Raw genomic sequence first — 57,671 nt, 5'->3', positions numbered from 1 at the left:
CATACTATACGATGGAGAGAAAATTAAATCCTTTGATGGTAAAAAAATTAACACCAAAAATACTCATGGTACTGGCTGCACTTTATCTTCAGCTATAGCTTCCAATTTAGCTTTAGGATATTCCATGGAGGAATCAATTAAGAAATCTAAAGAATATATAACCATAGCCATAGAGCATTCATTAGATATAGGTAAAGGAGTAGGGCCAACAAATCACTTTTATACACTTTATAAAAAGGCAGGGTTAATTTAACTAATAAATTATAATTAATAATTAATAATTTATAGTTGACAGTGGAAAATGCACAATCAATTAAAGAATTCTCTAAAAAATGGAGGTTTTAAAATGAGCATTTTAAATAAAGTTGGAGAAGCATTAACAGAAGTTAGAAACAAAACACCATTAGTACATCATATTACTAATTACGTAACAGTAAATGATTGTGCTAATATTGTACTGGCCCTTGGAGGATCCCCAGTTATGGCAGATGATGAAAAAGAAGTAGAGGATATGGTAGCTATTGCCTCGGCGTTAGTGATAAACATTGGAACCTTAAATAGTAGAACTGTAAATTCAATGATACTAGCAGGGAAAAAAGCCAATAAATTAAAAATTCCTGTAATTTTAGATCCTGTTGGGGTTGGAGCTACAGCTTATAGGACAGAAATTGCTAAAAAGCTTATTGAAGAAATAAAATTTTCAGTAATAAGAGGAAATATCTCTGAAATCAAAAATATAGCAGGTATAAAATCTAATACAAAAGGTGTAGATGCAGAAGAGGTAACAGAAGAAAAAAATCTAGTTATTAAAGAAAAGAAGATACTAGGAGAAACTTTGTCAGAAGAATTAGGAGCGGTAATAGCTATAACTGGAGAGGTTGATTCTATCAGTTTTGAAAATCAAACCTACTTTGTAGCTAATGGACACAAAACTTTATCAAAAGTTACTGGTACTGGTTGCATGTGTACTTCGCTAATAGGATGTTTCTGTGGTGCTAATGATGATTATTTTTTAGGAACATTAGCCGGAATATTATCTATGGGTATCGCAGGAGAAATAGCCCATGAAAAAACTAAGGATTTAGGAACTAGTTCTTTTAGGGTAGCTTTAATAGATAGTATAAGTAAATTAGATGCAAAAATTATTATGGAAAGGAGTAAGATTAACTGTGAAATATAAAATAGATTATACACTGTATCTAGTAACAGACAGAGATATGTTATTAGATACAAGCTTAGAAAAGGCAGTAGAAGAGAGCATTTTAGGTGGCGCTACATTAGTGCAGCTTAGGGAGAAAGATATAAGCACTAGAGAATTTTATGAAATAGCATCAGAGATAAAAAAAATAACGGATAAATACAATGTCCCACTAATCATAAATGACAGATTAGACATAGCTTTAGCAGTAGATGCTACTGGAGTTCATGTTGGACAAAGTGATATGGAAGCTTCAATTGTGAGAAAGATAATTGGGAAAGAAAAAATTCTTGGAGTATCTGCTAGAACTTTAGAAGAAGCAAAAAAAGCAGAAAAAGATGGAGCAGATTACTTAGGCGTAGGAGCTATGTTTGGAACAAGTACAAAAAAAGACGCTAAAAATGTATCCTTTGAAGAATTAGCTAAAATAAGAGAAGGGGTATCTATACCTATAGTAGCTATTGGTGGAATTAACGAAAATAATGTTGCTGAGCTTAAAGATAAGGGGATAAATGGACTAGCTGTAATATCAGCCATTTTACATAAAAAAGATATAAAGGAAGCTTCTAAAAAATTAATACAGTTGTTTAGAAGTTAATAGTACAGATTTTGACTTAATAAAATTGCGACCTATGGAAAATTGCAATTTTAAAATAATTAAGTGTCGAAAAAGAGGAACTGAGATACATAAGTTCTTCTATGTTTTACAAATGTATTTTCAGATATATATTGTGGTAAATTGTTTTCTATAATTGTAATTTTATTCAAAGGTGGTTTAGTTTATCAAATAGAGAGCTAAGCACGTAGTGAAGCCACTCCAGAAAAAGTCGTTATTTCACTACATGCTTAGCTCTTTTATATTTTACAAATGTATTTTCCATTTATGTTGTTACAGATTAGTTTCACAATTATAAATCTTACAGATATATTTTCAAATATTGATTATTATACATATTGTGATTACTTAATTATTATCTAAAACTTAAAAATGCTATGTAATGTGATATATGCATTTGAGCAAAATCTAGAAATTCTTAATTTATTTTTTAAAATACCGTTAAAATGCTGTACATGTTTGACCAAAGGGAGCTTGTCAGCATTAGAGATTTTTATAAAATAAATTTTAGAAGTTTTTATTGCAGCGAGACAGCATAATAAGCATTATATAGCATTTTTTACTTGTAAAAACTATAATGATTTTTTAACTTCTGTTGTGTTTTGTAATTATATCTTTACAGACACCTAATTAAGCTCATTAAGAAAAGGTTACAATTTTTCTATAAAGACAAGTAATATTCTTTAAGCAATAGAGCATCCTTTTCTAGTATTGGGCTTTCACAAACAACACAACCTTTTATATCAAAGGATTTAAAAGCTTCCATACAAGCGGTATAGTTAAAATCACTTTCTAAGAATGGTAGGTGATTTTTTTCTCCTTTTTCACCGTAGTTAATGCCAGAGATGTGGATATGCATGTCTTCTAAAGCTTCATATCCTAACTCATCTTTAATATATTGTAATATGTTTGCAAAGTCATCATAATTTTTTAGAGCACCATTATATCTAGCATGAAGATGAGAAAAATCTATACAAGGTTTGCAAGTCTCAACTTCCTTGCATAAACCAACTATTTCTTCAAGGGAGCCAAATTGAGTACCTTTTCCTGTGGTTTCTAATCTATACTCCACCCCTATGTCAGGAAGTCTCAAGAGATTTTCTTTTATCTTATTAAAGGTATCTTCCTTTGAGCTTTCTAAATAAAAGCCAGGATGAAATACAAGGCTTTTTCCTTCAACTTTTTTTAATCCTTCAGCACCTTTGATTATTCGTTCTAAGGATTTGTCTACCTTTTCCTCGTCCACTGCATTTAAATTAATAAAATAGGAGCCGTGGGCTGAAAGATAAAAGTTATTATTTAATTTGCTTTTTAATACCTCATCTTTATTTTTATCTGTAATGTTTACAGAGCGTACAAAGGGTAGTTCCATAGAATCTAAATCTATACTCTTTAAATACTCTATTCCGCTTTTATATGTAAATTTTGATGAACCTTCTCCTATAGGAAGACCTGATATTCCAAAAAGTAATTTATCCAAAGTAACACAACCTTTCCTAGCAGTCTTTTAAATAATTTTAACCTTTAAAGGAATATCAGTCAAACTTTAAATAATAAAAACTATTCTCTTAAAATAGGAAGAGTGCTACATGTAAAACTACCTCCAGCTTTGATTACTTCACTATAATCGCAGTATATGGCAGTAAATCCATGTTCTCTTAATATATCTCTCACATTTTCGTTGCTGGTCAGTATAGTTTTATTACCTATACGTATAAAGTTTGAACCAAGTTGATCAGCATCCTCATCTTCTATATTTATTATTGTTTTAAAGTAAGGTTTTATTTTATCCACATCATAAACGTAACTTGATAAAACACAAGTATCCTTATCAACAGGATTAAATACGCAATCAAGATGGAGCTTTTTGTTATCGAAATTTATAGGCACTACCTTTACAGAAATATTCAACTTATCTAGGACTTCTTGTACTTCATGACAAGCTTCTAAAGTACTTCTTCTACTCATGCCTACAAACATAACATCATCATGAAGTATTACATCTCCGCCTTCTATATTGTGTTTCATTTCGTAGGTTTTTAAATTGTATTTTTTTGCAAAAGCCCTTAGAGAATCTGGTTCATTTACTCTTTCGGGGCTCTTCATTTTAGATATAAATAATAAATCTTTTACCACAAAACCTATATCTCTTGTAAAGACCTGTGATGGGCTATCGATCACATCTAAAAACTGTATTTTTACATCGTTGTTTATCAGTGTATTTACAAAGTTATTATATTGAGAGTACATGAGAGGATAATCTATTTTTCCTTTAAATGGATTTCCTGGGTCTATTATTTCAAAGTGACAAGGATAAACTATAAGATAATGTATTAATTTGTCATATTGATTGTTTAAAAAAATCTTCATAACATCGCCTCCAATACTTATGTTTTGATGAAAAGAAGAGTTTTATTCACAACATATATACTGAGTATTCATCATATGTTGATAGATATTCCATGTAATCCAATAGTTTCATAATGTTAATTTTTTGTGAATATGATAGGATAATATTACAAAATAAGTAGGAGTGTGGTATTGTGAAAAAAATATTTAGTTTAGTCGTTGCAACTATTTTTACATTTGGTTTTGTAGGTACGGCTTATGCACAAGATACTTACAATGTTAAAAGATTGTATGGAATGGACAGATATAAGACATCAGCTAGTATTTCAAACAAATTTAATGATGAAACTACGAATAATGTAATAGTAGCAAGTGGGAAGAATTTTCCAGATGCTTTAGCAGGAAGCGTATTATCTAAGAAATTAAATGCACCAATATTATTAGTAGGGAACACATCAAATGAAAGAAAGGATTCCATAGAATACATAAATAGTCATTTAGATAAGAACGGAACGGTATACATATTAGGCGGACAAGGATCCGTGAATGAAGAGTTTATAAATAACATGAAGAGTCAAGGTTATAAGAACTTTGTGAGACTTGGTGGAAAAGATAGATTTGACACAAATAAACATATTGTAAATTTTATGAATGTAGAAAAACATACTCCTGTAGTTGTAGTTAATGCTTATGGATTTGCAGATGCTTTAAGTGTTTCTAGCATCGCAGCTTCAAAAGGTTATCCTATAATAATGACATCAAACTCTAGTTTATCCCCGGAGGGTAAAAGTATGATTAAGAATATTGAACCAAGTGAAGTATATATAATAGGTGGACATGCTTCTGTAGGAGATAAAGTTATTAGCGAAATAAAAACCTTAATTCCTTCTTTGGATAATAGTAAAATAATAAAACTAGCGGGAGCAGATAGATATGATACTTCCTTAAAAGTATGTAACCGATTTAATTTAGATACTGACACTGCTATACTGGCTAATGGTTCCAATTTTCCAGATGCATTATCAGGAAGTGCCTTAGCTGCAAAATTTGATGCTCCAATAATATTAACTAATGGACAAGATATAACTAAACAAAGGGAGTTTTTAAATGACAGGAGTTATAAAAATATATTTCTACTTGGAGGTTCTGGTTCTATAGATTTTTTAGTAGAATACTCATTAAAAGGAAAAGAAAATACCACAAAAGAAGAAAGAGATTATATTAATAAATTAATAGAGTATTGCGATAAATATACTAGTGAAAATACAAGTGCTTCAAATGATATTGTTAATTTATTTAATAGTATTTCATTGGAAGAAGTTTTTGGGAAATTAGAAGACCCTAATACATTTATTGAAGCTTTGGAACAGCTTATAAATATATATAATGATTGCATCATTTCCTTAGAAGACTATAAAGAAAAGTTAGTAAATATTAAAAATGAAATATCCACTTTAGGAAATTTAAATGGATTAGAAACATTTTCATTGGAATATATAAATGTTATAGATATTGAAATTAAAAATGTAGATAAAGTTATTAAAATGACAAGTGATTGTAAATATTATTTTAGAAGTCTAAAAAGTGCAATGGAATCTGGAGATTTAAATAAAATTGAAAAGGCATTAAAAGACTTAGAAAATATGGATATTGATGCTGTTAATGAACTCACTAAATTAGAGAGTGTACAAATAGGCATTAATAAATTAAAAGACAAATTAGTAAATATTAAAAACATGATAAATTAATAAAAGGTGCTGTCTCACAATAGAAATATTTCTAGGTGTGACAGCACCTTTTGTATTACAACGTATTTTTAATTCACTGGAAAATGATATATAATGGTATAGAGGTGATGAACTTGAAAAGTAGATGGATGTTGAAGTGTAACAGCGTGGATATAGATGAACTTTATAAAATTACAAATATAGATAAAGTAGTTTTAACCATATTAATAAATAGAGGGATAAAAACACCCTATGATATAGATAGATTTGTCAATGCTTCATTAAAGGAGCTATATGACCCATTTTTAATGAAAGACATGGACAAAGGTGTAGATATAATAAAAAGGGGAATAGAAGAAGGAAAAAAGATAGCCGTATATGGAGATTATGATGCAGATGGAGTAACCTCCACAGTAATTCTTTATAGTGCATTAAAAAGATGTGGTGCAAATATTACATATCATATACCTCATAGAGAGAGCGAAGGTTATGGTATGAATACAGAAAGAATAAAAAAATTAAAAGAAGATGGAGTAGAAATAATAATAAGTTGTGATAATGGAATATCAGCAATAGAACAAGTTAAACTAGCAGTGGAATTAGGAATGGAAGTAGTAATTACTGACCATCATGAATTAACTTTTGTGGAGAATGATGAAGGAGAAAGAGAGTACATATTACCAGAAGCTAATGCGGTTATAAATCCTAAAAGAGAAGATTGTACATATCCTTTTAAACTTTTATGTGGAGCAGGGATAGCATTTAAATTCGCTCAAGCCCTATATTCAACCATGAACATAGACGATAAAGAAGTATATCCATTTTTACAGTTTGCTGCAATAGGTACTATATGTGATGTGGTAGATTTAATTGATGAAAATAGAATAATTGTAAAAAATGGACTACCTATTATAAAAAATACAAATAATTTAGGACTTAGGTCTTTGATTAAAGTGACAGGGTTAGAAGGAAAGGATTTAGCTTCGTACCATATAGGATTTATAATAGGACCTTGCATAAATGCTACAGGAAGATTAGAAACTGCTGAATTATCAGTAGAATTGCTTTTAACAGAAGATGAATGCAAAGCAGAGAATCTAGGGAAGAAGTTACATCAACTAAATATGGAAAGACAAGACATAACAGCTGAAAGTGTAGAAAGCATAGAAGATATTATAGAGTCAGGAGACTATAAAAGTCAAAAGGTGCTCGTACTATATGAAGAAAATGTCCATGAAAGTATTGCTGGTATAGTAGCAGGAAGAATTAAAGAGAAGTACAATATGCCAACAATTATATTGACTAAGGGTAAGGAGGGAGTAAAGGGCTCTGGTAGATCTATTGAAGGATATAATATGTTTGAAGAGCTTTTAAAATGCAAAGAATTATTAGATAGGTTCGGAGGACACCCAATGGCAGCAGGTCTCACATTGCAACAAGAAAGAATAAAAGAACTAAGTCTAACATTAAATGAAAATTGTGATCTTGCTCCAGAGGATTTTATACCTAAAATATCAATAGATAAAAGACTATCTTTAAGGCAAATATCTATTTCTTTGGTGGAAAAGCTACAGATTTTAGAGCCTTTTGGGAAAGGTAATAGTTCACCAGTATTTGCAGAAAAAAATGTTTTACTAGATAGGATAATTATATTAGGTAAAGATAGAAACACTATTAAATTTTGCATTAGAATTGAAGGAAGTTTTAATAAGATAGATGGATTATGCTTTGGAAGAGGACAAGAATTTGAAGAGGAACTGAAAGAAAGGTATGGAAATAATTATTTAGAAATAATGAATAATCCTGTGGGATTGAAAATGGACTTCATATTTTATCCATATATAAATGAATATAATGGATATATCAGTACTCAGCTTAGAATAATTGATTATAGATTTAGTAACTAATCTCTTGTAACTATTTGTATATTTACCAAATATTTAATAAAGGGCTTGTATAAGTAATATGTAATAAATATAATATATATTATATTATGATATTTGTGTCAATTAGTCTGGGGGATTTATAATGTATACATTTTTGAACAAAGTACCATTTGGTGCAATGGTACTGGAAGATGATAATCTAATAATAAAATATATGAACGATAAAATGAGAAAAGCATTTAAGATTTCGCAGGAGTGTTTAAAAGGGGAATATGCTAAAACAATATTGACGGAAGAATTATTAGAAAAAATTAACTATTGTAAAAGCAATAGGAAAGAAGAATATTTAAGAGGTTATAGACTATCTTGCGGAAAGAAATTAGATATAAATATTTCAATTGTAGATGATACAGTTCAAATTTTTGCTAATGAAGTGCATGATGAAATGTATTTAGATTATGAAAGTATAATTGAAGTATTTCCATCCTTTACATTTTTATATGATTTAGAAGGAAATATAAATTATATAAATAAAGAGGGAAGAAAAACTCTTGCATTATACAATGATAATAATGTAAAGAATATATTTGAGTTATCAAAAATGTTTAATTTATACGATAATGATGGGAAAAAAGTATTTCTTGATGATTATCTTGTAAATAGAACTATTAGAGAAGAGAAAAATGTAATTGGAGAAGTTCTAACTTTAAAACAGGATTGTGGAAAAAAATACATACTTTCTTCTAGCTTTTTAATACATAAAAATAATAAAGCAATAGGCGGTATTTGTATTATTGCAGATATAAGTGATTATTATAGAGATGTAATAAAGAACAAAGAAGAGATTGAAAAATATGTGGCTCTTTCAATGGAATTTAAAACAAAGTGTGATATTATAGAAATCTTAAGAGAGAGAGAAAAACAACATTTAATGCATTTAAAGGATGTAATAAATAACATATCAGAAGGTATTTTTGTTGTAGATAATAATTTTAGGATTAATTTGTGCAATAAATCTGCTTGCAATATATTAGAATTAAAACAAATTGAATTACTTGATTATCAAAATATTATAAAAAAATATAATATTTCATGTAATAATTCTGATGTAGATGTGTATAATTATTTTCATACTTTCTATGAAGAAAAGTCGCCCATAAAAAATTTGATTTTAAATCTAGAGGAAAAAAAGTCCAATAGAATTAAATATATTGAAATCAACACTAATCCAATCATAAAAGGGGATGGAGAATTACTCTATACCGTTATATCAATAAAAGATGTAACTGATGAGAAAGTAAATAAATTAATTGCTGAAAATCAATCAAAATTTATTGAAAAGGTGCTAAGTAATTTAAATTTACCTGTTATAGTTGTGGACTATCCAGAACTAAGGGTAAGTCTTATAAATAATTTAGGTGTTGAATTTGTAGAGGAAGTATTAGAATTAGATTGCACTGAAGAGGATATAATTGGAAAAGGTATTAATGAAATTTCTCCTAAAGCTATAGAAGATGAACTGATAAATGGAGTTTTTCATTCAGGTAATTATGATAAGGAAGTTATTATATCTCCCTATCATGTGAAACAAAGCCAAGGTAAAGAAAAATATTATAAATTTAAAATAACTCCTTTTATGTATAAGGATAATCATAAAAGAATTTACATACACATAATTGACATTACTGAGGAGATAACTGTAAATAAAGAGTTAGAGAAGATAAACAAGTTAAAGGATGAATTTTTTACAATTATATCCCATGAACTTAGAACTCCTCTAACAATTATTAATTCTGCACTACAACTTGCCTATGATATATACAAAGATGAATTCACATATAATGTTGATAGAACCTTGGATAGAATTAAACAAAATTGTAGTAGATTATTAAAATTGACCAATAATGTTATGGATATTTCATCTGCTGATGCAGGACTAATGAAAATTAATAATGAAAATTTTGATATAGTAATGGAAAGTGAGTTTGTAGTGAATTCTGTTGATTACTATGCTAGGCAAAAAGGAATAAATATAATTTTTGATACTAATAAAGAAGAGTATGACGTAATAATAGATAAAGAAAAGTATATAAGAATACTATTAAATCTTCTATCTAACGCTATTAAATATACACCAGAAAACAAAAATATATATGTAGATTTAGTATTAATGCAAGATAAATTTAGAATTTATGTGAAAGATGAAGGCGTTGGAATACAAGAAGGCCAACTAAATAGTATATTTAATAGGTATCTGCAACTAGACAATGGATTAACCAGAAGAGCAGAAGGATTAGGATTAGGTCTAACCGTTGTAAAAAAGTTTGTTGAGAAAATGGATGGAAGTATAGTGGTTAACAGTAAAAAAAATATGGGCTCAGAGTTTATATTGGAGTTTGATAGATATTCTAATGTAAACAGTAGTGAGAAACAGCTTGTAACTATTCATGAAAGCTTTGATGATTTATTGACTATAGAAATGTCAGATATATATTAATAGATTTTAGGCATATAGGTTTACCTATATGCCTAAAAAGATATTCAATAGTTATATTTGGTATTAGACTATTTTATTAAATTTTTCTGATAAGCTTCTACCATTCTTTTAACCATCTGTCCACCAACAGATCCATTTTGTCTGGAAGTAAGATCTCCATTATAGCCTTCTGTTAAGTTAACACCAACTTCTCTTGCAGCTTCCATTTTAAATCTGTCAAGCCCTTCTCTAGCTTCTGGTACTAATACTCTATTTCTACTTGCCATGGTTCATACCTCCTTTTTTAATTTTGTACTATTATATTAACCTTTTTTATCTAAAATATATTAGCATATTACAGGGTCGGATAGTAGATTATACATAACATAGTAGATTGTACATAGCAATGAAAAGTATGTTAATTTTATTAAAATATATAACATTGGACAGGTATATTGGAATAATATAAAATATAGTTACGATTATTTAATCAATAAGTAATTAAGTAATTAAGTAATAAGTAATTAAGTAAAAGTAATGATTAATGAGTAACAATTAATAATTGATAGTTGACAATTGAGAATGAAGAATGAAGAATGAAGAATAAGGGTGGTAGATAAATTGAGTAAGAAGAAAATTATACTTACTGGCGGTGGAACAGCAGGACATGTAACTCCAAACTTAGCCTTAATACCTAAATTAAAAGAGTTAGGTTATGAAATTCAATATATAGGAACACAAGAAGGAATTGAGAAAAATATAATCCTAGGTGAAAAAATAAAATATCATACTATATCCAGCGGAAAATTGAGAAGATATTTTGATTTAAAAAATTTCACAGATCCATTTAGAGTTTTAAAGGGTGTATGGCAGGCAAAAGATATAATAAAAAAAGAAAAGCCAGATGTGGTTTTTTCAAAAGGAGGATTTGTAGCTGTACCGGTAGTAATAGGAGCACGTTTAAACAAGGTTCCAGTTATAGCTCATGAATCTGATATGACACCAGGTCTTGCAAATAAGCTTTCAATACCTTATTGCACAAAAATATGTGTTACATTTCCTGAATCTTTAAAGAATATAAAAGCAAATAAAGGGGTATTAACTGGTACTCCTATAAGAGAAGAATTGTTTAAAGGTAACAGAGAAGAAGCTATGAAGATATGTAAATTTAGCGATGATAAGCCTGTAATACTTATAATTGGAGGAAGCCTAGGTTCTAAAGTTATCAATGATTCTATAAGAGCTATAATCGATAAGCTATTATTAACTTATAATATAATTCATATATGCGGAAAAGGTAATATAGATAATAATTTAATAAACAAAAAGGGATATAGGCAGTTTGAATATGTAAAAGAAGAATTACCTCATTTTATGAATGGAGCAGATTTAGTAATATCCCGTGCAGGAGCAAATGTAATATTTGAATTATTAGCTTTAAAGAAACCAAATCTACTTATACCCCTATCAAGGAAATCTAGTAGAGGAGACCAAATTTTAAATGCAGAATCCTTTAGAAAAAGTGGATATAGCTTAGTTATGCAAGAAGAAGAGATAACAGAAGATAGATTATTAAAAGATATCAATAACTTATATAGAAATAAGGAAAAGTATATAACAAATATGGGAAAAAGCCCAGTTCAAAATGGAGTAAACAATATTATAAAGTTGATAGAAAAGGTGCAAATATAGAAAAATTTACATTTATCCCCATGTCTTATTGAAAATAAGTGTAATTTACTATAATATATAAGTATAGATAAAATATTATCAAATATTAATTATTAGTAAAACATAATTAAATTAAGAAAGCGGGGATATATTATGAAAAAAATTTCTGTTATATACTGGAGCAGCGGTGGTAATGTAGAAGTACTAGCTGAAAATATAAAAGCAGGAGCAGAGCATTTAGGAGCAGAAGTTTTAATAAAACATGTGCACTATGCTAAAGTTGAAGATGTTACAAAGGCAGATGCAGTAGCCTTTGGAAGTCCATCTATGGATAATAACAGAATTGAGCAAGAGGAAATGGCATCTTTTTTAAAGAATTTTAAAGAATTAAATATGGAAAATAAACCAACAGTATTATTTGGTTCTTACGGATGGGATGAAGGTCAATTTATGGTTGACTGGGAGAAGTTAATGATTGAATATGGATTTAATATAGTAGGAAAATTAGCTGTTCAAGAATCACCTAAGGAAGAAGAAATAAAAAAGGCTAAAGCTTTAGGTGAATTATTAGGTAAATAACGGTAAGGAATACCAAGATATACAATGAATGGATATTCATAATAAATACGTACCTTTATAAATTTATAAAGGTACGTATTTGATTGTTAAAATAATAATTAAGAATATTTTCAATATTCAACATAATGACACATTATGTTGAAAAATAATTTATTTAGTTAAAAAAATTAAAAAAAGTGTACAATAATGAAAAAATTATGTTATAATAACTTTGCAAAGGTTTAAATAAAAAAAATAAAAATTATTTTATATGTTTTTTCTTTGCATTGTTATGTATAATATATATTGACTGTTATATAAACATTGTTAATTTTAAGACAAACCTGTTTATAATATAATGCAATAATACTATTCTTCTAGAATGATATTTGTATGCATTATTTTATGTTGTTTAAAGTTTATTTTTAAACATAAAATAAATCAAAAATATATAGAAAGAAGGGAATTTTTAATGAGAAGAATGAAGACTATGGATGGTAATACAGCTGCTGGATATATATCCTATGCTTTTACTGATGTAGCAGCTATTTACCCTATTACTCCTTCATCCCCAATGGCAGAACATGTTGATGAATGGGCTGCTCAGGGTAAGAAAAATATTTTTGGTCAGACTGTAAAATTAGTTGAAATGCAGTCAGAAGCAGGTGCTGCTGGTGCAGTTCACGGATCATTACAGGCTGGAGCTTTAACTACTACCTACACTGCATCACAGGGATTATTACTTATGATTCCTAACATGTACAAAATCGCTGGAGAACTTTTACCAACTGTATTCCACGTGAGTGCGAGAGCAATTGCAACTCATGCGTTAAATATATTTGGAGATCACTCCGACGTTATGGCTGCAAGACAAACTGGATTTGCTATGCTTGCTGAAAGCAGTGTTCAAGAAGTAATGGATTTAGCAGCAGTTGCACACTTAGCAACTATTAAGACAAGCATTCCATTCTTAAGTTTCTTTGATGGATTTAGAACTTCACACGAAGTACAGAAGATAGAAGTATTAGAATATGATGAATTAGAAAAATTAGTTGACATGGATGCTGTTAACAGATTTAGAGCAAAAGCTTTAAACCCAAATCATCCAGTAACTAGAGGTACAGCTCAGAACCCAGATATATTCTTCCAGGGTAAAGAAGCTTGTAACAAATTCTATGATACAATTCCTGAAGCTGTTGAATATTACATGAATGAAATCAACAAATTAACAGGAAGAGATTATAAATTATTTAACTACTATGGATCAGAAGATGCTGAAAGAGTAATCGTAGCTATGGGATCAGTTTGTGATTGTATCGAAGAAACTATAGATTACTTAATGGCACAAGGAGAAAAAGTTGGTTTAATAAAAGTTCATCTTTATAGACCATTCTCATTAGAACACTTCTTCAAGGCTATGCCAAAAACTGTTAAGAAGATAGCTGTTCTTGATAGAACAAAAGAACCAGGTTCAATTGGAGAACCATTATATTTAGATGTTAAATCCGCATTCTATAACTCAGAATTAAAACCAGTTATAGTTGGTGGAAGATATGGACTAGGATCAAAAGATACAGTTCCTGGACATATGATTTCAGTATTTGAAAACTTAAAGGCTGAAACTCCAAGAGATGGATTTACAGTTGGTATAGTTGATGACGTAACTAATACATCACTTCCAATGGGAGAAGATGTTGATACAACTCCAGCTGGAACTACTGCATGTAAATTCTGGGGTCTTGGATCAGACGGTACTGTTGGTGCTAACAAGAGTGCTATAAAGATCATAGGAGACCATACAGATATGTATGCTCAAGCATACTTTGCATATGACTCAAAGAAATCTGGTGGTATAACTGTATCCCACTTAAGATTTGGTAAATCTCCAATTAAGAGCCCATACTTAATAAACAAAGCAGATTTCGTTGCTTGTCATAACCAAGCATACGTTCATAAATATGATGTTACAAAAGGATTAAAGAAGAATGGTTCATTCTTACTTAACTGTATCTGGAACGATGGAGAATTAGATGCTCAGTTACCAGCAGCAATGAAAAACTACATTGCTAATAACAACATCAAATTCTACACAATCGATGCTGTTAAGATAGCTCAAGAAGTAGGTCTTGGTGGAAGAATTAACATGATAATGCAATCTGCATTCTTCAAAATAGCTAACATTATCCCTGTTGAAGATGCTACTAAGTACTTAAAGGACGCAGTTGTTGCTTCATACGGTAAAAAAGGTGAAAAAGTTGTTAGCATGAACCAAGCTGCAATAGATCAAGGTACAACTGCAATACATGAAGTTGTAATTCCAGAATCATGGAAGACAACAACTGAAGGATATGTAGAACCACAAGAAAACAGACCAGAATTCATAAAGAATATAGTTGACGTTATAAACAGACAAGAAGGAGATTCACTACCTGTATCTGCATTTAACGGAATAGAAGATGGTACATTACCACAGGGAACAGCTGCTTATGAAAAGAGAGGAATAGCTGTTAACGTACCAGAATGGCAAGCTGACAAGTGTATACAATGTAACCAATGTTCATATGTATGTCCTCACTCAGTAATTAGACCATTCTTAATGAATGAAGAAGAAGCTACTAATGCTCCAGAAGGATTTAACATGTTAGAAGCTAAGGGTGGCCCAGGATTTGCAGGATTAAAATACAGAATTACAGTTACTCCACTTGACTGTACAGGATGTGGAAACTGTGCTGATATTTGTCCAGCACCAGGAAAAGCTCTTATCATGAAGCCAACTGGAACTCAGTTAGCAGAACAAGAAAATTGGGAATATGCTTTAAAATTAAGCAAGAAAGAAAATCCAATGAACAAGATGACTGTAAAAGGTAGTCAGTTCGAACAACCACTTCTTGAGTTCAACGGAGCTTGTGCTGGTTGTGGAGAAGCTTCTTATGCTAGATTAATAACTCAATTATTTGGAGATAGAATGATGATAGCTAATGCTACTGGTTGTACATCAATCTGGGCAGGTTCAGCTCCATCAACTCCATACACAACAAACGAAAAAGGTCAAGGACCAGCTTGGGCTAACTCCTTATTCGAAGACAACGCTGAATTCGGATTAGGTATGGCTTTTGGTGCTAACCAAATAAGAGAAAGATTAGCTGATAAAGCTAAAGAAGCTCTAACTGCTAATGTAAGCGAAGAATTAAAAGCTGCTTTACAAAGCTGGGTAGAAAACTTCAAGAATGGAGAAGGTTCAAAGAAAGCTACTGCTGCACTTCTTCCATTATTAGAAGCTGAAAAAGACAATAACGAAGCAATAAAAGATATGTACGCACACAAAGATTTCTTAGTGAAACAATCACAATGGATCTTTGGTGGAGACGGATGGGCATATGACATCGGATACGGTGGAGTTGACCACGTTCTTGCAAGCGGAGAAGATATCAACATATTCGTATTTGATACAGAAGTTTACTCAAATACAGGAGGTCAGGCTTCAAAATCAACTCCAACTGCTGCAATAGCTAAATTTGCTGCATCAGGTAAGAGAACTAAGAAGAAAGACCTTGGAATGATGGCTATGAGCTATGGATATGTATATGTTGCTCAAATAGCTATGGGTGCTGATAAGAATCAGACATTAAAAGCTATCCAAGAAGCAGAAGCATATGATGGTCCATCATTAGTTATCGGATATGCTCCATGTATCAACCAAGGATTAAAGATCGGTATGGGAGCAAGCCAAACTGAACAGAAGAGAGCAGTTGAGTGTGGATACTGGCAGATGTACAGATTCAACCCAACACTTAAAGAAGAAGGAAAGAATCCATTTGTTCTTGACTCAAAAGAACCAAATTGGGATAAATTCCAAGACTTCTTAATGGGCGAAGTAAGATATGCTTCATTAAAGAAAGCATTCCCAGAAGTAGCAGACGGTTTATTTGCTAAGACTGAAGAAGATGCAAAAGAAAGATACGAAAGCTACGTAAGATTAACTAAATAATTTATTTTAGAGTTTTAATAACAAAGAATAAATTATAAGAAAAGGAGACCTTTGGTCTCCTTTTTACTTTTCTTTATTTATTTCTCATATTTACTAAAAAAATACCAAGCATTTTTTAAAAAAGCCTTTTAAAAAAACCAATTTAGGGGTACAATTATACCATAACCTAAAAGGAGGTATATATATATGGATAAAGACGAATTATTTGATTGCGGTTGTGAAGAATCAACTTGTGGTTGTGAGGAATCAGATCATGGTTGTGGTTGCGGCTGCGAAGGTCATGATCATGAAGCGCTTCTAGTTGATTTAGAAGACGAAAATGGCAACACAGTGACTTGTGAAGTTGTAGACGGATTTGAGTATAAGGATAATGAATATGTGCTAGTACAAAATCCAGAAGATGGTTCAGTATATTTATTTAAAGTTGTTGGAGATGAGGAAAATAGTGAGTTAGTAGTTCCAGAAGATGAAGAATTTGATGAAGTAACTAACTACTATCAAACTCTAACAAACATAGAAGAATAATTTTAAAAATGAAGTAGGGTAAATAATAAAAAAATATTATTTACCCTATTTTTATTTGATAGATTTTGGCTAGCATATGCAAGAATTACAGGTTTTTCTTATTTTTTATAGTAAAATTTAAGAAATGATATATAATAAAATATATAATAGTATATAGGAGGACATAAATTTGGTAAAAGAAAAAGTTAAATTAGCTATATTTGACATAGATTTTACATTAACTAAAAGAGAAACTTTAACTGAGTTTTATATGTTTGTGTTAAAGAGAAAGCCTAAACTGATTAAATATTTGCCTAGGAGTATGAAAGCAGGTTTTTTTTATATTTTCAAAATATATGATGCAGGAAAGGCAAAGGAAAATTTTATATCATTCATAGAGTCTATAGATGAAAAAGAGATGAGTAAATTAGTAAAAGAATTTTATAATGAAAGAGTAAGCAGAATACTTTATAAAGATGCAATTGAAATTATGAAAGACTTTAAAGAGAAAGGGTATAAGATATATTTAATATCAGCTTCTGCAGAGTTTTATCTCTTTGAATTCTACAATATTCCTTATGTAGACAAAATTATTGGAACCAGGTTTGTTTCCAAGGATGGAAAGTATTATGGAAAAATTGAAGGAAAAAACTGCAAAGGTGAAGAAAAAGTAAATAGATTGATGGAATATTTAAAAGAAGAGAATATAGAAGTAGATTTTAAAAATTCTTACATGTTTTCTGATTCCTTATCTGACTTGCCTTTATTTAAATTGGTAGGAAATCCGAGATTGATAAATTATAAAAAAGGACATACAGAAATTCAAATATTAAAATGGAAATAGGAGGGGGCAAATGTTGAAAAATAAATATTTTATTATTAATGATGAGATCAAAGAAATTGGATTTTTTGATGATAGCATATTAAAAGAAGGTAAATGTCTATATGAAGTTATAAAAGTTAAAGAAGGCATTCCTCTTTTTTTAGAAAGACACATGAATAGACTGCATAATTCAGCAAAACTTATAAAGGTAGATATATGGGTAGAAAACCAGTGGATAGAAGAGGCGCTGAATAAATTAATAAAAAATAACAGAGAAGAGGAAGGTAGCTTAAAGTTCGTATTAAACTTTGATAAAAAGATATTTGTAGCATTCTTTGAAGAAAAAAACTTTCCTACAGATGAAGATTTTAAAGAAGGGGTTTCTATATGTACATATAATAGGGAAAGAGAAAATCCTAATGCAAAGGTTTTAAATGTTAATTTTAGAATGGATTTAGATAAGTTTATGAAAGAAAAGAATATATTTGAAGCTCTTTTAGTTGATAGAAATGGATATATAACAGAAGGAAGTAAGTCTAATGTATTCATGGTAAAAGGAGATAACATAATAACAACACCCTTAAAAGCAGTTTTGCCAGGTACTAAAAGAAGCATTGTATTAGAAATATGTAACAATATGAACATGGAAGTTGAAGAAAAAATGATAGAGGAAAAAGAAATATACGAAGTTGATGGAATGTTCTTAACAAGCACTCCTTTTGATGTACTTCCTGTAAAAGATGTAAATGGAATCATATTAAATTCATCAGAAAATGTAATAACTAAGAAAATTATGGATGAATATAACCGTATTGTAAAAAATTATATAGAATATAAAATTAAATTATAAAGTAAATTAAATATTGCTATCAAGGTATAGAGGGGATAATACGATAAATTTTTTAAATGGTAGGGGGATGGTGGATGTGAAAACCTTATTTAAAGGTAGTACTATTGATGAATGTTTAGAAGAGGCAAGTAAAGTTTTAAATATAAAAAAAGAAGAAATTGAATATAAAGTATTAAAAGAAAAGAGTCGTTTTTTTAAAAAAGAAGCAATTATTGCAGTTATAGTGGAAGAAGAGGATGAGAACTTAATAGAGCTTAACGGTGAGGTTAAGGTGGAGGATAATAATATTATAGTTACTAATCCTAAAGAAGGTGGAAGCCCTGCTTGTATCATGCCTATTGAAGGCATGACTTTAAAAATCGACGACACCATAGTAAAAGACAAAGCTAAGGTATATGAACATTCTTTAATTGAGGTTAGTTTTGAAGAAGAAATTCCTAAAAGAAATTTATCTATTACTACAAGTGAAAACAAAATTGAAGCATATATGAGTATAGATTATATACCGAAAAGAACTTATAAGCTAGAAGATGTTAAAAGTTCACATGAAATTTATCTAGATAAAGAAATAATTGACGAGTCAATGCCACCTTTATACAATTTACATGAAATATTAGAAGAATTATCAAAAATGGGAATAATTTATGGTATAATAGAGGAGAATATAAAAAATAATGTAGAAAAAAAATGTACTAATATACTGATAGCTAGGGGAGATGTTCCTGTAGATGGAAAAGATGATACTATAGAATATAGATTCCCCTTAGATGGAAACTTGGTTAAGATAATGGAAGATGACCAAGGAAAAGTTGATTTTAGAAATATTTGTTCAATAAAATCTGTTAATGAAAATGATGTAATAGGTATTAGAAAAGAAGGTAGTCTAGGAAAAGATGGTAAGGATGTATTTGGAAAGGTTTTAAGGCATAAACCCGGAAGAAAAGTTTATCTAAAAGTAGGAGAGGGATGTATATTAAAAGACGATAACACTGTAGTAGCTACTTTAGAAGGTAAACCATCTACTAAAAATAATGTATTTTATGTTTATAAATTACATGAAGTAAGGTCACATGTAGATTTAAATACAGGAAATATTAAATTCATTGGAGATATAGTTATATATGGAAGTGTCAAAGAAGGTATGGAAGTATTAGCGGACAATTCTATTTCTATAATGAAGGATACAGATAGGGCTTTGATTAACGGAAAAGGAGATATAACCATAAATGGTAACATAATATCTTCCCAAATAATCGGTGGAGGAGAGGATGTAGCCAAGCTTAACTATATAGATAAGTTAACAGAAATGACAAATACTATAGAAAGTATAATTAAAGCTACGGAAGAGATAAAAAAGTACGATATAATGTATAGGAATACAAAAGATGGAGAAATAATCAAAATTCTCATCGAAAATAAATTTAATAAATTACCAAGACTTTGTTTTCAAATAATGAAGGATATAAAGCTAAATGAAGATAGGGATGGAGAGGATACTTTAATTCCTATTATTAAAGGAAAATTTTTAGGACTAGCACCCATAAGTATTAAAGATTATAGGGAGCTAGAAGATATTAAAAACAAGTTTAATTATAAGATTAGCTTACTAAAAGAAAAATTAGCAATTCCTGTGAATGTACAGATAAATTATTGTCAAGATTCTAAAATAAATAGTACAGGGAACGTTTATATAAATGGTAAAGGTTCATATATTTCAGACATATATGCCAACAATAAAATATGTTTCACTAGAGAAAATAGCATAGTTAGAGGAGGAATGCTAAAGTCAAAAGATGAAATTAAATGTGGCATTGTTGGTAGTGTAGGAGGTGTTACTACCAAGCTTGTGGTAGGAGAAAGTGGACATATATGGGCTAAGGTGGCCTATCAGAATACTTTATTTATAGTAGGACAAAGAGAGTACATGCTTGAGATACCTTGCAAAGATGTTCATGCATATCTCGATGATAAAGGAGATCTAACAGTAGATAGATTAATATTGTAGGAGGATAAATATGTCAGGGAAAGAAGTTAAAATTTTAATTTTTAGTATAAATGACGAATACTATGCTACAGATATAATGGAAGTAGAGAGAATTCTTGGGTTTGAAGAGCCCACTAAGCTACCTGATTCACCAAATTTTTTAGAAGGAGTTATAAATTATGAAGGAAACATATTACCGGTAATATCTCTTTCTAAAAAATTTAATTTACCTTTAAAGGCATCAAAAAAAGATGAAAAAGTAATAGTGGCAAAACAAGAGGAACAAAAATTTGGTATAGTTGTGGATGTTGTATCAGAAGTTAGAGATGTAAATTTAGATAATATAGAAGAGGCTCCAGAAATTGTAGGTGGAATATCAAGAAGATATATAAAAGGCCTTATAAAGATAGATAAAAAAATAATTATATTCCTTAAACTGAGCTCCATATTGACAGAAGAAGAGAAAGATTTAATTTCAAAATAATTTATGAAAGGTGCATACTATGGATGTAAAAGAATATAGAGTGGGTATTGCGGATTTAGATGTTGGTGAATCTCCAGATAAAATTATAACAGTAGGGTTAGGATCATGTATTGGTATTGCGTTATATGATAAAACAAATGCTGTAGGTGGCCTACTTCATATAATGCTGCCAGATAGTACTTTATTTTCTAACGTAACCAACCCTCTAAAATTTGCAGATTTAGGTATTCCCATATTGATTGAAAAAATGGAGCAAAAGGGAGCGAATAAAAGAAATTTAAAAGCTAAGATAGCAGGTGGTGCTTCCATGTTTAACTTCTCAGATAAAAATTTAGTTATGGATATAGGCAATAGGAATGCAGTTGCAGTTAAAAAGAAATTAGATGAACTATGTATTCCAATAATGGGAGAAGATGTGGGAGGCAATAAAGGAAGAACCATGATATTAAATCTTTTAAATGGCATTGTTGAAATAAAGACAGTTGGATTAGGAATAAAAGAATTGTAATGGAGTTGATAGTCTTTGAAGAAAATTAAAGTTCTTGTAGTTGATGATTCAGCGTTGATGAGAAAGATTATCTCAGATATGATAAATAGTCAGCCAAACATGGAAGTAATGGACATAGCAAGAAATGGAAAAGACTTATTGCAAAAGCTAGAGAGGTTTACACCGGATGTAATCACATTAGATGTAGAAATGCCTATCATGGATGGAATTACAGCACTAAAACAATTAAAAGATAAAGGAATTGTTATTCCAGTTGTGGTATTAAGTAGTTTTTCTAGAAAATCCTCAGAGCTAACTATGGAGTGTTTAGAAAATGGTGCTTTTGACTTTATACCCAAGCCTTCAGGATCTATTTCATTGGATATAGATAAAGTTAAAGACGACCTTATAACAAAAATAAACCTAGCATATCAAAAATGTGAATTTGGCTGTGATGAGAACGATATAAAGAAATATTCTAATGAAGTAGTAATTGCTATTGAAAAAGAATCACTAGCAGAAAAAAAGTTAAAGGAAAGAAAATCCTCACCTAATAAAATTGAAGCAGTGGTTATAGGAGCTTCTACAGGTGGTCCTAAAGCATTACATTCAGTTATTACAAATTTACCAGGTGATTTAGATGTACCTATATTTGTTGTGCAACATATGCCAGCCACTTTTACAAAGGCTTTTGCAGATAGATTAAATGGAAATAGTAATTTAACCGTAGTAGAAGCTAAAGAAGGAATGACTGTAGAAAAAAATGTAGTATATGTAGCTCCAGGAGGCTACCATATGGAGGTTGGAGTAGATAAGAAAATATATTTGAATACTGATCCAGCCATATGGGGAGTAAGGCCTGCAGCGGACAAACTATTTATATCAGCTTCTAATGTTTACAGGGATAGGCTTTTAAGCGTTGTTCTTACAGGAATGGGTAAGGATGGAGCAGATGGAACAGTGAAAGTAAAGGAAAAGGGTGGTATAACTATATCCGAGGATAAGTCAACAGCCACCATATACGGAATGCCCAAAGCAGCCTTTGAAACTGGAATGGTAGATATAGTGCTGCCTTTAAATAGTGTTTCACGAGAAATAGTAAGACTGGTTAAAGAAGGTTGGAGGTAGCTATGGATTTGGAATATTTTAAAGAGTGGGTTTACAAAGAGTTTAGAATTGACTTAAAGGCTTATAAGCCTACTCAATTACATAGAAGAATATTAAGTTTAATGTCTAGAGTTGGTGTGAATTCTGTAGATGAATATATAAAATTATTAAAAGAAGACCAGCAACAAAGAGAAAAATTTTTAGACTTTATAACTATTAATGTAACAGAGTTTTTTAGAAATCCGGATATTTTTAACGATCTAAAGAAAAAAATCAAAGAAGAACTGCTTCCAAACAATAGAAATTTAAAAATATGGAGTGCTGCATGCTCTATTGGTGCAGAGCCATATTCTATAGCTATGATATTAGAGGATCTTGCTCCAGGAGGAAGACATACTATTGTTGCTACAGATATTGATAATGGTATACTAGAAAGAGCAAAAAAGGGAGAATATTCTGAGGCAGAGATAAAAAACATTAGTAAAGATCAATTAAATAAATACTTTAACAAACAAGGAGAGTATTATGTAATTGATAAAAAAATAAAAAGCATGGTAACTTTTAAGAGACATGATTTAATACTAGATAGATATGAAAATGATTTTGATTTAATAGTATGTAGAAATGTAGTTATATATTTCAATCAAGATATTAAAGATGAAATATATAAAAAGTTTCATCATTCCTTGAAAAAGGATGGCTTGTTATTTGTTGGAGCTACTGAAAGTATATATAACTACAAAGAGTTTGGTTTTGATAAGGCTTCAACCTTTATATATAGGAAGGTTTAAGGAGGGTAAAATATGGATACATCACAATATATGTCAATGTTTTTAGAAGAGTCAATGGACAATCTTCAAACTTTAAATGAATCCTTATTACAGTTAGAGCAAGAGCCTGAAGATATTGATAAATTAAACGAGATATTCAGAGTTGCTCACACAATAAAGGGTATGGCCGCAACAATGGGATTTAACCAAATGGCAGAATTAACTCATAAAATGGAAGATGTTCTTTCAGAATTTAGAGATGGGGAGCTTAAGGTTACACAAAAGGTTGTTACGGTATTATTCAAATGTCTAGATACCTTAGAACAAATGGTAAATAATATATCAGAAGGTAATGAAGAAGAAACTTCAATCAAAAATATAATAGAAGAACTAGAAGGCATAAGAGAACTTGACAATGTATCAGAGGCTGAAGAAATAGATGAAATTGAATCTGAAGAAAATAATGGCGTTAATCTAAATGAATATGATATAAATGTTATAAAGCAAGCACAAGATAGAGGTTTTGATTGCTATAACATAAGTATTGCATTAAATGAAAACACTCTTTTAAAATCAGCTAGAGCTTTTTTGATCTTTAAAAGTTTAGAGGATTATGGTGAAATAATTAAATCTGTACCCAGTACAGAGGATATAGAAAGCGAAAATTTTGACTTGGACATCTCTTTGGTATATATTACCACTAGAAAAAAAGAAGAAATATTTAGTTCTTTAATGAATATATCTGAAGTTGATAAAGTTATTATCGATAATGTAAATGTAAGGGCAGAAAAAATTAAAAAGCAGGAAGAAGAAATTAAAGTCCAAGAAATACAAGCAAAGAAAATAGAACAGCCGAGTCAGAGTGTTGTTAAAGAAGTTAAGGTAAAAGAAAATAAAGCTCCAACAAGAGATAAAGATTCTTCTCATAGGAAACAACACCAATCTGTTAGAGTGGATCTAGATAGGCTAGATAAGTTTATGAACATGGTATCTGAACTTGTTATTAATAGAACAAGATTAGAGCAGATAAGTATTAATCATAAACTTACAGACCTAAATGAAACATTAGAACAAGTAGCAAGAACTACTTCAGATCTTCAGGATTTAGTAATGAAGATAAGAATGTTACCTTTAGATGTAGTATTTAATAGATTTCCTAGGATGGTAAGAGATCTTTCTGTAGAATTAGAGAAAGACATGGAGTTAATAATTCAAGGACAAGATACTGAGTTAGATAGAACTGTAATTGATGAAATAGGGGAACCTTTGATACATTTAATAAGAAATTCTGCGGATCATGGAATTGAATCTAAAGAAGAGAGAACTAAGAAAGGTAAAGACCCTGTAGGAAAGATAAGATTAATTGCTTATCAAGAAGGTACAAAGGCTGTTATTAAGGTTGAAGATGATGGTGATGGAATCAATGTAGAAAAAGTTAAGGCTAAGGCCGAAAGATTAGGAATTAGCACTGATGGTATGTCTGATAATGATATAATAAACCTAATTTTCATGCAAGGTTTTAGTACTAATGAACAAGTTACTGATATCTCAGGTAGAGGTGTTGGTATGGATGTAGTTAAGACAAAGATTTCATCATTAGGAGGTACAGTAGAGGTAACAAGTGAAAGAGGAAAGGGTTCCTCCTTTATTATAAGACTACCTCTAACCCTTCAAATTATACAAGCTTTACTTGTGAAAGTAGGGTCAGAGACTATGGCAATATCCTTAGGGTATATTGACAGGGTTATAGATTTTGATGAAAGTCTAGTAAAGAGAACAAACAATAAAGAGGTAATAATATATAATGAAAATGTTATTCCGCTTGTTAGATTAAGTAATAAATTAAATTTAGAAACAGAAACACAGGAAAAGAAGTATATAGTTATTGTTAAGGTTGGAGGAAAGAATGTAGGACTTATGGTAGACTCACTTCTAGGTCAACAAGAAATAGTTATTAAACCTTTAGGTAAGACACTTCAAGGAATGAGGGAATATATTGGAGCAACTATCCTAGGAGATGGATTGGTAACTCTAATCCTTGATGTTGCCGCTTTAGTTTAAGGAGGATAAATATGTCTTATGAGAACTTTACACCATTACAGTTAGATGCAATAAGAGAAGTGGGAAATATAGGCGCTGGTAATGCAGCTACAGCTTTATCACAATTACTAAGTAAAAAAATAGACATGACAGTGCCTCACATTAACATTCTACCTTTCGATGAAATATTTTCAGGTATTGCTGGAGAAGAGATAGTATTTGGCGTATTGATAAGAGTTTTAGGAGATACACCAGGAAATATTTTGTTTGTTTTTGAGAAAGAAACGGCAATTAACATGATCGAAGTGCTAACTGGAGTTAAAGAGGATGATTTAAGTGAAATGGGACATTCTGTTATATCGGAGGTAGGAAATATAATATCAGCTGCCTTCATGAATGCCATTGCTAGATTTACCAATTTAACTATAATACCATCAGTACCAGCTGTGACTTATGATATGTTGGGTGCTATTTTATCAACAACCTTTATTGAATCCGGACAATTCGATGAATTTGTACTGGATATGGAAACTTTATTTTTACAAGATAATACAAAAATAAGCGGGCATTTTTATTATATACCTATGCCCGGATCATTAGAAAGAATATTAAATTCAATTGGAGTAATGTAATTTGGAGGGAATATTATGGCAAAAGTATTAATCGTTGATGACGCTGCTTTTATGAGAATGATGATTAAGGACATTTTAGAAAAAAATGGATATGAAGTTATTGGAGAAGCCAGTAATGGTATAAAGGCAGTAGAACTTTATAAAAAAGAAAGACCAGACGTGGTTACTATGGATATAACTATGCCGGACATGGATGGAATACAAGCTGTTAAAGAAATAAAGGCAATGGATCCTTCTGCAAAAATTGTAATGTGTTCTGCAATGGGACAACAGACAATGGTTATGGATGCTATAAAAGCGGGAGCTAAAGATTTTATAGTTAAACCATTCCAATCTGATAGAGTACTTGAAGCTATCAAAAAAGTAGTAGGCTAAAAACTAGCCTGCTAGTTTTTAAGATGACTAGATAGGTAGATGTCCTAGATACTAGATAAAGTTAAAATTCCCGCGGAATTTATAAAATATAAAGATTCCGTAGGAATTTTATCAATATCTACAAATCTAAACACCTAAAAATCTAATTGAATGAGGTGATTAAAGTGCAGGTAGTTATTTTTAGATTAAAGAATGAACAATTTGCAGTAGAAACTGATAAAGTTCAAAGTATAAATGACACTATGGAAATTACAAAGGTGCCTAATGCGCCATATTATATAAAAGGTCTTATTAATTTAAGAGGTAATGTAATTTCCCTTTTAGATATAAACCTCCTTTTAGATATTGACAAGGGAGAAAAAGAGCAGAACAATATAATAATACTAAACATAGAAGAAGAAATGTTAGGTATTACTGTTGATCAAGTTGATGAAGTTTTAGATGTAGAAGAGAGCCTAATTGAAAAGCTTGATGACGTCAGAAGAAAGGCATATGTAAAAGGAGTAATTAATTTTAAAGATAGGATAGTAACTTTAGTTGATATTGATAGACTCCTTTTAAACCAGTAAGAAATGAGGGAAAGGTATGCCAGAAGTTTTATCGCAAAATGAAATTGACTCACTTTTAGCAGCTCTATCCTCTGGTGAATTAACTCCAGAAGAGATGCCTAAAGATGAGGACAAGCAAAGAGTTAAACCTTATGATTTTAGGAATCCACAAAAGTTTTCTAAAGATCATATTAGAACTTTAGAGTTGATACATGATAATTATGCTAGAATTATATCAAACTATCTTACTGCTCAGTTAAGGTCTAATGTTAAAGTGAATATAGAGTCTGTTCAACAGATAACATATGAAGAGTTTATTCACTCTATACCAAATCCAACTATACTGACAGTTTTTAAAATGCCTCCTTTGAGTGGATCAATTTTATTTGAAACAAATCCTCAATTTGTGTATGAATCTATCGATATACTTATGGGGGGAAGTGGGCATGGTAGATATAAAACAAGAGAATTTACAGATATAGATAAAAATATTATAAGACATATAAATGATGGACTAATATCAAATCTAAAATTAGCATGGGAAGACATTTTACAAGTACACCCTGAAATCGAAGGCATAGAAACAAATCCTGCTTTAAACCAAACTTTAGCGCCAAATGAACCTGTAGCTTTAATAACTTTTTCTGTAGAAATTGGCAAGATAAGCTCATTTATAAATATTTGTATACCTTATTTGAGCATAGAAAAAGTATTAGAAAATTTTGTAGTTAAGTATTGGTTCCAAGAATCAGATGAAAATTCCTTAAAAGATTCAAAGATGAAACTAAGAGACAGATTGAATATAGTGACTACAGAATTAATTACAGTATTAGGAACAACAAAAATTACCGTAAGTGACTTCTTAAAACTTGCCGAGGAAGATGTATTAGTTTTAAGAGAAGCCACTGACAGCCCTGCTAAAGTAATGGTAGAAGATGAATTATACTGCTATGGAAAACCTGGATTAATGGGTAAAAAAGTTGGTGTACAGGTGCTAGATATGATAGATAAGGATGTGGAAAAGTATGAATAATGGATTTCTTTCACAGGAAGAAATAGATTTACTACTAGGTGGTGGAGGTAATGCTGAAGAGGAGGATGGTAAACAAGTAGAAATAGAACTTACTGACCTAGATAAAGACTTATTAGGTGAAATAGGTAATATATCTATGGGATCAGCATCGACAGCCCTATCCACTATCATTAACCAGCAGGTTAATATTACCACTCCTGTAGTAACAGTAACGACTTTAAGTGATTTAAAAGATACCTTTGAAGTGCCAAATGTAGCTTTAGAAGTAAAATATACTAGTGGAATTGTTGGAGAAAATCTCCTAGTTATGAAGGTAACAGATGCTGCAGTAGTAGCAAACCTTATGATGGGAGGAGATGGTAAATTAGAGAATGCAACATCTCTTTCAGAGCTTGAAGAAAGTGCAGTATCTGAAGCTATGAATCAAATGATAGGTTCGGCAGCTACTTCTATGGCAACCATGTTTGGAAGAGAGGTCAACATTTCACCTCCTGTATCTAGGATATGGGATGATTTAACATCACCACTTTCTAACCAGCTAAGTGAAGATGAACCTATAGTTAAAGTTTCCTTTAGTTTAAACATAGGAACTTTAGTAGATAGTAATATTATGCAGTTATTACCAATAAAAACTGCAAGAAAAATAGTTTCAATAATGATGGGTAATGAGGAGCCTACAGATATGGATGATAAAGAAATACCACAAGATGCTAGCTATGGTAATCATAGTGGACATGATACTAAAAGTTTTCAAGAGGATTATTCACATGATAATGATGAAATAATCGCCCCAGTTGCCATAGGTAATGAAAAACCTATAGAGGTTCAGCAGGCAGTTTTTCAACCATTAACTCAGCCTCAAAAATCAGCACCATTGCCTAGCAATATAGACTTAATTATGGATGTACCACTTGAAATATCCGTAGTGTTAGGAAGAACAAAATTAAACATAAGAGAAATATTAAATTTAGGCACAGGTTCATTAATAGAGTTAGATAGATTAGCAGAGGAGCCTGTAGAAATATTAGTAAACGGTAAAAGAGTTGCTTATGGTGAAGTTGTCGTAGTAGACGAAAACTTTGGTGTTAGAATCACTAATATTATAAGCAATGAAGAGAAAATAAGATCTCTTGGAAAGTAATATAATAACGGCTTTTTTAGGCCGTTGTTTTCATTTTAACAAATAAAATAGTTAAATTTACCTATAAACAAATATTTATTATTATCGATAATATAAATATGGAAATATGTAGGATTGATTAAGGAGTGTATTACATGAAAATTAATGGAGTAAGCACTAACAAAATTTTAAGTTCCTATGGAGATAATAAAAAAAGGGTAGATATGAAAGAAGTAGAAAATCAAAAAAGTAAAGATTCATTACAAATATCCAGATTAGGAAAAAGCCTAATTAATTTTAGTTTAGACTTTAAATCAATAAGTTCCAATGAAAGAATAGAAAAACTAAAAGAAGAAATAGATAAAGGAACTTATAATGTAGAGGAAAAGCTTATAGCTCAAGGAATTTTAGAAGAAATGAAAAGAAAGCTATAAATAAGGTGGGGGGAGCTTTGAAAGAAAAATTAAATAATATAATCCTAGAAGAAACAAAATTTTTAGAAAAATTGTTAGTGGCTTTAGAGAAGCAGCATGAATATATTGCAAAGAATGAAGTCTTCAAGATGGAGGCTGTTGTTCAAGAAATACAAAATCTCAATGTTGAAATAGCTAAATGGGAGATGGAAAGAAGAAACTTAACTAAGGGAAGAGGTATGCTTGAAATAGTTGAAGAACTGGGGGATAGCGAAGTTGAAAACAACTATAGAAAGATAAGAGGTCTTGTAGAAGAACTTAAAACCCAAAAAGAGCTAAACGAAGCTCTTATAAGGCAAGGGTTAGGGTATGCTACAAAGATGCTTCAGATACTAAACCCCGATAGAAGTGCAAAGACTTATGGAGCTTATGGAAAGATGAAATAGTTTTATTGATTAATAATAAGCAATCAACAGTAAAAGTTAACTGTTGATTGTATAAAGTTTGGAGGTAAAGATTTTGTCAGGTTTATTCGGAACTTTAAACATAGGTAAAAGTGGTATTTTTACACATCAAAAAGCAATTGATGTAACATCACATAATATTGCAAATGCAAATACAGAGGGGTATTCAAGACAGAGGGCTGAAATGCAAACAAGAAGACCTTTTTCTACCCCAGGAATGAACAGTGCTGGATCAGTAGGGCAGATGGGAACAGGTTCCATTGTATCTCAAATTAATAGGGTAAGAGATACCTTTATAGATTATCAAGTGAGAGAAGAGTTAGGTACTTTAGGACAATATAGTGGAAGGGATAAGTTTTTAAGAGAATTAGAAAACATATTCAACGAACCTACGGATACAGGAGTATCTAATCTTATAGGAAAATTCTTCGATGCATGGCACGAACTTTCAAAGCAAGCAAACACATCTAATGCTAAAACAGGTGTAGCGGAACAGTCAAAAGCCTTGGCGAATGAATTAAATCGTATTTATAACCAGTTGCAAAAACTTAAAGAAAATGCTCAAGAGTCTATTAAAGATACGGTTGTTAATGTAAATCACATGCTAGATGAAATTAATGAATTAAATAAAGAAATAGCTGAAATAAGTTTTATGGGACAAACACCTAATGATTTAATGGACAGAAGGGACTTGCTTATAGATGAACTTAGTTCAAAATTTGGCATAAAAATAGAAAAAAGAGGCTCAAACGGGCTAGACATAAGTACGAAAAGCGATCCTAACGCTCAGCCTCCAGGAGGCTTAAATATAGTTCAAAAAGTTAATCCAGATGATGTGTTAAAGTTTGCATATGTAAGTGAAATAGTACCAGGAGAAAATGTTAAAGATGGACAGCCAGGTACATATAAAATAGTATATTATAAAAACGGCGATATGACCTCAGGTAAAAACAGGGTAGAAATGGAAATTGAAGTATCTGATGATGATAAACTATCAGCAGCAGAAAAACTAGATCAGTTAAGACAATGTAGGGTTATATGGACAAATAAAAATGGAGAGGCTGTAAATAAAGAAGGAAAACCCATAGGGGAAAGCGGAAGTATTGATGATTTATCCACTTTTACACCAAGCAATGGGGAACTAAGTGGTTATATGTCCGTACAAGATGATATAGATGCGTATACAGAAAAATTAAATAAATTAGCAAGATCCTTGGCTTTTACTGTAAATGCTATACATTCACAAAGTGCAGGTAATTATGAAGACGAACTACTTTTCTTTGTGAATAAAGATGGTAAAGAAGAAGATATAACTGCAGAAAACATATGCGTTAATCCGGATATACTTAAAGATGTAATGTTAATAAATGCTGGAAAAGAAATTGGTGGAGAGGGAGATGGAAATAGAGCCCTAGCCATTTCAGGATTAAGAGATAAATTGACGCAAATACAAAACATGGTTTTAGATGGCAAAGGAAAGCATAATAGGGAAAGCTTTATAAATGAGCTTGGCAATGGGTTGATTATGGATGATGAACTAGGAGTACTCGTGCTAAAGGGGAACACTGGAGGTTCAAAACCAGACAATTACTTTAAAGGTATGATAAATGAATTAGGAAACCAAGCATTAGAATCTAAAAGAATAGTGGAAAAACAGTACATTAGATTAATGGGATTTCAGGAATCAAAATATGCAGTATCAGGAGTATCCTTAGATGAAGAAATGACCAATATGATTCAATTCCAACATGCCTACCAAGCAAATGCTAAGATAATCGCCACAGTGGATGAACTTTTGGATGTAATAGTAAATGGACTTAAACGTTAGTTTAATTGAGAGTTGAGAATTGAAGATTTTTAGATATGGTTGAAATTCTCTTAAAGTAATTTCTTCATTATCTAAAAATCTTGAAAAAAGGAGGTAATATAATTGAGAGTTACAAATAAAATGTTAGCTACTAACTTTTTATCAGATATGAGAACCAATATGAGTAATTTAAGAATTCTTCAAATGCAATTAAGTTCTGGTAAATTAATTAGGAGGCCTTCCGATGATCCTTTAAGAGCTTCCAGAGCTATGCAGTTACATACTGACATCAACACAAATAAGCAGTACAATAGCAATATAAAAGATACTAAAAATTGGTTAGATCAGACAGATACATCACTAAATCAGCTTGGGAACCAAATCAAAAGGGTTAGAGATCTTTTGATGTCTGCAGGTAACGGATCCTATAGTATAGATGAAAGAAAAAAAGTAAAAGATGAAGTAAATGAAATAATAGGACAGTTTGCTCAAACTCTAAATGGAAATTTCGACGGTAAATACATATTTTCAGGTACGAGAGTTTCAGCAAAACCTGTAGGAATAATAAAGGGCCCAGCTACTACAGATGTTCAAAGCGTTGCAGCAGAAGATGGAAAAATTCCTGAAGAAGGTAAAGTGGTTGGAAAGTTTACAGGAACTGAAAATAAAGATTATGAAATAACCGTTGGAAAAATAGATACTTCCACTAATAAAGTAATAGAGTTAAGTGTAAAAATAAATGGAGAAGAGTCAGTAATACTTGCAAATGGGGACGGAAGCTTTGATCTAGGAGATGGAATGAAATTTTCCATAGAAGATGGAGAAGGAAATGTTCCAAAAAATAAATATACATTTTCAGCTATAGCAGATGGAAATACTAAATTAGTTTACAAAGGAAGGGAAGGAGAAACCCTTCAAGAGCCAACTACTGCTAAGATAAGCAAGGCAGAGGAATGGAAGGGAAAAGAGATAACCTTTGATTATAAAGGAGAAAAAGTTTCTATAACCTTAGACGATGATATAAAAACTTCAAAAGAGCTAGTGAAAAATATTAACGATAAGCTTAAAGGAACAGCTCTAGAAGGAAAGTTATCTGTAGAAATGATTGAATCAGGGGATGAAACTAATATAAAATTTACAAATTTAGATGATAAAAATCCTATAACTCTATCAGGTACTTCGGATATAGAAGACCTAAAAGATTTAAAAGGTAAGGATGTATCAGGAAATGAACTAGATTTAATCAACGAAAAATTAGTTACAGAAATATCCCAAGGAGTAAGGGTAGAGTACAATGTAACAGCCTCAGAGATACTAACTTTTACAGATAGTAAGGGAGTAAATAGAGATGTAAGGGACATATTTGAAAATATCATTAGACATTTAGATGATGAAAATGGAGTAAAAAAGTTAACTGGAGAAGACTTAGAGGCTATAGATGAAATTGCTAATAATATACTAAAAGTACGTTCTCAAGTAGGTGCTAAACAAAATACAATGGATGGCGCCAAAGAAAGAAATACAGAGGAAAACTTTAATATAACAGAAATTTTATCTGAAACAGAGGACGTAAATGTTACAGAAAAGATTATGGAATATGCTACAGCTCAAATGGTTTATATGGCATCATTGCAAACTAGCGCAAGAGTACTTCAACCTACGCTTATGGATTATATTAGATAGTGTACTAGATTATTAATTTTTTAGATATTTGGATGATTAGATTTTTAGACGATAAAAAAATGTGGAGGGAAAATTATGAAATTTAGCACAAAGCATCATGGAATTCTAGAATATAAAGAAGAAGATGTAGTATTATTTCCTAAAGGGTTACCAGGGTTTTCAGATTTAAAAAAGTTCATTATTTTTCCCGTTGAAGGAGAAAGAATTTTTAACATATTGCATTCTATAGAAGAGGAAGATATTGGACTTGCGGTAGTATCTCCATTTAATGTATGCAAAGATTATGAATTTCAACTACCAGAGGAAATGATAAAAAATTTAAAAGTGAATTCTCCAGAAGATATATTAGTTATTACCACAGTAACAATTAACTCCGATTATAAGATGATAACTACTAACTTAAGAGCTCCTATAATTATAAATATAAAAGAGAAGATTGGGGAACAAATAATATTAGAGAACGATGAATATAAAATAAAACACCCAATTTTTCAGGAGGAAAAGTAATGTTAGTTATAGGGAGAAAAAAAGGTGAATCCTTACTCATAGGGGATGACATAGAGATTACAGTGGTAAAAATTGAAGATGGTTCAGTAAGATTAGCTATAGAAGCACCTAAAAATGTGAATATATTAAGAAAAGAACTTTATAAGGAAGTAGAACAGGAAAATAGAAATGCAGTTGAAGTAGATATCTCACTGCTTAAAAATATAAAAAAATAGTGTTTATTTTCAAAAGGGGTGTAATAACATGGATGTAAAGTTAGTAAGTCAGGGAGGACAGATTAACTTTGATAAAAATGCTATATATAATGAAATCATGTTTTTTGACAAAGGTAATGGCAGCGTTGGACAAGCTGAAGTGATAGGAGATAATATAAAAATACAGGAAGATGATCTTAAAAAAGCAGTGGATACCTTAAATAAAACCTTTAATGATAAATCCACTTATTTAGAATATGAGGTATATGGTAAAACTAATAATATTATTGTAAGAATAATGGACAAAAATACAAAAGAAATAGTAAAAGAAATACCACCTAAAAAGATTATAGATATGGTAGACAAGCTCTGTGAATTAGCAGGGGTGTTTATGGATGAGAGGGTTTAATGGATATATACTGTTTGTGTAGCTTTCGCCTCAATAAGAATTTCTAGAATTTATTTTATAAAACTTCCTAATGCTGGCAAACTCGCTTGCTCAAACATGCGCAGCATTTTAACGGAAATTTTCTAAACTAAATTAAGAACTTCTAAATTTTGCTCAAATGCATACGGCACAGTATATATCATTAAAAGTTACTATAATAAGGAAGGTGTTTCTATGGAATATAGGCTTAATAAAATTGATACTGAGATAAGACAAAGAGTTGAAGAGTCAACAAAAGAAGGCATAGTCCATAGGAAAAAGGATATAAAGATAGATAAGGATGCACAAGAGAAGAGGGAAGAAAAGGATTTTTCTGAGCAATTAAAAAAATATAGTAAGAAAAAGAAAAAAGTAAAAATAATTTCAGTTGAAGCTGAAAAGGTAGAAGAAGTAGATGTAGAAGCGGTTAAATATAAGGCGGAAGAAAAGCAATTTTCTAGTGGAAGATTTTTAGACACAAAAAGGTAGGTGTAGAGCGTATGTACGCTAGCAATGCATATAATGCTTATAAAAATAATAGTGTAAATTTTGCTTCAAAGGAACAATTACTATTAATGCTACTAGATGGAGCAGTAAAGTTTTCTAAAATAGCAAAAAATGCAATAGTAGAAAAGGATGTAAAAAAAGCTCACGAAAATATAATAAAAACTGAAAATATATTCTATGAGTTGGTTGCAAGTTTAGATGTTGAAAGAGCCGGAAGTTGGGGGGGATCTTTAGTTCAAATATATGAATTTATAATACAAAGATTAGTAGATGCAAACATTAAAAAAGATGTAGCTATAATGGATGAAGTAATACCTCTCATAGAAGAGGTAAGAGATACTTGGGAAGAGGCATATAAAATCAGCAAAACTACGAGATAAAAGTTAGATAGATGATTAGATATTTACAAATCTAAACATCTTAAAAAAAGGAGGTATAAATCATGGTAAGTGGTATAAGTGGAGGCGGTCTTAGATTACCTGGACTAGCTACTGGTATGGATACAGATGATATGATAAAAAAAATGCTTATGGGACAACAAGCTAAAATAGATAAGGTTAAGCAAGATAAACAGATAATAGCTTGGAAACAGGAAATGTATAAAGATATTATAAAGGATGTTAAAGATCTTCAAAATACTTATTTTAGTTCTACAAGTAAAGATAGCCTAATAAATAATAAAAACTATTTTGATTATATAGCTAAAGTTAATAGCGGTGTTTCAGCCAATATTACTGCTGGACAGGGAGCAATTGAGGGAAATTATATAGTAGACGTAATACAAATGGCTAAAGGAGCTACTGTTAGCGGAAAATTGCAATATACTGATGGTTCTAATAAAAATGTTACTAACGATACTAAATTATCAGAATTAGGAATAGATAAAAATTTCACTATAACTGTAGACGGGAAGGAGTTTACAGTAGATGTTGAAAAGCTTGATAAAAGTAAAGCTACTGTAAAAGATTTAGTAAGCAGCATAAAAAATAGTTCTTTTGAAGTTGATGGGAAGACAGAAAAGTTGTCTGATTATATAAATGTTTCCTTTAGTGAACTAAGTCAAGAAATTTCAATAGAAACTAAAAAAACTGGTGAAGGTGTAGTTATTGCTATAGGTGGGGACAACAAAGTATTTGATGTAAGTACTATTGATGAAGGTAAAAATTCCATAGCAGAAATTACTGCTCCAGGAAGTAGCGCAAAGGTTAAAGTTGAAAGGGATTCTAACAATTTTACTATTGATGGGATTACTTACAAGCTAACTGAAAAGGGAGAAACAAATATTAATATATCAAAGAATGTAGATCAAACTTTTGATAGAATAAAAGGCTTTATGGATAAGTATAATGCTCTTATAGAAAAAATAAGCGGTAAATTAAAAGAGAAAAAAGACTATGACTACAAGCCGTTAACAGAAGAGCAAAAAAAAGAAATGAAAGACGACGATATAAAGGCTTGGGAGGAAAGAGCTAAAAAAGGTGCGCTCAGAAATGATAGTAATTTAGAAAAAATGTTAAGTGATCTAAGGGGAGTTTTCTATGATAAAGTAGAAGGAAGTAATATTAGCTTTGGTAGAAAACAAACAGGATTAGATACTAGTAGTGATACTACTAAATCAGGACAGATTGAATTTGGCCCGGGAGGAGAAGAGACATTAAAGAAGATCTTAATGGAAAATCCTGAAGATATTATGAATCTTTTTAATAAAATGCCTTCAATTAGTAATCCTAAAACTTCTGAAGAGAAAAAGCAAGCTTATAATGAATCTGGAATATTTCAAAGAATAAATACTATAATAAAGGACTATGCAGGGTTGCCAGGAGTAACTTTAGGTAAAGGTATTCTGACAGATTATGCTAATAAGCAGGAAGACAATAGTATTTATGGAGTAATTGGAAGCAATAATTTACCAGACCAACTACATAGAAAAGATATTATGATAAAAAATCTAAGTGACAAAATGAAGGAGAAGGAAAAGCAACTTTATAGACAGTTTGCTACATTAGAAAAAGTAATGAATAAATATAATTCACAAGCTGCTTGGATGGCACAACAGTTTGGAGGACAATAAAGGGGAAAATAATTTATGAATGAACTTAGGGAAAGTTTAGTTAAGTTTAATAAACTAACTCTAGAAATCATTAGCGATATTAAAGAGGGAAATATAGATTCTATAGATAGTCTTATGGATGATAGACAGAAAATAATAGATTTTATTGAGAGTATAGATTATTCCAAAGAAGAATTTATAGATATATGCAATAAATTAAAAATAATAGAAAATAATAAAGAATTAGAAAAAATAATTAAGGATAAAAAAGAAGAATTAAGAAATGAGCTAGGAGAATTGAAGGTTACTAGAAAAGCCAATAATGGTTATAATCATAGAAGCTCAAATGCTCTAATTTTCAGTAAAAAAATATAAAACTTAATATCTTTTAAATAATTTTATAAAAAAACTATAAAGTACATTTTAATTATTACGATATATAAAGTGTAAGGAAGATATACTGCCTGAGTGGCCATGAAGGTGGTATATATCTTATAAAGATAATTTTTAAAATAAAATAAACTAGGGTTTCACAGGGAAGTGGAACATAATTTCAAGGAGGGTATAAAAATGATTATTAATCACAATTTAAACGCTATGAACGCTCACAGACAAATGGGAATAAACACTGGTAATAGTGCTAAGGCAATGGAAAAATTAAGCTCAGGTTTAAGAATAAACAGAGCTGGAGATGACGCAGCAGGACTTGCAATCTCAGAAAAAATGAGAGGACAAATCAGAGGTCTTAACCAAGCTTCAAGAAACGCTCAAGATGGTATTTCTTTAATCCAAACAGCAGAAGGTGCTTTAACTGAAACTCACTCAATTCTTCAAAGAATGAGAGAATTAACTGTACAATCTGCTAACGATACTAACGTAACAGTAGACAGAGATAATTTACAAGAAGAAATAAAAGAATTAAAAACTGAAATAGATAGAATAGCAACTCAAACTCAATTTAACACTAAAGAATTATTAAATGGAAGTTTAGCAGGTACAAACGCTGTTAATTTCCAAATTGGAGCAAATGCTGGCCAAATGATGACTTTAGCGATTGACGATATGACTACAACTGGATTAAGTATAACTGGTATTGATATAAGTGGAACTAATGCGGCTAGTATAAGTGCTCAAATTGGAACTATAGATAATGCTTTAAACTTAGTTTCAAAACAAAGAGCAAAACTTGGAGCTAACCAAAATAGATTGGAACATACTATAGCTAACTTGGATAACTCTTCAGAGAACTTACAAGCAGCAGAATCAAGAGTTAGAGATGTAGATATGGCTAAAGAAATGATGAACTTCTCAAAGAATAACATTCTTCAACAGGCTGCTCAAGCTATGCTTGCACAAGCTAACCAAGCACCACAAGGAGTTCTTCAGTTATTAAGATAAGCAGTGAATCAATTTGGCTTTAGCTAAATTTCGTGAATCTCTTACTCAGACATAGTCTGAGTTTCCTTAATACATTTAAAATAAAAAGCATAAGAATCAGAATACTTCTGACTCTTATGCTTTTTTATATTTAAAGTTAAACAAATTAAACACGATATATATCATAGATACATCGTGAAGGGAATGAAATAAATGAAGCTAAGCATAGCTATGATAGTTAAGAATGAAGAAAAGTATATTGAAAATACATTAAAGCCTTTAAAAAAATTGCAGGAATATATAGAGAGCGAAATAGTTATTGTAGATACAGGTTCTACAGATAATACTGTAGAGATTGCTAAAAAGTATACAAATAAAATATATTTTCATAAATGGAATAATAATTTTGGGGATATGAGAAATATTTCTATAAATTATTGTAGTGGTGATTGGATATTAGTAGTGGATGCAGATGAAGTTCTTTATGATGTGAAGGAATTAGCAAAGTTAATTAAAAATAAAAAAAGTAATAAGTACAATGCTGGAATTATTAAAATAATTAATTTTAACAGAGATGTGGAAAATTCAATAAATAATGGAGCTATATCTCCTTTAATTAGAATTTTTAAAAGAGGAACCATAAATTATTTAGGAAGTATTCATGAACAACCTCAATTTAAATATCCTTTAATAAATACTAATATAAGATTTATTCATTATGGTTATGATAATAGGGATTGTAAATTAATGGAATATAAATTTAAAAGAAATTTAAGTTTGTTAATGAAAGAAACAAAAAAAGATCCAGATAATATATATATAATTTATCAAATATCAGCGTCTTATAGTATGCACAAAGATTCAAAAGAAGCGTTAAAATACATAGAAATGGCTTATGCCAAATGTAAGAAAGAAATAGGAAAATATATATATGTATTAGACAAATATTGTTCTCTTCTATATGGATTAAAAGAATATAGGTTGCTCTTAGAAAAAGTAGAGGAAGGTCTACAATGTGAGAATTTTATAGACTTTTATTTTTATAAGGGAGAGGCTTGTTACAACTTAGGTAAATATGAAGAAGCTATAGAAGGCTATAATGAATATTTAAATTGCTATGAAAAACTAAAGAATAATTCAATGATTTATAATGCTACTTTATCTATTACTAAAAGAGGTTTAAAAAATAATGTACTTTATAATTTAGCTTTAAGCTATTATAATAATAATTCTTATGATAAAGCTTTAAATATAATATTTAAAATAGAAGATAAAAATATATTAAAAGAAAAAGTCCGTATAATACTTAAGATTATAGTACAAGGCAAAGTATGGAATAAAGTTTCGAGTTTAGATGAACTTATTGATAAATATAATTATGAAAACATATTATTTTATATACATAAAGAAGTTCTATTAGAGGATTTAATAAAACTTAGTGAAAACCTATCAGAAGGAAATTTAAAGGAAATTGTTTCTATAGTTAAATATTTTAAAGAAAATGATGGTCTTGATAAAGAGTTAATACAGAAAGTCAAAAAAATAACTAATGAAAATAAGATACCTTATGCAATTTATATATATTATATTTTAAAATACGATATTAATGAAATTGAAAATCTTATAGTTTATGGGAAAAATAAAATAGAAAATATATTAATATATTTATGTGCTAATTATTATGATTTTAATTCTATTATGTTGAAAGGCTTAGAAAAATTTAAATCAATGGAATTAGCTACTATATCTATTAGAACCATTATGGAAAAAGTACTATTGTTAAGTGGAAATCTACCTAAAGAGGATAACGAAGAAATATTTTTGAATTATGTGGCAAACAAATATTACTGTATTATAAAAACTTATAATAGTAATTTAATAGAAAACAATATATGGATGCTTACAGATGAGGATAGATTTATATTACAACTAAAAAAAGCATTACAATATAAGTATGAAGACACTATGAGTTATATAAAATCTATAAAAGATATTATAAATTTAGAGAAATCTTATACAAAATATATAGAAATATTAACAGAGAATTTAGAGGAACCTGTAAATAAAGATATTAAGGCTTTAATACCTAGTTTAATTGAAAGCATAAAAGGATTATTAAATAAAGAAAAATATCAGGAAGCCTATGATACTGTTGAAGAAGCACTATCCTTAGTAAAATTTGATTTTGATTTAATGATGTTAAAATTTAATTTACTTATAAAATTTAATTATAAGGAAGAAGCTATAGAATGTTTAAAAGAGATTATATTATATGGAGAAGCTAGGAGAGTTAATAAAGTTATAGAAGAATATTTTTAAAATGTAAAATAAACTAGCAAAAAAATTTGCTTTTAGGAGTGGTTATATATTGGATATGGAACAACATAAAAATAATATAAAAAAAGCTATAGAAGCTCTTGTAAATAAGAATGAATTAGAAGAGGCAAAAAAAGTAGTAGAAGAATATGATAATTTGGTTCCAAATGATAAAGATATTTATTCCATTAAGGGTGTTATAGCTATGATGGAAGGAGATATGAAAGAAGCGGAAAGAGTTTTAAAGAAAGGTATTGAGATAAGTGGAGAAAATTTTGATTTAATTTATAATCTTTCTTATTTATATCAGTGTAATGGGGAAAATGAACTAGCTATAAAACATTATAAAAAAGCACTTCTGAATTCTAACAATGAAAATCAAGAAAACATTGCTTATACAATGCTACAAGAATTAGGAATTAAAGAAAGTAAAGAGGAAATTATTAAAAATACTATAATAGAAAATAATAATAAACTAAAGGTGGTTTTTTTTCCTTATAAAGTCTCTATGTGGGATAGTTTAGAAACAATATATGAAGCTTTTGCAAAAGACGAAAATTGTGAAGTTAAAGTGGTACCAATTCCTTATCATCAACTTTCCAAAGACAAAGTTATACCAACTTATGAGGGAGAACGATTTCCTAAGAATATTCCAATTATCCATTATAGTAAATATAATATTGAAAATGAAAAACCAGATATTGTTTTTGTACATAATATATATGACCAATATAATACTATAACTCGTGTTTATGAAGGATATTTTACATTTAATCTTAAAAAATATACACATATGCTTGTATATGTACCATATCATATTGCGTCATTTTTTCCGCCTTATGGGAAACATGCAACATATATGATGCCAGCTATAAAGAACGTAGATAAAATTATTTTAGTTGGTGATTTTGTAGAAAAATCTGCGATAAAAGATGGTATACCAAAGTCAAAGCTTATGACACTTGGATCACCTAAAATTGATTCTATGGTTAATAATTTAAAAGAAAATAAGGCATATCCAATTGAATGGAAAGAAAAGTTAGATGGTAAAACCGTATACCTTTTAGATACTGGTTGTTTGTATTTTATTAATGATCCTTTCTCAAAAATAGAGGAAATAACAAATATATTGAATATAACAAATATAAATAAGAATACCGCCTTAATTTGGCGTCCTCACCCTCTTACTAAAATCTCAATAATGAGATATATACCTCAACTGTTAAAGTATTATAATAAGTTAACAGAATACCATATAAAGCATAGAAATGGTCTTTATAATAATGTTATATTAGATGAAACTGATAATTACTTATATGCTTTAAATGCTGCAGATGTTTTGATATCAGGGAATGGATCATTACTGGGAAGTTATTTGCTTACTGAAAAGAAAATAATTTTTTTGGATGAGAAAATGCCTGAAGGATCAGTAATTCCACCAAATGTTTTTTACTATTTTTACAATAAAAAAGAACCTTGGTACGAGCTTATTGAAAGGATTAATAATGGAGATGATCCATTATCTAAAAATCGTAAAGGAATAGCTTCTAAAGTTTATGCAAATACATATGGAACTTGTGGAGAAGAAGTGTATAGAACAATAAAGAAAATAGCATTAAAGAATAAAATCGATTATTGAAGAAAGAGTAATTTTTAGAAATATAAGAGCATTAAAGATTAACAACTAAAAAGTTAGGCAAATTGATGATTTAAGGATTCAACAAGCTCTAATATATACAATATGAAGGAGGATAAAAACATGCAAGCCATAATTCTAGCAGCAGGAATGGGAAAGCGATTAAAAGAATTGACAAATGATAATACAAAGTGCATGGTGAAAGTAAATGGTGTTACCATGATTGAAAGAATGTTATCACAATTAGATAAATTAAGTCTGTCTAATATAACAATTGTTGTTGGATACAAGGGAAAAGAGCTACAAGAATATATAGAAACTCTAAATGTTCGTACTCCAATTAACTACGTGAATAATGAAATTTACTATAAAACTAATAATATATATTCTCTTTACTTAGCAAAAAACTATCTATTAAAAGAGGATACGCTGTTACTTGAATCAGACTTGATATTTGAAGATTCTGTATTAAAAAAGATAATTGAAGATCCATATCCTAGCCTAGCCTTAGTGGCGAAATATGAAAGTTGGATGGATGGTACCGTCGTTACTATAGATGAAAATAATAATATTAAGAATTTTTTGGATAAAAAACAATTTAGATTCTGTGATATTGAAAGTTACTACAAAACAGTTAATATTTATAAATTTAGCAAGGAATTTTCCAATACACACTATGTACCTTTCTTGGAAGCATATAGCAAAGCTCTTGGTAATAATGAATACTACGAACAAGTGTTAAAAGTTATAACATTATTGGACAAACCAGAGATAAAAGCTGCAACTTTGGGTGATGAATCATGGTATGAAATAGATGACATACAGGATCTTGATATAGCAGAATCAATTTTTACAACATCTAAGGAAGACAAACTAACTAGAATTCAAAGTAGATATGGTGGGTACTGGAGGTATCCAAATTTAATAGATTTTTGTTATTTAGTAAATCCATTTTATCCAACAACAAAATTGTTAGATGAGATAAAGGCTAATTTTGAACGATTGATTTGTGATTATCCATCAGGGATGGGAGTTAATAGCTTGCTAGCAGCTAAGTATTTTGGTATACACAAAAATCAAATAGTTGTAGGAAATGGTGCAGCTGAGCTTATAAAATCATTGATGGAGAAACTTGAAGGTAAAATAGGTATTATTCTACCTACGTTTGAAGAGTATCCAAATAGAAAAAATTCTGGGGATATTGTGGCTTATTATCCTAATAATGATAATTATGCTTATTCGGCTAATGATTTGATAAGCTTTTATGATAATAAGGATATTTCTACTTTACTATTGATTAATCCTGATAATCCATCAGGTAATTATATAGAAAAGAAAGATGTTCTTAAGATTGCAGAGTGGGCACAAGAAAAAAGAATTACTTTTATTGTGGATGAGTCATTTGTTGATTTTGTTGATAAAGAGGAAGCAGCAACACTTATTGATGAAGATATATTGCAAAAATATCCTAAATTAATAGTATTAAAAAGTATTTCAAAATCTTTTGGTGTACCTGGACTTCGCTTAGGTGTATTGGCTTCTAATGAATTAGATATTATTAATTTTATTAAAAAAGATGTTGGTATTTGGAATATTAATTCCTTTGCTGAGTTTTATATGCAGATATTTGAAAAGTATAAAAGCGATTATAATAATGCTATAAATGAATTTAAAAAGGTTCGAAAAGAGTACGTTGAAAAGCTTTCAGAAATTAAAAATTTAAGAGTAGTACCAACACAAGCAAATTATGTATTATGCGAAGTGCGTGGAAAGCATACAGCTAAAGAATTAACGAAGATATTATTAAATGAATACGGAATCTTTATAAAAGATTTATCTACTAAAAAAGGTTTTAATGGCCAGTTTATTAGGGTAGCTGTTAAAAGACCAGAAGACAATGATAAATTGATTCAGGCTATAAGGAGTGTTTTACAATGAGATTAAAAAGAGTAAGACCTTCAAAGTATTTTAAAGACAAAAAACTTAATATATGTATTCTAGGTGGCGGGAACGTAGGAACTTTATTACTTGGAGATATTGGTTCAAATAAAGATTTATCAGTTAGATTATTTACGTCAAATCCACATAAATGGAGTCATGAAATTGAAGTTTGCAGTAATGATAATACTGTTAAATATAAAGGTAAGATTGATATCATATCAGATAATCCTGAAGATGTAATAGGGGATGCAGATATTATTATTTCTACACTTCCTTCACAAGTTTTTCCTAAAATAATTGGGAAGATAAAATCATTTATTAAATCAAGGACTTGGATAGGTGTGATGCCGGGGAGTGGTGGAAGTGAGTTTTATTGCAAGGAACTTTTAGAGATTGGATGTATATTATTTGGATTTCAGCGAGTGCATGGGATTTCTAGAATAAAGGAGTATGGTAAATCAGTGTATGATCTTGGGAAAAAAAATGAACTTCATATAGCTGCAATACCGGTAGACCAGACAGAAAGTATTTGTATGAAATTAGAAAATATAATGAAAATTAAATGTAATCCATTACCTAATTATCTTAATGTCACACTTACACCATCAAATTCAATTCTTCATACTACAAGGCTTTATACAATGTTTTATCATTATAAAGAAGGGCTATTCTGGGATGAAGTAATAGATTTTTATGAAGAATGGAATGATGAGGCTTCAAAAATGTTGATTGCTTGTGATGAAGAGTTACAGCTGCTGTGTAAAAGTATAAGCGGACTTAATTTAACTGGTGTTAAATCTTTAAAAGAACATTATGAATCGGGAACACCAGAAGAAATGACGAAAAAGATAAATAATATTATTCCATTTAAAGGAATAAAAGCACCAATGATAAAAACACAAAGAGGATATATTCCTGATTTTAATTCACGATATTTTTTAGAGGACTTCCCTTATGGCCTTTGTATTATTAAAGGCTTTTGTGATGTTGTTGGTTTAGATACACCTAATATAGATAAAGTTCTCATATGGTTTGAAAAGATTGCTGAAGTTGAATATTATGTTAATAATAAGTTTGAAGGGAAAGATTTAAAATACTTATCACTACCTAAGAATTATGGATTAAGTTCAGTGGAAGATATAATTTTTTATTATAGTTAAGAAAAATAGAAAATTTTATAAAAATGGTATAAAATTTAAAAATATAGTTAAGAATGGTTATGAAAATTGCCATAACTAATTTAAAGGGTGGTAAATTATATGAGAATTAATACAATAAAAAAATCATATATAAATGTTAGTGGGAAAATATATGATTCTGAATTTATTAATTTAGCTAATATTAAAAATAATAAAATAAATTTAGATGAAAGAACACTTTTTTTAACAAAAAAAGAAAAAGAGATTTTAAATGACCAACAAATTGAAAATTTTAATGATGTAATATATATATTTAAATATAAAAACATTTATGGCATCATATGCGATATTCCTATTGAAGAGTATGATGATGGTAATGTTAAATGTCATGAATTAGTTTTACCAGATACAGTTCAAGGCATGTTAAGTAATTTACATGGTTATAATTGTGAAACTGCACCAATATTATTAGGGCACAATAAAAAGATTGATTATTCATCATATATTGAAGAGAAAAAATATGAGAAGTATTTTATATTAGATGATATAGAGATTTATGTATATTGTGGTGAAAAGGCAAAGAATATATTAAATGAATTTTTAGAGACTGATAAGCTATATGTTGCAGATGGACATCATCGTCTATATACTACATCTTTATCTAAGTTTAAAAATTCAGTTTTATCATGTTTGATTAGCTTTGAATATTTAAAAATCTTGCCAATTCATCGTATTATCTCAAATGTTGATGCACAATTATTCGAGAAAGCTAAAGGGTTTATTTATAATAGATTTGAAGTATTACCACTAGAAATACCTTTGTCTAAAGGTAAAATACGTATAAAATACAATGAAGATAGCTTTGTTGTAAATCTTATAGAATTAAATTCTGATGCGTTTTGGAATAATGATATTTATCGTTTAAATACGCAAATTATTTCACAGGCTTTTCGTATTTTTGATACTGGAAAACTTAAATATATATTAGATTGTACATTAAAGAATCATGATATAGACAAAAATGATGTACTAATCGAAACATATCCAGTAGCAAAAGATGAGTTTATTGAATGTGCAAATAATAAATGCATAATGCCTCCAAAATCGACATGTTTTTTTCCTAAATTCCCATCTTTTCTAGTATTTAAACAATACCAGTAAAATTGACTCTGAAATATTATACCTGAAAGGCATGTAGTATCTATAACGTATTTAGATAATGTATAAATAGAATTGAGATATAAAATATGTAATATGTTTAAATATATTATAACGTCTTAGAATTACAAAAATGTAATAACTATATTAGCTTCTATAGCTCAATGATAATCTTCTTAGTAAACCATTATCAAAATCCATAATTATATTTTTAGAATGGGAATAAATACAAAAAGGTGTGAATATTATGCTTACTTTATGTCTTATAGTAAAAAATGAAGAAGAAAGTTTGGATAAGTGTCTAAATAATGCAAAGGAATTTGTAGATGAAATAATAATAGTTGATACAGGCTCTACGGATAAAACTAAAGAAATTTCATTAAAATATACAGATAGAATCTTTGATTTTGATTGGTGTGATGATTTTTCAAAAGCAAGAAACTTTTCAATATCAAAAGCATCTAACGATTGGGTATTAATATTGGATGCTGATGAATATATAAAAATATTTGATAGAGATATTCTTTTAGAGTTTATAAATAACCCTGACAATGAGAAAAAAGTCGGTAGGATTGAAATAATTAACATAATAGAAGATTCAGCAGGTGAAAAGAAATATTTTGAGAGAGTAAATAGATTATTTAATAAAAATTATTTTCAGTATTATGGTATAATTCATGAACAAATTAAAATGAAAAATGATGAACATTATGAAACAAAGGATATTGATATATCATCGGAACATATAGGATATACTAAGGAAGTTGTAAATAAGACAAATAAATTAAAAAGAAATATTGATTTATTAAATAATGCATTAAAAGATAATAATGATGATTCTTATATCCATTATCAGTTAGGAAAATCTTACTATATGTTAAAAGATTATGATCAAGCTGTTACTTATTTTGAAAATGCATTAAAATATGATTTAGATTATAGATTAGAATATGTCATAGATCTTATTGAAACTTATGGGTATGCATTAATAAATAGTGGTAAATATAAGGAAGCACTGTCTTTAGAAAAGTTTAGTAAATACTATGATGCTCCAGATTTATATTTCTTAATGGGGCTAATATATATGAACAATGCTAAGTTTTCTTTAGCAGTAGATAGTTTTTCAAGGTGTACAAAATTCACCAAGGGTAAGATGGAGGGTATTACAACTTATTTACCATGTTATAACATGGGTATTATTTATGAAGTTCTAGGTCTTAAGGAACAAGCATTAGAATGTTATAGTTTGTGTGGTAAGTATTCACTTGCTTTAAATAGGTATTCACAATTATTAAAATAATTAAAAGCCGCTATATATTTTAGCGGCTTTTATATATTGGTGCCATCAACTCACTACTATATTAAAACTATCTCTATCATTTAAATAATCTGTAGCCTCATAGATTATCTTTTCAATAGCTTCTCCATCTAGGTTAAGTGTTTTAAGGGCAAATTCTGAAAAGTTATAGGATAATCCATCATTTCCAAGACCTACACCTAACATCATTGTTATTGAATCGGCTATGTGAACTATGGAAACTAATTTGGGGTCTGTTTCTGATAATTCAGGGGAGTGGTGGTAGAGAATGCTTTCTACTAAAGCTAAAGGGAAGTTCCATTTTTGTGCTACTTTAGCTCCTATTTCTCCATGGTTAAATCCTAGGGTTTCTTCTTCCGCTTCTATAAAGGTTTTACCTTCCTTTTCTACTTTGTTTATTATGGTTCCATACTCTTTAGCTACATAATAATTTAATATGGTTTTACCTATATCCCTTAAAAGGCCTGATATATAAGCCTCTTCTGCTTTTGGATATTTTAGTTTTTTAGCTATAAATCTGGATATTATAGCACAGCTTTGAGATTGATTCCATAGGGCGTATTTTTCTAGACCATACCCATCTGGCAATTCTTTTATAAGAAATTGGCTTACAGCAGAGGCAAGGACTAAGCTTTTTATTGCTTGAGAGCCTAAAAGCACAGTAGCCTCTGACACCGTAGAAATGCTTCTAGCATAACCATAATAGGTGGAATTGGCTAATTTTAATATTTCTGATGTAAGACTTTGATCCATCAATATTTCCTTTTCTAAATCCTTTATTGTGGAATCAGGGTCTTCAGTAAGAGATATTATTTTACTTATTCTATCAGGTAAAATAGGCATGTCTTCAACTTTATTAATCAAATTATCTAAAATTATTTTTCCCATGTTTTTAACACCCATTTCATAAATTATATTCTTTTATATTATATATATCGTCATAGGTCAGAAAATTCTTGAATCCTTTAATAAAATATTTTAATTCATATTATAGTTTAATTAAACACCTATTAAATTTATGGTAAAATTTTACTTATTATAGAGAAAATATAAAAACCGCATAGTATAATAGAATATAATAAAAGCTTTGGAAAGTGGGGTATTTTATGAATATAAAGTGGATTGGGGATTTATTAAAAGATTTTGTTTTAGGAATTGCAATACTAGATATAAGTGAAAAAATATTATGGAGTAATGGTGTCCTAGAAGGAATTTGTGGTGAGGAAAATATATTAGAAAAGTATTTTTATCAAATATTTAACTACAGCATAAATAACATTATTAATGAAGAAATATCAATAAAAATTCCTTTAAATAAAGTTTATACCATGAGAGCTAAATTTATAGATAAAGAAGAAATATTTATATTATACATAAATGAAATAACTAATTTTAATGATAAAGATACAAAGCTATATTGCTTAGAAGAAATAATAAATTCCATAAATGATGGAATTGTAGTAAGTGATTGTGAAGGAAAGGTTGTTTTATATAATAAATCTCAAGAAAAGTTAGAAGAGCTTTCTTCTCATGAAGTTCTCAATAAATATTTATGGGAAGTTTATGAATACAATCCAGAAAACAATCCAGAATTAGCTGAGCATAGAAATGTATATAAAAGTAAAACCTCAATAATCCATAGATACAGAGCACATGTATTTAAAAAGGGCATACCTAAATATGTATCTTACAGCACACATCCAATAGTAAAAAATGGAGAGACTATAGCAGTTTATTCTATCTGCAAAAATGAGACAAGCCTTCAAAATCTATTAATGGAGACAGTGGAATTAAAAAGAGAATTATTTAGCCAAGGGGAGAATGACAGTAAATCAAAGAAGTATAGAAAAAATGGAACTATATATACTTTTACAGATATTATGGGGAGCAGTGAAATTACAAAGAAGGTAATCAAAGAAGCTCAAACCATTTCTCTTTTAGATAATAATATATTAATTGTGGGGGAAACTGGCACTGGTAAAGAGGTCTTTGCCCAAAGCATACATAATTTTGGTAAAAACAAAGAAGAACCTTTTGTAGCTATAAACTGTGCAGCAATTCCTGAAAATTTACTAGAAGGAATATTATTTGGAACCACAAAGGGAGCATATACTGGAGCACTAACTCAAAGTGGTCTTTTTGAAGAAGCCAGAGGTGGAACTCTTTTTTTAGACGAATTAAACTCAATGCCCATATCCATGCAATCTAAGCTTTTAAGAGTTTTGCAAGAAAAGGTAGTTAGAAGACTAGGAAGCTCCAGTACAATTCCAGTATCTTGTCGTGTAATCACAGCGATAAATGAAGAACCAGAAAAACTCATTGAAGAAAAAAGATTAAGATTAGACCTTTTTTATAGAATATCAGGCCTCTTTTTATACATACCACCTCTTAGGGAAAGATCAGAGGATATTATATCCATAGGAGAATTCTATATAAGAAAATATAATAGGTTACTTCATAAAAAAGTTAAGACCTTTTCAAAAGAACTTAAGGAAATCATGATCAACTATAGATGGAATGGCAATGTAAGAGAGCTCAGTCACTTTGTAGAAAATGCTTTAGTTAGAGTAGATGATGAGGAAGAGGCGTTAAATTTAAATCACATACCTAAATACATAAAAAACAGGATGCTTGGCAACTTATCAATGGATATATTAAACTCAAATGAATATACCACAAAGGACTTACCCAATTTTTTAAGAGCTATAGAGAAAAATATCATATTAGATACCTTAGAAAAAAATAGGTGGAACATAACAAAGAGCGCTAATGAATTAGGAATAATAAGACAAAGTCTTGACTATAGGATGAAAAAGTTAAATATTGAAAAGTAGAGTTTTTATAAGTTAATAGATTTTTAAATTATAAGTGTGTAGATTATAACTTTAAGGTGTATAAATTTTATGCACTTATAATATTTTTTTGCCTTTGATTAATAGTAATATTATGGAAATAATGCATAAGTTTTATGCATTGAACTTAATGAAGCATAACAAAGTGAGAATTAGTTTATGTTGGATTTTAACTTCCTATGAACTTTAACTGAATAAAATCAAGGTATTGAGGAGTTCATGAATATTAGTAATTATATAAAAGCAAGTTGGCACGGTAATTGCTTATTAAATATAAGTAAATAATAAAAATTCAAGGAGGCATGTATTATGGGAAAACCAGAAATATTATACTCAGTTAAAGCTCAGAGAGGATCTACGTTAAGATGTAAAGGGTGGAAGCAAGAGACTATTTTGAGAATGTTAGAAAATAATATGGAAAATGCAGAAAAGCCTGAAGAGCTTATTATTTATGGTGGCAATGGGAAATGTGCAAGAAACTGGGAGTCTTATCATGCTATAGTGAAATCCTTAAAAGAGTTAGAAGATAATGAAACTTTAGTTGTGCAATCAGGTATGCCAGTGGCAATTTTTAAAACTCATAAACTAGCACCACGTGTTGTAATGGCTACTACAAATATTATGAAGGCAGATTGGCCTACTTTCTATGACCTTCAAGATAAAAACTTAACTATGTTCGCTCAATATACAGCTGCTCCTTGGGAATACATAGGCACTCAAGGGGTTATAGAAGGAACCTTTGAAACCTTGTCTGCTATAGCTTTGAAAAAATTTGATAATGATTTAGAAGGTAGAATTTATTTCACAGCAGGAGCAGGAGGAATGGGAGGAAATCAGAGCTGGGCAATGAAGATGCACGGTGGAGTTGCAATAGTAATTGACGCAGACGAGAAAGTTATTAAGAGACGTATTGAAAAAGATTATATGGATACAATGGTTTACTCATTAGACGAAGCTATTGATATGGCTAAAAAAGCAGCAGATAAAAAAGAGCCTTTATCCATTGGAGTAGTTGGAAATGCAGCGGACCTTTTCTGGGATGCATACAATAAAGGGTTTATGCCAGATATTATAAGTGAAATGTGTCCATGTCATGATCCAATCTCCTATATTCCATCGGGATATACCCCAGAAGAAGCAGATGAATTAAGAGAAAAGGATCGTGAGTTATATCTAGAAAAGGCAAGGGAATCCATGGTAAAACACCTTAAAGCCATGAACGCTTACTATGCAAAAGGCGTTGAAGTATTTGAATATGGAACAAGCATTAGAAAAGAATGTCGTGATGCTGGAATGGAAGATAAGGAAGCATTCAGAATTCCAGGGTTCGTGTCTGAATATATTAGACCACTATTCTGCGAAGGTCGTGGCCCATTTAGATGGACTTGTATTTCAGGAGATCCTGAAGATCTTAAGAGAACAGACGAACTTGCTCTAGAGATGTTTAAAGATGATCCACTGGTTACAAGATGGATTACACTTGCAAGTAAGTGTTTACCAATAGAAGCTCTTCCAGCGAGAGTTTGCTATATGGGATTTGGACAGCGTAGAAAATTTGGCTTAGCTATAAATGAGCTTATAAAGAAGGGGGAAATTAAAGGGCCGGTAGCTTTTTCAAGGGATAATTTAGACACAGGTTCCATAGTTAACCCAACCTTTGAATCAGAAAATATGAAAGATGGCAGCGATTTAATTTCTGACTGGCCATATTTAAATGGATTATTAAATTGTGCAGGAATGTGTGATTTAATAGCAATTCAAGCTAACTATTCCATGGGAGAAGCAGTTCATACTGGAGTTACAATGATTGCAGATGGAACAGAGGAAGCTTCCATAAGATTAGATGTATGCTTAACTACAGACTCAGGAATAGGTATTATAAGACATGCTCAAGCTGGCTATGAAACTGCAAGGGACATTGCTGAAGGAAAAGGAAAATATACTACCGATAGTATTAAAGTTCCTCTTTGGTGGACACCAGATGCAACTTTTGGACCAGATGGTAAAAGACCGAGATAAAACTTAAAATGATATATTAAGACTTTAAGAAATACTAAACTTGTACCTTTCCATGATGGAGAGGTACAAGTTGATTTATCAAGTGATTCTATTATTTTTAGTTATGGAATAGAGAGGTGATAGAAACTGGATGCTAGAGAAAATAAATTAAAGGCGGATTTAGTATTAAGTAATTGCTCTCAATTAGTAACTTGCAGAAAAGAAGCTAAAGACTTAGTTGGAATAATAGAGGATGGATGGATAGCAGTAAAGGAAGATAGAATAGTAGCTTTAGGAAGTAAGGAAGAGGTATGTAGTAAAGTTGACTATAGTAAAGCTGAAGTCATTGACTGCAAGGGTAAAGTAGTTGCACCAGGATTTGTAGATTGTCATACACATTTAGTTTTTGGAGGGTCAAGGGTAAAAGAATACGTTACTAAACTTACTATAACGGATAGTAAAATATTAGAGGAAATGGGCATAAAAACAGGAATTATGGTCAGTGTGAATATGACAAGGGATTCCTCAGAGGAAGAACTTTATGAAAGCGCATATAAAAGAATTTACAACATGATGTGTTCAGGAACCACCACTGTAGAGAGTAAAAGCGGCTATGGATTGAGCTTAGAACATGAAATAAAAATGTTAAAGGTTAATAAAGTCTTGCATGAAAATTTGCCCATAGACATAATATCTACTTTTTTAGGAGCTCACGGATGGCCAGAGGATGTTTCTAAAGATAAATATATAGATATTTTAACTGAAGAGATGATATCTTATGTGGCAGAGAAAAATTTAGCAAAGTTTTGTGACGTGTGGTGTGATGATGGATATTACACTGCTAAGGAGAGCGAAAAAATATTGAAAAGAGCAAGAGATTTAGGTATTGAACCTAGAATACACACAGATGCTTATTCCTATATAGGTGGTTCAGATTTGGCGGCCCATATGAATTTTGTATCAGCAGATCATTTAAATTATACCCCTAGAGAAGTAATAAAAAAACTATCGAAAGCTAAGGTTACAGGAGTGCTTCTTCCCGTTACAGATTTTTCAGTAAAACACCCTAAACCCTTTAATCCAAGACCTATGATAGAAGAGGGAATGACCATAGCTTTAGCAACGAATTGTTGTCCAGGTGCTTGGAGCGAATCCATGCAGTTTGTTATGATGTTAGCCTGTAGAGCACATAGTATGACTCCCGCTGAGGCATTAAGAGCAGCTACTTTAGGTGGAGCTCATGCACTTTCCATGGAAGAGGAAATAGGTTCTTTAGAGGTAGGGAAATTAGGGGACATGCAAATTTGGAATACCTCAAATTATGAAGATGTGGTTTATAAGTTTGGGGGAAACATGGTAGAAAAAGTTATAAAGAGAGGGAAAATTATAGTTAGGATTTAATATATAAAAGGGGGGTATTTTATGTTTACAAATCCTGTAGTTTTATCAGTTCTTACCATGATAGTATTGTGCTTATTAAAATTAAACGTTATTTTATCATTAATAATTGCGGCTTTAGTAGGTGGTGCTGTAGCTGGAATGCCAATGGGTGAGACGATAAGTATTTTAATTGATGGCATGGGGGGGAATTCAGAAACAGCGCTAAGTTATATACTACTGGGGGGATTGGCAGCTGCTATACACAAAACAGGAGCTGCTGAAATACTATCTATAAAAATAGCAAAAGGCATAAAAGGAAAGAAAACAATTCTATTATTTATACTTGCTATAGTTGCTTGTCTTTCAGGAACTGTAATACCAGTGCATATCGCTTTTATTCCTATATTGATTCCAGCATTAATACCACTTATGAACACAATAAAAATGGATAGAAGAGCTGCATCTTGCGCTCTAGCTTTTGGACTTAAAGCACCTTATTTAACTTTGCCAATAGGATATGGTTTGATATTTCATGGAATAGTGAAAGAGCAAGTTACTGCTAGTGGCATGCCTATAACCGTTGATATGGTTTGGAAATCCACTTGGGTTGCTGGCCTTGCAATGTTGACAGGTTTTATTATCTCCATTTTTACTTATAGAAAATCTAGAGAATATAAAATGGATGATGAATTTAAAGCGGAATATGAAGACTTGGATGATTTATTAAAAAAAGATGTAAAGGTAACAAAAGAGCATTATATATCTTTAATAGCTGGCGCAGTAACATTAGTAGTACAAATTATATTTGGATCATTGCCATTAGGTGCTATGTTTGGTATTGCAATTATGTTAGCTACAAAGGTAATCAAATGGTCTTCCATAGATGAGTTAATGGATAGTGGAATAGTTATGATGGGATTTATAGCCTTTGTTATGTTAGTGGCCTCTGGTTATGCAGCTGTAATTAGAGAAACTGGAGGAATTGAAACCTTAGTTAATTCAGCAGCGGCAATGATGAGAGGAAGTAAAGTAATTGCAGCTATTGTAATGCTTTTGTCAGGATTAATGGTTACTATGGGAATAGGTACATCCTTTGGAACAGTTCCTATTATTGCAGCTATTTATGTTCCATTGGCATTAAAAGTTGGCTTTAGTACAAAAGCAACGATTTTACTCATTGCTACAGCAGCGGCTTTAGGAGATGCATCCTCTCCAGCTTCAGATACCACTTTAGGACCAACATCGGGATTAAATATTGATGGACAACATGATCACATATGGGATACATGTATACCAAGCTTTTTACACTATACAGTTCCACTATCTATATTTGGGCTCATTGGAGTGAGTATGTTTTAAATTTTAAACTTTAAAAAGGAGGAGTCATTATGAAGGTTGTTTATATAGATGGAAATAGCTTAACCATAAAAGATATTATTAAAGTGGCTAGAGAAGACTATGAAGTTAAGCTCACTGATGAATCAATAAAAGAAGTTGAAAAGTCAAGAGAATTAGTAGATGATATGGTGGAAAATGGGGAAGTAATTTATGGTATAACTACAGGGTTTGGTCTGTTTAGTGATGTTTTAATATCAAAGGAAGAGACTAAAGAATTACAAAAGAATTTAATTTTAAGCGATTGCTGTGGAGTAGGAGAACCCTATGGGGAAGATGTTGTAAGAGCAGCTATGCTTTTGAGAATAAATGCTCTAGCTAAAGGTTACTCTGGCATAAGATTGAGCACACTAAATACGCTTATAGAAATGTTAAATAAAGGAGTACATCCAATAATACCAGAAAAGGGATCTGTTGGAGCTAGCGGAGATTTATGTCCACTTGCTCATATGGTATTAGTTATGATTGGAGATGGTGAGGCAATATACAAAGGAGAAAGACTTAATGGAAGTGAAGCTATGAAAAAAGCTGGTATAGATATAGTTGAACTGGTTTCCAAAGAAGGATTGGCTTTAATAAATGGAACTCAAGTACTTACAGCAGTGGGAGCGTTGGCAGCCTATGATGGAAAAATGCTAACTAAGGTGTCAGATATAGCAGCGGCCATGACCATGGAAGCCTTAAACGGTATAGTTGATGCCTATGATGAAAAAGTACACAAGGTTAGGCCCCATAAAGGGCAAATTCTATGTGCAGAAAACATGTTAAAAATTTTAGAGAACAGTAAATCTACTACAAGACAGGGAGAAAAGAAAATTCAAGATGCATACACTTTAAGGTGTGTACCACAAGTCCATGGAGCTAGTAGGGATGCCATAGATTATATTATAGATAAAATAAATATTGAAATAAACTCAGCTACGGATAATCCTTTAATATTTGCTGAAAGTAGACAAGTTATATCTGGAGGAAATTTTCATGGGCAGCCAATGGCTTTAGTCTTTGATTTTTTAGGAATAGCTATAGCGGAATTAGGAAATATAAGTGAAAGAAGAATTGAAAGACTTATCAATCCTAGTTTAAGTGGTTTGCCAGCCTTTTTAGTTAAAAAGGGAGGATTGAATTGCGGTTTTATGGTTCCACAATACACTGCTGCAGCTTTGGTGTCTGAAAATAAAGTATTAGCTCATCCAGCTTCAATAGATTCTATACCAACTTCTGCAAATCAAGAGGATCATGTTAGTATGGGTTCAATTTCTGCAAGAAAGGCAAGGGATATATTGGAGAATGTGAGAAATGTACTAGCAATAGAGCTTATGACATCAGCTCAAGGCATAGATTTTGGAGAAAAGGATAAACTTGCAATGGCAACAAGGGCGGTTCACGATAGGATAAGGAAAGATGTAGATACTTTATACGAGGATAGAAAAATGTATCTAGATATGAAAAAATGCTATGAACTTGTGAAAAGTAATGAACTGATAAAGATTGTTGAAGATAAAATTGGAAAATTGAATTAAAATAACAAAATAACTGTATTTTAACTTATACACCTGCACTGCTCAAAAAGCTAATAGCTTTAATGAGCAGTGCAGTTTTTTATTTGCAGATGATTGCGGTAATAAATTACTAATATAAAAAATATGGATATGTTATAGGGACTTCTCTTATTAATTATAAGGAGAGACGGTGTATGTATCCAATTAAATTTAAAAATTTATACTATGAAAAAATATGGGGTGGAAGAGATTTAGAAGAGTTTAGAGAAGATTTGCCAGAGGGAAACATAGGTGAAAGCTGGGATATAGCTTGCCATCCTAATGGTATGAGCATCGTAGATAATGGGAAATTTAAGGGCAAGAGATTTGATGAACTTATAAAAG

51 protein-coding genes (2 of these 51 running past the window's edge) are annotated in these 57,671 nt (G+C 30.3%); 47 read left to right on the top strand and 4 right to left on the bottom strand.

What is annotated here, in order from left to right; genetic code table 11:
* From thiD to thiE, 3 genes are all read left to right on the top strand, one after another.
* Window positions 1-253, top strand: partial view of a bifunctional hydroxymethylpyrimidine kinase/phosphomethylpyrimidine kinase gene (thiD, locus tag KQI86_RS02125; protein WP_216437508.1) — the 3' end only. Its footprint begins 590 nt before the window's first position; only the last 253 of its 843 coding nucleotides appear in the window; the start codon falls outside the window, past its left edge; the stop codon is at window positions 251-253.
* Between the two features lie 93 nt (window positions 254-346).
* Window positions 347-1,180, top strand: coding sequence for a hydroxyethylthiazole kinase (thiM, locus tag KQI86_RS02120; RefSeq protein WP_216437507.1), 834 nt, complete (start codon window positions 347-349; stop codon window positions 1,178-1,180).
* Entirely contained in the window at window positions 1,170-1,796 is a 627-nt protein-coding gene (gene thiE / locus KQI86_RS02115; protein WP_216437506.1) for a thiamine phosphate synthase, read from the top strand. The genes thiM and thiE overlap by 11 nt, the downstream gene beginning before the upstream one ends.
* Before the next feature lie 679 nt (window positions 1,797-2,475).
* Here thiE and KQI86_RS02110 read toward each other — a convergent pair.
* Complete coding sequence (locus KQI86_RS02110; protein WP_216437505.1) at window positions 2,476-3,294, bottom strand: TIM barrel protein; 819 nt, start codon at window positions 3,292-3,294, stop codon at window positions 2,476-2,478.
* A gap of 80 nt (window positions 3,295-3,374) precedes the next feature.
* Window positions 3,375-4,184, bottom strand: coding sequence for a dimethylarginine dimethylaminohydrolase family protein (locus KQI86_RS02105; protein WP_216437504.1), 810 nt, complete (start codon window positions 4,182-4,184; stop codon window positions 3,375-3,377).
* Between the two features lie 173 nt (window positions 4,185-4,357).
* Here KQI86_RS02105 and KQI86_RS02100 point away from each other — a divergent pair, with 173 nt between their 5' ends.
* The 3 genes from KQI86_RS02100 to KQI86_RS02090 all read left to right on the top strand — a co-directional run bounded on the left by KQI86_RS02100 (window position 4,358) and on the right by KQI86_RS02090 (window position 10,273).
* The gene (locus tag KQI86_RS02100) at window positions 4,358-5,911 is read left to right on the top strand and encodes a cell wall-binding repeat-containing protein (protein WP_343216127.1); all 1,554 of its coding nucleotides are present in this window, start codon (window positions 4,358-4,360) and stop codon (window positions 5,909-5,911) included.
* Between the two features lie 113 nt (window positions 5,912-6,024).
* Entirely contained in the window at window positions 6,025-7,797 is a 1,773-nt protein-coding gene (gene recJ, locus KQI86_RS02095; protein ID WP_216437503.1) for a single-stranded-DNA-specific exonuclease RecJ, read from the top strand.
* 121 nt (window positions 7,798-7,918) lie between these two features.
* Window positions 7,919-10,273, top strand: coding sequence for a PAS domain-containing sensor histidine kinase (locus KQI86_RS02090; protein WP_216437502.1), 2,355 nt, complete (start codon window positions 7,919-7,921; stop codon window positions 10,271-10,273).
* Window positions 10,274-10,341: 68 nt separating this feature from the next.
* Here KQI86_RS02090 and KQI86_RS02085 read toward each other — a convergent pair whose 3' ends face one another.
* Complete coding sequence (locus tag KQI86_RS02085; protein WP_216437501.1) at window positions 10,342-10,539, bottom strand: alpha/beta-type small acid-soluble spore protein; 198 nt, start codon at window positions 10,537-10,539, stop codon at window positions 10,342-10,344.
* 334 nt (window positions 10,540-10,873) lie between these two features.
* On the opposite strand from KQI86_RS02085, the gene KQI86_RS02080 reads away from it, so the two are divergent.
* The 35 genes from KQI86_RS02080 to KQI86_RS01910 all read left to right on the top strand — a co-directional run bounded on the left by KQI86_RS02080 (window position 10,874) and on the right by KQI86_RS01910 (window position 48,145).
* Window positions 10,874-11,944 (top strand): undecaprenyldiphospho-muramoylpentapeptide beta-N-acetylglucosaminyltransferase, encoded by a 1,071-nt coding sequence (locus KQI86_RS02080; protein WP_216437500.1) that lies wholly within the window; start codon window positions 10,874-10,876, stop codon window positions 11,942-11,944.
* Between the two features lie 132 nt (window positions 11,945-12,076).
* On the top strand, window positions 12,077-12,502 hold the full coding sequence (locus tag KQI86_RS02075) for a flavodoxin (RefSeq protein WP_216437499.1): 426 nt from the start codon (window positions 12,077-12,079) through the stop codon (window positions 12,500-12,502).
* A 451-nt stretch (window positions 12,503-12,953) separates the two neighbouring features.
* The gene (gene nifJ, locus KQI86_RS02070) at window positions 12,954-16,469 is read left to right on the top strand and encodes a pyruvate:ferredoxin (flavodoxin) oxidoreductase (RefSeq protein WP_216437498.1); all 3,516 of its coding nucleotides are present in this window, start codon (window positions 12,954-12,956) and stop codon (window positions 16,467-16,469) included.
* Between the two features lie 186 nt (window positions 16,470-16,655).
* A complete protein-coding gene (locus KQI86_RS02065; RefSeq protein WP_216437497.1) occupies window positions 16,656-16,994 on the top strand; it encodes a DUF1292 domain-containing protein in 339 nt (112 codons plus the stop codon).
* A 169-nt stretch (window positions 16,995-17,163) separates the two neighbouring features.
* Entirely contained in the window at window positions 17,164-17,817 is a 654-nt protein-coding gene (locus KQI86_RS02060; RefSeq protein WP_216437496.1) for an HAD-IB family hydrolase, read from the top strand.
* A gap of 10 nt (window positions 17,818-17,827) precedes the next feature.
* Window positions 17,828-18,646: an aminotransferase class IV gene (locus KQI86_RS02055; protein ID WP_216437495.1), complete on the top strand. Its 819-nt coding sequence runs from the start codon at window positions 17,828-17,830 to the stop codon at window positions 18,644-18,646.
* A gap of 76 nt (window positions 18,647-18,722) precedes the next feature.
* On the top strand, window positions 18,723-20,651 hold the full coding sequence (locus KQI86_RS02050) for a flagellar assembly protein A (RefSeq protein WP_216437494.1): 1,929 nt from the start codon (window positions 18,723-18,725) through the stop codon (window positions 20,649-20,651).
* Between the two features lie 10 nt (window positions 20,652-20,661).
* Window positions 20,662-21,114, top strand: coding sequence for a chemotaxis protein CheW (locus KQI86_RS02045; protein ID WP_216437493.1), 453 nt, complete (start codon window positions 20,662-20,664; stop codon window positions 21,112-21,114).
* 19 nt (window positions 21,115-21,133) lie between these two features.
* The gene (locus KQI86_RS02040) at window positions 21,134-21,622 is read left to right on the top strand and encodes a chemotaxis protein CheD (RefSeq protein WP_216437492.1); all 489 of its coding nucleotides are present in this window, start codon (window positions 21,134-21,136) and stop codon (window positions 21,620-21,622) included.
* Window positions 21,623-21,637: 15 nt separating this feature from the next.
* Window positions 21,638-22,729, top strand: coding sequence for a protein-glutamate methylesterase/protein-glutamine glutaminase (locus tag KQI86_RS02035; RefSeq protein WP_216437491.1), 1,092 nt, complete (start codon window positions 21,638-21,640; stop codon window positions 22,727-22,729).
* Between the two features lie 2 nt (window positions 22,730-22,731).
* Complete coding sequence (locus KQI86_RS02030) at window positions 22,732-23,499, top strand: CheR family methyltransferase (RefSeq protein ID WP_216437490.1); 768 nt, start codon at window positions 22,732-22,734, stop codon at window positions 23,497-23,499.
* A 12-nt stretch (window positions 23,500-23,511) separates the two neighbouring features.
* Window positions 23,512-25,539 carry a chemotaxis protein CheA gene (locus KQI86_RS02025; protein ID WP_216437489.1) on the top strand — a complete coding sequence of 676 codons (2,028 nt, stop codon included), beginning with the start codon at window positions 23,512-23,514 and terminating at the stop codon, window positions 25,537-25,539.
* Between the two features lie 11 nt (window positions 25,540-25,550).
* Complete coding sequence (locus KQI86_RS02020; RefSeq protein WP_216437488.1) at window positions 25,551-26,150, top strand: chemotaxis protein CheC; 600 nt, start codon at window positions 25,551-25,553, stop codon at window positions 26,148-26,150.
* Between the two features lie 15 nt (window positions 26,151-26,165).
* Complete coding sequence (locus KQI86_RS02015; RefSeq protein WP_216437487.1) at window positions 26,166-26,525, top strand: response regulator; 360 nt, start codon at window positions 26,166-26,168, stop codon at window positions 26,523-26,525.
* A gap of 164 nt (window positions 26,526-26,689) precedes the next feature.
* Window positions 26,690-27,094, top strand: a complete 405-nt coding sequence (locus KQI86_RS02010; protein WP_216437486.1) for a chemotaxis protein CheW — start codon at window positions 26,690-26,692, stop codon at window positions 27,092-27,094.
* Window positions 27,095-27,110: 16 nt separating this feature from the next.
* The gene (gene fliM / locus KQI86_RS02005; protein ID WP_216437485.1) at window positions 27,111-28,106 is read left to right on the top strand and encodes a flagellar motor switch protein FliM; all 996 of its coding nucleotides are present in this window, start codon (window positions 27,111-27,113) and stop codon (window positions 28,104-28,106) included.
* Window positions 28,099-29,247: a flagellar motor switch phosphatase FliY gene (gene fliY / locus KQI86_RS02000; RefSeq protein WP_216437484.1), complete on the top strand. Its 1,149-nt coding sequence runs from the start codon at window positions 28,099-28,101 to the stop codon at window positions 29,245-29,247. The genes fliM and fliY overlap by 8 nt, the downstream gene beginning before the upstream one ends.
* Window positions 29,248-29,381: 134 nt before the next feature.
* Window positions 29,382-29,660 carry a flagellar biosynthesis anti-sigma factor FlgM gene (locus KQI86_RS01995; RefSeq protein ID WP_216437483.1) on the top strand — a complete coding sequence of 93 codons (279 nt, stop codon included), beginning with the start codon at window positions 29,382-29,384 and terminating at the stop codon, window positions 29,658-29,660.
* A gap of 17 nt (window positions 29,661-29,677) precedes the next feature.
* Window positions 29,678-30,085 carry a flagellar protein FlgN gene (locus KQI86_RS01990; RefSeq protein WP_216437482.1) on the top strand — a complete coding sequence of 136 codons (408 nt, stop codon included), beginning with the start codon at window positions 29,678-29,680 and terminating at the stop codon, window positions 30,083-30,085.
* Window positions 30,086-30,158: 73 nt separating this feature from the next.
* The gene (gene flgK / locus KQI86_RS01985) at window positions 30,159-31,931 is read left to right on the top strand and encodes a flagellar hook-associated protein FlgK (protein ID WP_216437481.1); all 1,773 of its coding nucleotides are present in this window, start codon (window positions 30,159-30,161) and stop codon (window positions 31,929-31,931) included.
* A gap of 102 nt (window positions 31,932-32,033) precedes the next feature.
* Entirely contained in the window at window positions 32,034-33,593 is a 1,560-nt protein-coding gene (flgL, locus tag KQI86_RS01980; RefSeq protein ID WP_216437480.1) for a flagellar hook-associated protein FlgL, read from the top strand.
* 75 nt (window positions 33,594-33,668) lie between these two features.
* Window positions 33,669-34,100, top strand: a complete 432-nt coding sequence (gene fliW / locus KQI86_RS01975; RefSeq protein WP_216437479.1) for a flagellar assembly protein FliW — start codon at window positions 33,669-33,671, stop codon at window positions 34,098-34,100.
* Window positions 34,100-34,315: a carbon storage regulator CsrA gene (csrA, locus tag KQI86_RS01970; protein WP_216437478.1), complete on the top strand. Its 216-nt coding sequence runs from the start codon at window positions 34,100-34,102 to the stop codon at window positions 34,313-34,315. The genes fliW and csrA overlap by 1 nt, the downstream gene beginning before the upstream one ends.
* A 28-nt stretch (window positions 34,316-34,343) precedes the next feature.
* Complete coding sequence (locus KQI86_RS01965; protein ID WP_216437477.1) at window positions 34,344-34,703, top strand: flagellar protein FlaG; 360 nt, start codon at window positions 34,344-34,346, stop codon at window positions 34,701-34,703.
* Between the two features lie 213 nt (window positions 34,704-34,916).
* Window positions 34,917-35,210, top strand: coding sequence for a hypothetical protein (locus tag KQI86_RS01960; RefSeq protein WP_216437476.1), 294 nt, complete (start codon window positions 34,917-34,919; stop codon window positions 35,208-35,210).
* Between the two features lie 11 nt (window positions 35,211-35,221).
* Window positions 35,222-35,608, top strand: coding sequence for a flagellar export chaperone FliS (gene fliS / locus KQI86_RS01955; protein ID WP_216437475.1), 387 nt, complete (start codon window positions 35,222-35,224; stop codon window positions 35,606-35,608).
* 62 nt (window positions 35,609-35,670) lie between these two features.
* A complete protein-coding gene (gene fliD, locus KQI86_RS01950) occupies window positions 35,671-37,299 on the top strand; it encodes a flagellar filament capping protein FliD (RefSeq protein ID WP_216437474.1) in 1,629 nt (542 codons plus the stop codon).
* Window positions 37,300-37,314: 15 nt separating this feature from the next.
* On the top strand, window positions 37,315-37,653 hold the full coding sequence (locus KQI86_RS01945; RefSeq protein ID WP_216437473.1) for a flagellar protein FliT: 339 nt from the start codon (window positions 37,315-37,317) through the stop codon (window positions 37,651-37,653).
* 195 nt (window positions 37,654-37,848) lie between these two features.
* Window positions 37,849-38,676 (top strand): flagellin N-terminal helical domain-containing protein, encoded by an 828-nt coding sequence (locus tag KQI86_RS01940; protein ID WP_216437472.1) that lies wholly within the window; start codon window positions 37,849-37,851, stop codon window positions 38,674-38,676.
* 192 nt (window positions 38,677-38,868) lie between these two features.
* Entirely contained in the window at window positions 38,869-40,974 is a 2,106-nt protein-coding gene (locus KQI86_RS01935) for a glycosyltransferase family 2 protein (protein ID WP_216437471.1), read from the top strand.
* A 55-nt stretch (window positions 40,975-41,029) separates the two neighbouring features.
* Window positions 41,030-42,610, top strand: coding sequence for a tetratricopeptide repeat protein (locus KQI86_RS01930; protein ID WP_216437470.1), 1,581 nt, complete (start codon window positions 41,030-41,032; stop codon window positions 42,608-42,610).
* Between the two features lie 120 nt (window positions 42,611-42,730).
* On the top strand, window positions 42,731-44,545 hold the full coding sequence (locus KQI86_RS01925; protein ID WP_216437469.1) for an aminotransferase class I/II-fold pyridoxal phosphate-dependent enzyme: 1,815 nt from the start codon (window positions 42,731-42,733) through the stop codon (window positions 44,543-44,545).
* Entirely contained in the window at window positions 44,542-45,708 is a 1,167-nt protein-coding gene (locus tag KQI86_RS01920) for an NAD/NADP octopine/nopaline dehydrogenase family protein (protein WP_216437468.1), read from the top strand. The genes KQI86_RS01925 and KQI86_RS01920 overlap by 4 nt, the downstream gene beginning before the upstream one ends.
* Before the next feature lie 99 nt (window positions 45,709-45,807).
* Window positions 45,808-46,848 carry a DUF1015 family protein gene (locus KQI86_RS01915; protein ID WP_216437467.1) on the top strand — a complete coding sequence of 347 codons (1,041 nt, stop codon included), beginning with the start codon at window positions 45,808-45,810 and terminating at the stop codon, window positions 46,846-46,848.
* Window positions 46,849-47,092: 244 nt separating this feature from the next.
* Window positions 47,093-48,145, top strand: coding sequence for a glycosyltransferase family 2 protein (locus KQI86_RS01910; protein ID WP_216437466.1), 1,053 nt, complete (start codon window positions 47,093-47,095; stop codon window positions 48,143-48,145).
* A 45-nt stretch (window positions 48,146-48,190) separates the two neighbouring features.
* Here KQI86_RS01910 and KQI86_RS01905 read toward each other — a convergent pair whose 3' ends face one another.
* Window positions 48,191-49,051 carry an HDOD domain-containing protein gene (locus KQI86_RS01905; protein ID WP_216437465.1) on the bottom strand — a complete coding sequence of 287 codons (861 nt, stop codon included), beginning with the start codon at window positions 49,049-49,051 and terminating at the stop codon, window positions 48,191-48,193.
* Window positions 49,052-49,269: 218 nt separating this feature from the next.
* Between KQI86_RS01905 and KQI86_RS01900 the strand changes: the two genes are divergently transcribed.
* The 6 genes from KQI86_RS01900 to KQI86_RS01875 all read left to right on the top strand — a co-directional run.
* On the top strand, window positions 49,270-50,997 hold the full coding sequence (locus tag KQI86_RS01900; protein WP_216437464.1) for a sigma-54 interaction domain-containing protein: 1,728 nt from the start codon (window positions 49,270-49,272) through the stop codon (window positions 50,995-50,997).
* A 327-nt stretch (window positions 50,998-51,324) separates the two neighbouring features.
* Complete coding sequence (locus KQI86_RS01895) at window positions 51,325-53,034, top strand: urocanate hydratase (RefSeq protein ID WP_216437463.1); 1,710 nt, start codon at window positions 51,325-51,327, stop codon at window positions 53,032-53,034.
* Window positions 53,035-53,160: 126 nt separating this feature from the next.
* Complete coding sequence (gene hutI / locus KQI86_RS01890; RefSeq protein ID WP_216438278.1) at window positions 53,161-54,414, top strand: imidazolonepropionase; 1,254 nt, start codon at window positions 53,161-53,163, stop codon at window positions 54,412-54,414.
* Between the two features lie 21 nt (window positions 54,415-54,435).
* Complete coding sequence (locus KQI86_RS01885; protein ID WP_216437462.1) at window positions 54,436-55,752, top strand: Na+/H+ antiporter family protein; 1,317 nt, start codon at window positions 54,436-54,438, stop codon at window positions 55,750-55,752.
* A gap of 29 nt (window positions 55,753-55,781) precedes the next feature.
* Entirely contained in the window at window positions 55,782-57,308 is a 1,527-nt protein-coding gene (gene hutH, locus KQI86_RS01880) for a histidine ammonia-lyase (protein WP_216437461.1), read from the top strand.
* 173 nt (window positions 57,309-57,481) lie between these two features.
* Window positions 57,482-57,671: the beginning of a type I phosphomannose isomerase catalytic subunit gene (locus KQI86_RS01875; protein ID WP_216437460.1), read on the top strand. The gene runs 746 nt beyond the window's last position; the window shows 190 of its 936 coding nt (coding positions 1-190); the start codon lies at window positions 57,482-57,484; its stop codon lies beyond the right edge, outside the window.

Origin of the sequence: Clostridium mobile (genome assembly GCF_018918285.1) — a bacterium.
GTDB classification, from domain to species: domain Bacteria; phylum Bacillota; class Clostridia; order Clostridiales; family Clostridiaceae; genus Clostridium_AW; species Clostridium_AW mobile.
Note: the sequence above shows the minus strand (reverse complement) of the source record. Positions and strands in the feature narration are given on the sequence as shown.

Coding starts and splice junctions, on each gene's coding strand:
- KQI86_RS02105 (WP_216437504.1), bottom strand. CDS start 4,184: ATGAAGATTTTTTTAAACAATCAATATGACAAATTAATACATTATCTT.
- KQI86_RS01925 (WP_216437469.1), top strand. CDS start 42,731: ATGCAAGCCATAATTCTAGCAGCAGGAATGGGAAAGCGATTAAAAGAA.
- KQI86_RS01900 (WP_216437464.1), top strand. CDS start 49,270: ATGAATATAAAGTGGATTGGGGATTTATTAAAAGATTTTGTTTTAGGA.
- fliW (WP_216437479.1), top strand. CDS start 33,669: ATGAAATTTAGCACAAAGCATCATGGAATTCTAGAATATAAAGAAGAA.
- KQI86_RS01965 (WP_216437477.1), top strand. CDS start 34,344: ATGGATGTAAAGTTAGTAAGTCAGGGAGGACAGATTAACTTTGATAAA.
- KQI86_RS02075 (WP_216437499.1), top strand. CDS start 12,077: ATGAAAAAAATTTCTGTTATATACTGGAGCAGCGGTGGTAATGTAGAA.
- KQI86_RS02085 (WP_216437501.1), bottom strand. CDS start 10,539: ATGGCAAGTAGAAATAGAGTATTAGTACCAGAAGCTAGAGAAGGGCTT.
- KQI86_RS02015 (WP_216437487.1), top strand. CDS start 26,166: ATGGCAAAAGTATTAATCGTTGATGACGCTGCTTTTATGAGAATGATG.
- csrA (WP_216437478.1), top strand. CDS start 34,100: ATGTTAGTTATAGGGAGAAAAAAAGGTGAATCCTTACTCATAGGGGAT.
- KQI86_RS02065 (WP_216437497.1), top strand. CDS start 16,656: ATGGATAAAGACGAATTATTTGATTGCGGTTGTGAAGAATCAACTTGT.
- thiM (WP_216437507.1), top strand. CDS start 347: ATGAGCATTTTAAATAAAGTTGGAGAAGCATTAACAGAAGTTAGAAAC.
- KQI86_RS02055 (WP_216437495.1), top strand. CDS start 17,828: ATGTTGAAAAATAAATATTTTATTATTAATGATGAGATCAAAGAAATT.
- KQI86_RS01910 (WP_216437466.1), top strand. CDS start 47,093: ATGCTTACTTTATGTCTTATAGTAAAAAATGAAGAAGAAAGTTTGGAT.
- KQI86_RS01905 (WP_216437465.1), bottom strand. CDS start 49,051: ATGGGAAAAATAATTTTAGATAATTTGATTAATAAAGTTGAAGACATG.
- KQI86_RS01995 (WP_216437483.1), top strand. CDS start 29,382: ATGAAAATTAATGGAGTAAGCACTAACAAAATTTTAAGTTCCTATGGA.
- KQI86_RS02020 (WP_216437488.1), top strand. CDS start 25,551: ATGTCTTATGAGAACTTTACACCATTACAGTTAGATGCAATAAGAGAA.
- fliS (WP_216437475.1), top strand. CDS start 35,222: ATGTACGCTAGCAATGCATATAATGCTTATAAAAATAATAGTGTAAAT.
- KQI86_RS01945 (WP_216437473.1), top strand. CDS start 37,315: ATGAATGAACTTAGGGAAAGTTTAGTTAAGTTTAATAAACTAACTCTA.
- fliY (WP_216437484.1), top strand. CDS start 28,099: ATGAATAATGGATTTCTTTCACAGGAAGAAATAGATTTACTACTAGGT.
- KQI86_RS02025 (WP_216437489.1), top strand. CDS start 23,512: ATGGATACATCACAATATATGTCAATGTTTTTAGAAGAGTCAATGGAC.
- KQI86_RS01930 (WP_216437470.1), top strand. CDS start 41,030: ATGGAACAACATAAAAATAATATAAAAAAAGCTATAGAAGCTCTTGTA.
- KQI86_RS02045 (WP_216437493.1), top strand. CDS start 20,662: ATGTCAGGGAAAGAAGTTAAAATTTTAATTTTTAGTATAAATGACGAA.
- KQI86_RS01915 (WP_216437467.1), top strand. CDS start 45,808: ATGAGAATTAATACAATAAAAAAATCATATATAAATGTTAGTGGGAAA.
- KQI86_RS02030 (WP_216437490.1), top strand. CDS start 22,732: ATGGATTTGGAATATTTTAAAGAGTGGGTTTACAAAGAGTTTAGAATT.
- KQI86_RS02040 (WP_216437492.1), top strand. CDS start 21,134: ATGGATGTAAAAGAATATAGAGTGGGTATTGCGGATTTAGATGTTGGT.
- nifJ (WP_216437498.1), top strand. CDS start 12,954: ATGAGAAGAATGAAGACTATGGATGGTAATACAGCTGCTGGATATATA.
- hutH (WP_216437461.1), top strand. CDS start 55,782: ATGAAGGTTGTTTATATAGATGGAAATAGCTTAACCATAAAAGATATT.
- KQI86_RS01960 (WP_216437476.1), top strand. CDS start 34,917: ATGGAATATAGGCTTAATAAAATTGATACTGAGATAAGACAAAGAGTT.
- KQI86_RS01885 (WP_216437462.1), top strand. CDS start 54,436: ATGTTTACAAATCCTGTAGTTTTATCAGTTCTTACCATGATAGTATTG.
- KQI86_RS01895 (WP_216437463.1), top strand. CDS start 51,325: ATGGGAAAACCAGAAATATTATACTCAGTTAAAGCTCAGAGAGGATCT.
- KQI86_RS01920 (WP_216437468.1), top strand. CDS start 44,542: ATGAGATTAAAAAGAGTAAGACCTTCAAAGTATTTTAAAGACAAAAAA.
- fliD (WP_216437474.1), top strand. CDS start 35,671: ATGGTAAGTGGTATAAGTGGAGGCGGTCTTAGATTACCTGGACTAGCT.
- fliM (WP_216437485.1), top strand. CDS start 27,111: ATGCCAGAAGTTTTATCGCAAAATGAAATTGACTCACTTTTAGCAGCT.
- KQI86_RS02090 (WP_216437502.1), top strand. CDS start 7,919: ATGTATACATTTTTGAACAAAGTACCATTTGGTGCAATGGTACTGGAA.
- KQI86_RS01935 (WP_216437471.1), top strand. CDS start 38,869: ATGAAGCTAAGCATAGCTATGATAGTTAAGAATGAAGAAAAGTATATT.
- KQI86_RS01940 (WP_216437472.1), top strand. CDS start 37,849: ATGATTATTAATCACAATTTAAACGCTATGAACGCTCACAGACAAATG.